This window comes from Vibrio sp. MED222 (assembly GCF_000153005.1).
In the GTDB taxonomy this organism is placed as follows: Bacteria; Pseudomonadota; Gammaproteobacteria; order Enterobacterales; family Vibrionaceae; genus Vibrio; species Vibrio tasmaniensis_A.
Map to the genome: position 1 here is coordinate 487,446 of NZ_CH902609.1, position 40,611 is coordinate 528,056.

The window sequence follows — 40,611 nt, forward strand, 5'->3', positions numbered from 1 at the left end:
CCGTTCGTCTAGAGGCCTAGGACACCGCCCTTTCACGGCGGTAACAGGGGTTCGACTCCCCTACGGGATACCATTGGGTCGTTAGCTCAGTTGGTAGAGCAGTTGACTTTTAATCAATTGGTCGCAGGTTCGAATCCTGCACGACCCACCATTCTTTCTCCGCGAAGGAATTAAAACTATCGTGGGCGATTAGCTCAGTTGGGAGAGCACCTGCCTTACAAGCAGGGGGTCACTGGTTCGAGCCCGGTATCGCCCACCATTCTCTAAATATTCTTGGTTATAGTCATATCCAAACCACTTCTTTTGTCGTTGGTTGGTGTGTTTGACCCTGAGAGTCTTTAGAAAATGTGAATTTTAGAACACTGGTTCTTAAAGTCTCATGCTCTTTAACAATTTGGAAAGCTGACTGATTGATTTACTTACGAGTAATTCAATCAAATTTAAAAGTTCTCAATGTTTATCTTTCATTAGATAAACACAACAAACACATTCAAGTGTCTTGTATTCGAATCAAACGTTAGTTTGATTCACAATTGAGTCCGGCAAACAGTCATCAAGAATTAACCCTTCTTGATGACAACCAAAAACCTTGGTTAGTTGCCATACGCTTATTTGTCTTCACTTTTTAAAGTGAAAGCAAATAGAAACCCTTTCGGGTTGTATGGTTAAGTGACTAAGCGTACACGGTGGATGCCTTGGCAGTCAGAGGCGATGAAAGGCGTAATAACTTGCGATAAGCCCAGATTAGGTAGTAATAACCTTTTGAGTCTGGGATTCCTGAATGGGGAAACCCACTTACATAAGTAAGTATCCTGTTGTGAATACATAGCAACAGGAGGCAAACCGGGGGAACTGAAACATCTAAGTACCCCGAGGAAGAGAAATCAACCGAGATTCCGAAAGTAGCGGCGAGCGAAATTGGATTAGCCCTTAAGCTTTTAATGATGCAGGTGAAGAGTCTGGAAAGTCTCGCAATAAAGGGTGATAGCCCCGTAACCGACACATCATAATCAGTGAAAACGAGTAGGGCGGGACACGTGATATCCTGTCTGAATATGGGGGGACCATCCTCCAAGGCTAAATACTACTGACTGACCGATAGTGAACCAGTACCGTGAGGGAAAGGCGAAAAGAACCCCTGTGAGGGGAGTGAAATAGAACCTGAAACCGTGTACGTACAAGCAGTAGGAGCACCTTCGTGGTGTGACTGCGTACCTTTTGTATAATGGGTCAGCGACTTAATTTTAGTAGCAAGGTTAACCGTTTAGGGGAGCCGTAGGGAAACCGAGTCTTAACTGGGCGTACAGTTGCTAGGATTAGACCCGAAACCAGGTGATCTAGCCATGGGCAGGTTGAAGGTTGAGTAACATCAACTGGAGGACCGAACCGACTAATGTTGAAAAATTAGCGGATGACTTGTGGCTAGGGGTGAAAGGCCAATCAAACCTGGAGATAGCTGGTTCTCCCCGAAAGCTATTTAGGTAGCGCCTCGGACGAATACTACTGGGGGTAGAGCACTGTTAAGGCTAGGGGGTCATCCCGACTTACCAACCCTTTGCAAACTCCGAATACCAGTAAGTACTATCCGGGAGACACACGGCGGGTGCTAACGTCCGTCGTGGAGAGGGAAACAACCCAGACCGCCAGCTAAGGTCCCAAAGTATAGCTAAGTGGGAAACGATGTGGGAAGGCTCAGACAGCCAGGATGTTGGCTTAGAAGCAGCCATCATTTAAAGAAAGCGTAATAGCTCACTGGTCGAGTCGGCCTGCGCGGAAGATGTAACGGGGCTAAGCTATACACCGAAGCTGCGGCTACGTACCTTAGGGTATGTGGGGTAGGGGAGCGTTCTGTAAGCCGTTGAAGGTGGTCTGTAAGGGCTGCTGGAGGTATCAGAAGTGCGAATGCTGACATGAGTAACGATAAAGGGAGTGAAAAACTCCCTCGCCGGAAGACCAAGGGTTCCTGTCCAACGTTAATCGGGGCAGGGTAAGTCGACTCCTAAGGCGAGGCCGAAAGGCGTAGTCGATGGGAAACGGGTTAATATTCCCGTACTTCTTACAATTGCGATGGGGGGACGGAGAAGGCTAGGTGGGCCTGGCGACGGTTGTCCAGGTTCAAGTACGTAGGCGGAAAGTTTAGGTAAATCCGGACTTTCATTAACGCTGAGATACGATGTCGAGCTACTACGGTAGTGAAGTCATTGATGCCATGCTTCCAGGAAAAGCCTCTAAGCTTCAGATTGTAAGGAATCGTACCCCAAACCGACACAGGTGGTCGGGTAGAGAATACCAAGGCGCTTGAGAGAACTCGGGTGAAGGAACTAGGCAAAATGGTACCGTAACTTCGGGAGAAGGTACGCTCTTATCAGTGAAGTCCCTTGCGGATGGAGCAGACGAGAGTCGCAGATACCAGGTGGCTGCAACTGTTTATTAAAAACACAGCACTGTGCAAAATCGTAAGATGACGTATACGGTGTGACGCCTGCCCGGTGCCGGAAGGTTAATTGATGGGGTTAGACTTCGGTCGAAGCTCTTGATCGAAGCCCCGGTAAACGGCGGCCGTAACTATAACGGTCCTAAGGTAGCGAAATTCCTTGTCGGGTAAGTTCCGACCTGCACGAATGGCGTAATGATGGCCACGCTGTCTCCACCCGAGACTCAGTGAAATTGAAATCGCTGTGAAGATGCAGTGTACCCGCGGCTAGACGGAAAGACCCCGTGAACCTTTACTACAGCTTGGCACTGAACATTGAACCTACATGTGTAGGATAGGTGGGAGACTATGAAATTGCGTCGCTAGATGTGATGGAGTCGTCCTTGAAATACCACCCTTGTAGTTTTGATGTTCTAACGTTGGTCCCTGAATCGGGATTACGGACAGTGCCTGGTGGGTAGTTTGACTGGGGCGGTCTCCTCCCAAAGAGTAACGGAGGAGCACGAAGGTGGGCTAAACACGGTTGGACATCGTGTGGTTAGTGCAATGGCATAAGCCCGCTTGACTGCGAGAATGACAATTCGAGCAGGTGCGAAAGCAGGTCATAGTGATCCGGTGGTTCTGAATGGAAGGGCCATCGCTCAACGGATAAAAGGTACTCCGGGGATAACAGGCTGATACCGCCCAAGAGTTCATATCGACGGCGGTGTTTGGCACCTCGATGTCGGCTCATCACATCCTGGGGCTGAAGTCGGTCCCAAGGGTATGGCTGTTCGCCATTTAAAGTGGTACGCGAGCTGGGTTTAGAACGTCGTGAGACAGTTCGGTCCCTATCTGCCGTGGGCGTTGGAAAATTGAAAGGGGCTGCTCCTAGTACGAGAGGACCGGAGTGGACGAACCTCTGGTGTTCGGGTTGTCATGCCAATGGCATTGCCCGGTAGCTAAGTTCGGAATCGATAACCGCTGAAAGCATCTAAGCGGGAAGCGAGCCTTGAGATGAGTTTTCCCTGGCACTATAAGTGTCCTAAAGGGTTGTCGTAGACTACGACGTTGATAGGCAGGGTGTGTAAGTGCTGCGAGGCATTGAGCTAACCTGTACTAATTGCCCGTGAGGCTTAACCATACAACACCCAAGGGGTTTTGTGGACTCAAAGACAGACCTTGAATGAGTTTGATGAGAATTTAACAGCTTTCCGAATTTTAAAATTTGCTTGGCGACCATAGCATTGTGGACCCACCTGATTCCATGCCGAACTCAGAAGTGAAACACAATAGCGCCGATGGTAGTGTGGGGCTTCCCCATGTGAGAGTAGGACATCGCCAGGCTTTAAATTTGAACACTTGTCAGCGACGACAAGTATTCCACTGCGGAGTGGTAGTTCAGTTGGTTAGAATACCGGCCTGTCACGCCGGGGGTCGCGGGTTCGAGTCCCGTCCACTCCGCCACTTATTCGATAACCTCGCCTAGTGCGAGGTTTTTTCGAATCTGAAGTAATGAAAGTTTTAGGGGTGTAGCTCCAATTGGCAGAGCAGCGGATTCCAAATCCGCGTGTTGGGAGTTCGAATCTCTCCACCCCTGCCATATTTAAGGCTCTAGCAGAAATGCTAGAGCCTTTTTACTTTCTGAAGCCAATATACGCCATTAGCAGAGCAGCGGATCCCCCGACCTACCAAAATAGCGCATGTTGGGAGTTAAACCTCCACTCCTCCCATATACTAAGCCTCAACAGAAATGCTAGATCCTTTTTGCTTTCTGAATCCAATATACGCTATTAGTAAAGTAGCGGATTCTCCGACTTACTAAAACAGCGCGTGTTGGGAGTCGAAACCTCCAACCTTTCCATATACTAAGCCTCAGGAGAAATGCTGAGGCTTTTTTGCTTTCTATTTGTTCTATTTTTAGTCGACAATTCCTACTTTTAATAAAATCTGGCCTTAAAAGTGTAAGTGCTTACTTATCCCAGCCTCTTTTATAAACAACCAACAGCACAAACTACGCTTCTTTATGAGAACTGTTATCAATATTTTGTTACATTTTAGTCGTTATTACTAAAAGGCAACAAATATGGATATCTCCCGTCGTAAGTTTATTCAATCATCTCTCGCTATATCTGCACTCACTGTACTTCCCGCTTGCTCAATGAAACGGGCGGTTGATGAGCAAGGAAAGTATGTTTATGACCTAACGGCAGAGCCTTCAACCGCTGAAATCGTGACGGGGTTTGAGACTAATATTCTAGGCTTTAATGGTCAGATTCCAGCGCCAACGATTCGGTGTCGCCAGGGGGAGAAGGTAACAATCCGTTTTACCAACAAGCTATCAGAACCGACGACTATTCATTGGCACGGTTTAAGGATTCCTATCGGAATGGATGGAGTACCTTTCTTAAGCCAACCACCGATCATGCCTGGTGAAACATTTATTTATGAATTTACGCCACCAGATGCTGGTACGTTTTGGTATCACCCACATATGAATAGCGTTAAACAGCTTGGTATGGGCTTGGTTGGTCTTATTATCGTAGAGGAGAGTATCCCAGTGCCGTTTGATGAAGAACACGCACTGACGCTTAAGCATTGGCATATAGATAAGAAAGGCCAATGGAAAGATCTAATGATCCCACGACTCAGTGCCCGTATGGGTACGCCAGGAGAGTGGAGTAGCGTTAATGGAATACATGAGCCTGCCTATCAGTTAAAACAACATGCAACGACCAGGCTGCGTATCGCAAATGTCGATAATACGATCACTTACCCTATTGCTGTCGAAGGGGCAGAGGCATGGGTGATTGCCATTGATGGTAACCCTGTAAAAACGCCTTATAAACTGACTCAACATAAAATTGGCCCAGGGATGCGAGTGGATATTGGATTGATAGCACCCAAAGCCGGTGGGCGAGTGAGCGTCCTTCAAATGAAAGGACGCTTTCCTTTCTCTTTGTGTGAGTTCGAGGTTGTAGATTCAACCCTTGTTGAGAATCGCTCTCTACCTTCTTTACCCCTTAATCCTGTGCCCAACTTAGATTTGGTTAATGCAGAAGAAATTGACTTTTTATTTGAATGGGAAGGGGCGGTTTCTCCAGTATCCAAAGATGGAAAATCTATGCCTAAGTTTTGGCTAACTAATAAACGAGCATGGGAGGGGATGAGCAAAGATAATATCCCTGAACCTTTGGCGACTTTAGATCTGGGAAAAACCTATATATTCGATCTAAAGAACGTCACTCAATACCATCATCCTATCCATATTCATGGACATACTTTTACAGTACTCGAACTTGACGGGAAGAAAGTTGAAGAACCTTTCCATACCGATACAGTGTTACTTGGAAAAAATGGCCGAGCTAAAGCTGCATTTGTAGCCGACAACCCTGGCCGCTGGATGTATCACTGTCATGTTATAGAACACATGAAAACGGGTTTGATGGGATATATTGAAGTTAAGTGACACCTGTAACGTTTAATATTTGCGCATGCATTCTTAGTTTCTACCCTCGCTTTTATCGGCGTTAAAGCTAGAATATAGGGATTATTGTTTGGGAGGATTCATGGGTCAGTTATCTATTCTAGGTTTTATCGCCATCGGTGGCGCGTTTGGTGCTTGTTCACGTTACTTGATTTCCGAGTTATGCGTTGTGATGTTAGGGCGTGGTTTTCCTTACGGTACGCTGACTGTTAACGTAATTGGCTCTCTGATTATGGGATTGCTCATCGCCGCGTTTGAAAATGAGATGGTTGCGACGGAGCCGTGGAGACAAATTATCGGTCTTGGTTTCCTTGGAGCCCTGACGACATTTTCTACGTTTTCGATGGATAACGTGCTTCTTATGCAGCAGGGTGCGTTTTTCAAGATGGGGCTCAATGTACTGCTCAATGTGGTTCTCAGTATTTCAGCCGCATGGATCGGCTTCCAACTTCTGATAAAGTCTTAAAACTTTCTTACGATTTGTTAACAACTCGGCTTGGTTTATCCAAGCCGTTTTTATATACTCGATTGTACTTGTCGGAGTGCCATATGGCTGAGACCGTTAACTCGGGATCCGTTGAACCTGATCAGGCTAATACCTGCGAAGGGAACAAGAGTAGATATCTAACTAGAATCCTTCTAGAGATCTATCTCCAGATCACAACTGCATTTTCTTGCTGTGATCCCTCTTGTAGCATCTTATCCGTCAAGCATTTTTATCCCTATAAATAATGGCTAAAAGCCAAGGAAAAATGCTATGTCGAGTCGTAAACAAGCAAGACTGGAAGCGAAGAATTTCATTGATTCTTTATCCGTGCAACCTTATCCAAATTCAAAAAAAGCTTACATCCACGGATCTCGCGAGGACATTCAAGTCCCTGTACGAGAAATATCACTAGCAGATAGCCTTGTTGGTGGTACCAAAAAAGATCCTGTATTCGAACCTAATGCGCCAATTCATGTATACGACACCTCTGGTGTTTATACTGACCCTATGCACGAAATTGACCTTTACAGTGGCCTTCCTAAGTTACGAGAGCAATGGATTGAAGAGCGTGGTGATACAGAACTGTTAGACGATGTAAGTTCTGTCTACACCAAAGAGCGTTTAGAAGATGAAACTCTAGACGACCTTCGTTACGGTAATCTGCCTAGAATTCGTCGCGCCACTGGCGATCAATGTGTTACTCAGCTGCACTATGCTCGTCAGGGGACTATTACTCCTGAGATGGAGTACATTGCGATACGTGAGAACATGGGACGTCAGAAATTTGCTGATGAGCAGCTTAACCACCAACATCCTGGCCATAACTTTGGCGCAAATCTACCGAAAGAAATTACCCCTGAGTTTGTGCGCAAGGAGGTTGCTGAAGGTCGAGCTATTATCCCTTCAAACATCAACCACCCAGAATCAGAACCGATGATTATTGGCCGTAACTTCTTAGTGAAGGTGAACGCTAATATCGGTAACTCTTCAGTAAGCTCTTCGATTGAAGAAGAAGTTGAGAAGTTAGTATGGTCAACTCGCTGGGGTGGCGATACCGTAATGGACCTTTCTACCGGCCGTAATATTCACGAAACTCGCGAATGGATCTTACGTAACAGCCCTGTACCAATCGGTACGGTTCCTATGTATCAAGCCCTTGAAAAAGTGAATGGTGTTGCGGAAGACCTTAACTGGGAAGTGATGCGCGATACTTTGATTGAACAAGCAGAGCAGGGTGTTGATTACTTCACTATCCACGCAGGTTTGTTGCTTCGCTACGTTCCGATGACGGCTAAACGTGTCACTGGCATTGTTTCTCGTGGTGGTTCTATTATCGCGAAATGGTGTCTTGCACATCACCAAGAGAGCTTCCTTTATACTCACTTCCGCGAGATCTGCGAGATTTGTGCGAAGTACGATGTTGCCCTGTCATTGGGTGATGGCCTACGCCCGGGTTCTATTGCAGATGCCAATGATGAGGCTCAATTCTCGGAGTTACGTACTTTAGGTGAGTTGACTAAGGTAGCTTGGGAATACGACGTTCAGGTGATCATTGAAGGTCCAGGACATGTGCCAATGCACCTAATCAAAGAGAATATGGATGAGCAGTTAGAACACTGCCATGAAGCGCCTTTCTATACTTTAGGCCCATTGACGACAGATATTGCCCCTGGTTACGACCATATTACCTCTGGTATTGGTGCGGCCATGATTGGTTGGTACGGCTGTGCGATGCTCTGTTATGTCACACCTAAAGAGCATTTAGGTCTACCAAATAAAGAAGATGTGAAGACCGGCCTGATTACATACAAGTTAGCAGCACACGCAGCGGACCTCGCTAAAGGACATCCGGGCGCACAAATCCGAGACAATGCATTATCAAAGGCACGTTTTGAATTCCGTTGGGAAGACCAATTCAATCTAGCTTTAGATCCTGAAACCGCGCGTTCTTTCCATGATGAAACTCTGCCACAAGAGTCGGGCAAGGTTGCTCACTTCTGCTCAATGTGTGGACCTAAATTCTGCTCGATGAAGATTTCTCAAGAAGTTCGAGAGTATGCGAAAGACACCGAACAAGTAGCCGCGGATCAGGCTATCGAGATTAAGATGCTAGATAACCCGTTGGAAGGGATGCGTCAAAAATCACAAGAGTTCCGTGATACTGGCTCTGAACTTTATCATCCTGCAGTAGCCGCAAAAGAAGCTCAATTAGAGGAATAATGACAGTGAAGATACTCACCCCATCTCAAAATATTGAGTTAACGGGAGAGGTGCAGAACTGTCTATTGGTTGCTAAGCGACAAGGCTTGGCAACTGATGCGGTTGAGTTGGGTGTAAGCCCAACTCAATACTTCTCTATCGTTGATTCTCAGCAGGCGTTATCTATTGGCTTCGCTCATGATCTTGATTCATTGACGGTGTGTCAGCTAGCAGAACTGAACCATGTTGTTGATTACAGCAATTCAGTCGCGCTAGCTGACGTTTGTGATGCCTTTACACAAACTCCGAATACCATTTATATCGGTGTTTCAGATGATTCAGCTGTACTGGATATCTGGTCACACCGGGATGCTAATCGTGCTATCAAGAGTGAAACTACAGCTCATCAGGAGTTAGATAATCGCGGCCACTTTGCTTGGTTACTTACTTTGTTGGCTCTGGAATTCCCATTAGAGGACGCATTAGTTTTAGCTCGCGCATCGTCCAATGTTTCACGTGGAACATGGCCAGCACATTACCAAAACTTTCCAATTCCGGCTCTTGAAGATCAACGATTGAATATAAGCGTTGGTTGGGCTAATCAAGGGACAGTGCTTTCTTTTCCTGAGCTGGGTAAGAATAGTCTAGGTTTATACCCTGTGGTTGATGATGTTGAGTGGATCGAAAGGTTGCTCAAGCTCGGAATTAACACTGTTCAACTACGTATTAAAAACCCGCAGCAAGTGGACTTAGAACAACAAGTCGCGCGATCAATCGAGCTTGGTCGAGAGCATAACGCTCAGGTTTTTATCAATGACTATTGGCAGCTTGCACTCAAGCATGACGCATTTGGTGTTCATTTGGGGCAAGAGGATATTGAAGAGTCAAACCTCTCACAGTTGAGCCAAGCAGGTATCAAGATCGGTCTCTCTACTCATGGCTATTACGAGTTGCTCCGCATTGTTCAAATCAACCCAAGCTATATTGCGCTAGGGCATATCTTCCCAACAACAACTAAACAGATGCCATCAAAGCCTCAAGGTTTAGTTCGTTTATCTCTGTATCAACAGCTGATTGATACTATCCCATACACAGACCAACTCACTGGTTATCCGACGGTTGCTATTGGCGGTATTGACCAATCGACAGCTGAGCAGGTGTGGGAGTGTGGGGTATCGAGTTTGGCGGTGGTACGTGCGATTACATTGGCGGAAGACCCGCAGAAAGTGATCGAATTTTTCGAAAAACTGATGGCACCTAAATCTCCAACTCTTAAGGAAGAGGTTATACAGGAGCCTAGCTATGCTGAGTGACTTTGAATTCATTCGTTATCAACGACAAATTGCGTTACCTGAAGTGGGTGAGCAAGGGCAACGCAACTTACTAAATAGTCATGTGTTGTTGATTGGTTGTGGTGGCTTAGGTAATGCTGCGGCTCTTTACCTGGCTGCTTCTGGTGTTGGAAAGATCGTGCTGGTCGATGATGATTGTGTCGATTCATCGAACCTGCAACGACAGGTCGCGTTCAGGGAAAGTCAGTTAGGTTCGCCTAAGGTTGAAGCTCTCAAGCAACAAGTGAGTGAACTCAATGGTCGCAGCCAAGTAAGAACCATCAATCAACGAATGAGTGAAAGTCAGCTTGAGCTTGAAGTGATGCTAGCTGACTTAGTGTTGGATTGTACTGACAACTTCGAGTCACGCCAGCAGGTTAACCAAGCATGTTTCAGCACGAAGACCCCTTTGATTTCTGGTTCTGCAATTGGCTGGAAAGGCCAATTTATTGTATTTGATTATCAGAATCAGAAAGGGTGCTATCACTGCTTGTTCCCGTTCAGACATCATCCACAAACGACTCGTTGTAGCGATAGCGGCATCATAGGCCCAGTTGTTGGCACCATAGGTAACCTTCAAGCTTTGGCTGCTATTCAACGTCTAGCTCGTGGTGAGTTTCAGGTCGCAACACACCAACTCAAACTGTTCGATGGCCAGACGATGAATTGGCAAAACCTTATGGTCACTCAAGATAGTGAATGTCCTGTGTGCAGTGCGTCTGTAGTTAAGCATTTAGAAGAAGAAATCCAATGAGCCATATAACGATCTCGATAAACGAACAATCAGAACAAGTAGCACACTCATCGTCTCTAGCGGACATTATCCAAGTTCTAGCATTACCCAATCTAGGTTGTGTATTTGCTATCAATAATGCGGTTGTCCCGCGTAGCCAGTGGCAACAAACGGTCGTTAATGAAGGCGACGCTATATCTCTTTTCCAAGCTATTGCAGGGGGCTAACCATGTTAACCATCGCAGATAAAACGTTTCAATCACGTCTGTTCACTGGAACGGGTAAGTTCGCCAATAAGCAATTGATGGCGAGTGCTATTGAGGCTTCAGGTTCGCAATTGGCAACCATGGCGCTGAAGAGAGTTGATATTCGCTCTGAGCAAGACGACATTTTACAACCAATCATTGATGCTGGCGTGAACTTGCTACCGAATACCTCTGGGGCGAAGAGTGCAAAAGATGCCGTCTTTGCTGCGCATTTGGCTCGTGAAGCGCTAGGCACAAACTGGCTTAAACTGGAAATTCACCCAGAACCAAAGTACTTGATGCCAGACCCAATTGAGACGCTTAAAGCCGCTGAGCAACTGGTTAAAGATGGTTTTGTTGTGTTGCCTTACTGCCATGCCGATCCAGTTTTGTGTAAGCGCTTGGAAGAGGTGGGTTGCGCTGCGGTTATGCCGTTAGGTGCGCCTATTGGTTCAAACAAAGGTATCGCTTCGGCAGACTTCTTAGAGATCATTATCGACCAAGCGAATGTCCCTGTGATTGTGGATGCAGGCATAGGCGCGCCATCGCATGCTGCTCGTGCAATGGAAATGGGCGCAGACGCTGTGTTAGTGAATACGGCGATTGCGGCTTCTCAACAACCCGTTGATATGGCGATTGCTTTTAAGCTGGCAGTTGAAGCGGGGCGTATGGCTTACCTTGCTGGGCTTGCAGGAAAAGTATCTCACGCGGTTGCTTCGAGCCCGTTAACTTCATTTCTAGACGAGTAGTGTACCTATGACGTTTGTTGATCGATTTAAACAGCTCAACTGGGATGACATTGGTATGTCTATCTTCAGTAAAACGTCAGCGGATGTTGAACGTGCTCTGAGTAAACCCAAACGTGACTTAGAAGACTTTAAGGCTCTGATCTCTCCGGCGGCAGAACCTTACTTAGAGCAGATGGCACAACAGTCGTTGGCGCTAACTCGTAAGCGATTTGGCAATACAATGTCGCTTTACATTCCTTTGTACCTCTCGAACCTATGTGCGAATGCGTGCACGTATTGTGGCTTCTCAATGGAGAACCGTATCAAACGTCGCACGCTTACTTTGGATGAAATTGATGCCGAAAGTGCGGCTATCAAAAAGATGAAGTTCGATAGCGTTTTGTTAGTCACCGGTGAACATGAAACTAAGGTCGGGATGAATTACTTTCGACAGGTGTTGCCGAATATCAAAAAGCAATTCAACTACCTAGCGATGGAAGTGCAGCCGCTTGATCAACATGATTACGCAGAGCTTAAAACTCTCGGTCTAGATGCTGTTATGGTTTACCAAGAGACTTATCAGCCAAGAACTTACGCTGAGCATCATCTACGTGGCAATAAAATGGATTTTGAATACCGTCTTGAAACCCCAGATCGCTTGGCAAAAGCGGGGATCGATAAGATAGGTATTGGTGCCTTGATTGGTTTGGAAGATTGGCGAACCGACTGCTTTTTTGTTGCTGCTCACTTAGATTACCTAGAGCGCACTTATTGGCAGACTCGCTATTCAATTTCATTCCCGCGTCTTCGTCCGTGTGAGGGGGGAGACTCTAGTGGAGGATTACAGCCTAAATCAGTCATGAACGACAAACAATTGGTTCAGCTTATCTGCGCATATCGACTCTTGAATCCTGAGGTCGAGCTATCCCTTTCTACTCGCGAATCGGCAACCTTTCGCGACAATGTGTTGCCATTGGGGATCACGAGTATGTCTGCGGCTTCTAAAACCCAACCTGGTGGTTATGCTTCGGGTGAAGAAGAGCTTGAGCAGTTTGAGATCAGTGATGAGAGAAGTGCTGCTGATGTCGAGTCGATGATTCGTCAGCGTGGTTTCGACCCGGTGTGGCGAGACTGGCACAGTGCCTATTCTGGTTAATCAACATATTGGTTGATGTTCCACGTGAAACATCGATGTAATGATACAGGCAAATAAAAACGGCTACCCTTGGGTAGCCGTTTTGCTATTTGCTATTTAACTTATTAACCGAGCAAGTTTTTTGGTTCAGTTAAGCGCTTAGCGAAGCATTAAGCGTGAGCCAATGGAGTTGTCGATTGGCGTAACCATTCCAATGTATCACCTTCAACTAATGGGCTAACGTCGTTCCATACCTTCTGATGGTAGTCGTTCAGCCACGCCAGTTCAGGTCGTGTTAGCAAATCAACATTGATGTTGCGCTTATCGATAGGGCAACGAGTTAGCGACTCAAACGTTAGTACTGAGAAATCACCTTGAGTTGGAAGCTCAACTACCAATTCTAGGTTCTCGATACGGATACCAAACTCATCAGCACGGTAGTAACCCGGCTCGTTTGATAACACCATGCCTTCAACAAGAGGTACGTCGATAAGCTTCTTAGAGATGCTTTGTGGGCCTTCATGAACACTTAGGAAGTGACCAACACCGTGACCAGTACCATGATCGTAATCGAAGCCTTCTGCCCATAAGTGCTGACGCGCTAGGATATCCAGTTGGAAACCACGAGTACCCTGTGGGAAACGCGCACGTGCAATGCCGATGTGACCTTTAAGCGCTAATGTGAACTGCTGAATCATTTCGTCGCTTGGTTGGCCAATCGCGATAGTACGAGTGATGTCGGTTGTACCATCTAAGTACTGACCGCCTGAATCGACTAGGTACAGAGTATTCAGTTCTAGCTGACCAGGTTCAGGTTGGTTCTCATGGTTGTAGTGACACATTGCTGCGTTGCCGCCAGCCGCAGAAATGGTGTCAAAACTTAGATCCATCAGCGTCGGGTCTTGCTCGCGGAATGATTGTACTTTGTCAGCCAATACCGCTTCGTTGTGTAGGTTACCTTGCGCGACTTCTGCATCAATCCAAGATAGGAATTTCACCATCGCAACACCATCACGAATGTGACACGCCTTCATGCCGGCAATTTCAGTATCGTTTTTAGCGGCTTTTGGCATTAGACATGGGTCTGCTGCTTCAATGAGATGAGCGCCAGCGTTTTGAAGAACAAGCGTATACCAAGCATTACTTGTGCCTGAATCGACAGATACGTTTTTGCTTTCTAAAGATTGAAGGCGCGCTTCAAGCTCTGATGGGTGAGAAACGCGAATACCATTACCAACGTGCGCTTCAAAGCCAGCCGGGATGCGTGCTGGGTCTAGGAAGAAATCGACGCTTTCATCGGCGTGAATGATCGCGTTGGATAACACAACAGGTAGGCGAGATACGTCCAAGCCACGAATGTTAAGCAACCAACAGATTGAGTCTAGCTCGGTAAGGATAGCGGCGTCCGCACCTTTTGCTTTTAGTAAGCCAGCAATTTCAGCGCGTTTGCTCTCGCTTGATTGACCAACGGCGTCTGTTGCCATTAGGCGAACATCAGACACGACAGGCTCAGGGCGATCAGACCAAAGCTCATCAATTGGGTTTGCTGGGAGCGTTGTTAGCTCAACTTTCTCCGCTAGTTTTGCTTGTGCGCCTTTCAACCAAGCAGCGGTGTGCATGCGTGGGTCGAATGCAACCTTACTGCCTTGTGGCAATGAATTGATGATCCAATCTAAAGTCGGTTCTTCAATAAGGTGGCGATACTCAAATAACTCTGCTGGTACCTGCTTACGAACCTGAACGGTGTAGCGACCATCTACAAAAATAGCAGCAGTTTCACGAGTGATAACAGTGGCACCTGCAGAGCCAGTGAAACCTGTTAACCAGTGAAGTCGCTCGTTATGAGCGGGAACGTATTCACCTAGATATTCGTCTTCATGTGGAATGATAACGGCATCTAGGTTGTTTGTTTCAAGCCAAGCTCGAACCGCAGCAACGCGTTCAGCAGTGATATTGTGCATCTGTGTTTATCCTTATTGTTAGGGTCCTTGTTAACACTCACAGTCGATATACATGCGAGGGGACTTATTAGGTCAATAAGCTAGCGCTTTTGTTCGTTTGCTGCAAACGCTGTACGCCATTTTTATCTAAGGTGCAGAGTTTTTTCTTTGATGATATCTCGCAACCAAGTTAAGGCTGGGTCATTTTCTCTGTCACGGTGCCAAAACAAAGTGTATGCCATCGGTGGGAACTCCATTGGTAAAGGAACAACCACTAAGTCGAGTTGCTTAGCGACGAGGTAAGTAAAATGGCTTGGTGCGGTAAACACAAAGTCGGTGTAGGTACATAGGCTTGCAGCGCTATTGAAGTCTGGAACAGAAATAGCGATATCACGTTGGTGACCAAGATCAGCCAGTTTGTAGTCGAGCAGCCAGCGGTCGTTACCATCACACCTTACTTGTACATGACGCTGCGCAAGGTAGATTTCCAAATCCCATTTACCATTCAGAGCGGGGTGGTTGCGTCTTAGCACACACATCTGTGCGTCGCGGTAGATCTCTTGTTCGCAAATGTCGTCTGGCGGCAGCATAGTTAAACGCGCATCGTTGATGTCGATGTCTTTGCCAGTGAGTCCGATATCTAGTTCGCCAAGCTGCAGCTTCTTAAAGGTTTGTTCTGTCCAAGCATGGGTGTTGATATTGACCTTAGGTGCTTGTCGAAATATCGCCGGTAAGAAGTGCGGAAGAATCAGCGGGTAAACACTCTCAACGGCAGCAATATGAAAACTATGGTCACTGTTGTTGGGAATGAATGTCTCAGGCTGAGTGAGAACATCAAGTTGGTTGATCAACGTTTCTAACCGAGGCTTGAGGAAAACAGCTTTCGGTGTTGGTCGTAGGCCATGAGCACTTCGCGTAAAAAGGGGGTCATTAAATTGTTCACGAAGCTTGGCTAGCGACTTACTCACGGCTGATTGGCTCAAGCATAATCGGTGTGCGGTGCGAGTGACACTCAGCTCTTCCATCAGCACCTGTAAGCAAACCAATAGATTGAGGTCGAGGCGTGATAGTTTCTCGATATTCATGTGAGTTTCCTATTTGGAATAATGCTAATGAGTATATGCCATTTTTGTTCATATCTTTAGTTGGTTATTATGCACCTAAATTAACTCATTCGGAGAATCTTGTGCCTTCTAACGCGCTTCCAACCCCAAGTAAACTGCAGGTTGCTTTATTGGCAATGCTGGTTCTATTTAGCCCTCTGGCTATAGATATTTATCTTCCAGCTCTGCCACAAATTTCAACAGCGTTTCACGTGGAACACGCACTAGCACAAGATACGATTACTTGGTTTTTATTCGCCATGGGTGTCGGGCAATTATTTGCAGGCCCTTTGGCTGATAAGCTAGGACGTCGAACCGTTGCATTGGGAGGTGTTAGTATCTATGCATTGAGTGCTTGCTTGGCGTGGGCAGCTCAATCGATTGATATGATGCTAATAGCTCGGCTGCTACAAGGCTTAGGAGCTTGTGCGACTTCTGTAGCAGCCTTTGCGACGGTTCGCGATCTATTTGGTCCTGAGAAAAGTGGCCGTATGATCAGTTACCTCAATGGTGCAATTTGCTTTATTCCTGCACTAGCACCGATTCTTGGCGCTTGGTTAACTCATCAATTTGGTTGGCGTTCGAACTTTAGCTTTATGGCAGGCTTCGCAGTCGTTGTTGGCACTATCTTATTCTTCCAAATGAAAGAGTCTAACCCTGCGACAGAAAAGGTTGCGGTGTTCAAGCTTGAGCGATACTGGTCAGTATTGAAAACACCATCATTCCTTTTCCACGCAACCTTGTGTCTGATGGCGATGGCAGTGATTCTCGCTTATGTCACCTCTGCACCGGTTGTGTTGATGGAAAACCTAGGCCTGACCATGAAAGAGTTTACTTTCTGGTTTGGTGTTAATGCGGCCATCAACATTGCAGCAGCGTTTACTGCACCTAAATTTATGGACCGCTTTGGTACCTATAAAGCACTGGTCGTTGGTATCTCAACGCTGGGTTTAGCGGGCGTGATTATGTTAGTGCTTGCAGAACACGCTAGCCCAATTGCATTCATGCTGCCAATCTTCTTGTCTTCAGTGGGTTTTGCTTGGATTCTCGGTGCTGCTGCTGGTAAGGCTCTTGAACCTTTCGGTGACCGTGCGGGCACAGCTGCTGCACTGCTTGGCTTGTTCCAAATGAGTGGCTCAGGGCTGCTTGTTGGTACCATGCAACGCCTTGATTTAACGTCTCAAGTGATGATTGCGCTGCAAATGTTCCTTATTGTTCCTGCGTTGTTAGTGCTTGCGAGCAAAGCAGGCAAGTCGTGGCACACGACGTTTGCTAAGGCGTAAGTCTCAAGGGTGACAAAATATACAAATGGCGGTTTGCGAAACGTTAAAACATGGTATATTTGTCACTCATTGAAACGTTAGTCCCCAACGGAAAATACTGTAATGTCATTAACAACCTACGAAATGGCGCGCGTCTTAGAACAAATGGAAGATGCACCTGAAAAGGTCATGTTTGGTAAATTGCTTAAAGAGCTAGGCAACCAAAGTGAAGAGCGTATTCGCAGTGCGGCAAAACAAGTTCCAATCGATACTTTGCGAGACATCATTTACCAATTTCAGCGTGTGGTAGAGTCTCGTAAGGGTGAGCAGGTTCAGCTACTAGCAAAAGAGCTAGCCGAGCAAGGTATCTCTGCTGAAGAGCTACAAGCTTTTCTGAATAAGTAGTTTATCCCAGTTAAAAAGAAACCACTCAATTGAGTGGTTTTTTGCATTTTGGGGTATATCAATTTAGTGCGAATGAAAGTTCGTTCTAACCTCTAAACTGCGCTTTCAAAATTCTATCAAGTGAGAATGGCCCAGCGCCCCATACGACAACGATAAGAATCATTAATCCCCACAACTGATGATCATAGAAGCCTTGCGCCCATAACACTGGGTAAGACACAACCGCAATGATATTGAAAACGAACAGCACCGCTGCCATAGGTCGTGTTAATAGACCAAGCGCTAAGAATACCGGCAGAATCAATTCAGCTGCGGTGCCCATGTAGGCGGCTAACTCCCAAGGTAACAGTGGCACTTGGTATTCCAACTCAAACAAGTAAAGGGTGCTATCCCAAGTCGCTATCTTGGTTAGGCCAGAATTAAAGAATACCCACGCTACCCATAGGCGACAAAATAGCAGTAGCACCGGAACAAAGAGTGCTTGTGATTTCTCAATCAAACTGTCGTATTGAGCCATCATGTTTGTGACTGTGTTGTTATCCATATTATGTCTCCAATTCGGCATTGATTGAAAAGCCTGAGATGACGTTAAGCGCCATGACAGTATTCAGATGTTGTAGTAATGAAGGGGCTATCGCTACGAGCATTTGGCCTGATTGAAATTCGCGAAGTAGCTGATGGCATTCTTCACTCAAGTGATGACTATCAATCTGAGAATTATCGGCTCGTATTAACACCCCAAACTCAGGTTGGTTGATGTCTAACCCATCGAGTTGTTGCTGATAGATAGCGCGTTCAAGCGCGATAATCGTATAGTTAGAATTAATGAGCGTTATTGAATCTTTGAGATGAAAGACTAAAGCGCCTTGTTGCTCTGGTGGCACATCAGCTAAACCAGCAAGAGGACGTTGGTCGGCTTTTGATTCTGAAACGCTTCTCATCAAGCTGTCTTTGTTCCATTCATAAATAGCCACTTCGCAAAGGTAAGGTGCAGCCTCAATAACCGCAGGAAAGGCTTGGATGGTTTGTTCAAAGTGTTCACCGTAACCACTGACATCACCAGAGGTTAATGGATAACTTAAGACATGTTGACGAGCCATCTGTTGGAAGCACTCTTCGCCGACTAACATCTCGGTAAGTGGGTAGGTTGCAGCGAGTACCTCACTCAAGCTAATCACAAAGTTATTGCGATAAATCTGGATGCGCTGTTCATCAGTAAAGTGGTCGCTCACTATATCGCAATGCTCACCACTGTTTTGGTAGCGTAGGGCGTTAGCAAACTCTGATTGAACATCAGATAGGGAGTAGCTCATGATGCGCGACTCCTTTGATTGAACTTGTCGTGTTGATACAAGATGTCACTGGCTTTGGTTGCTTCAGCCAATAAGACTTGTGGCTCTGGGATATCTAGATCCCACTCAATCAAGGTATGGCGAGAGCTGTGCTTTGCTATCCACTGAGTATAAAGTTGCCACACTTCATCACAGACAGGTTTACTGTGGGTGTCTATCCAGATCTCACCTTGCTCGAGTTTCTTCTTAGTGAAACCTGCCAAGTGAATCTCTTCCACTTTGTCTGCCGGTATTCCACTTAGATACTCTTCACAGCTGAAGCCATGATTAAAAGATGAGACAAAAATATTATTGAAATCGAGCAGTAGACGACACTCGGTGCGCCTCTGTACCTCGGCTAAAAACTCCCACTCTGGGATGGTTGAATGCTTGAAGGCAAGGTAGCTCGATGGGTTCTCAATCAGCATAGGGCGTTGCAGGCTGTCTTGTACCTCGATGACATTGCGACAAAAGACCTCTAGCGCTTCTTCGGTATAAGGCAGCGGTAACAAGTCATTGAAGTAATGACCACTTGCCTGACTCCAACTGAGATGATCAGAAACTAAGAAGGGTTCGATATCATCAATGAGCTCTTTTAATTGCACAAGATGATGTTGGTTGATGCGCTCAACAGAACCTAGCGACAACCCAACACCGTGACAACTGATGTTGTGTGCGTGACGAATTTCTCTGAGTTGTTGGCGTTGCGGTGATTGAGCTAAGAAGTAGTTCTCGCTGTGAACTTCTAACCAACTTACTAAGGCTGGATTTTGGCTAAAGAAGTCCAAGTGCGGTGTTCTAAGGCCAACCCCTGCGTTGGGGTGAAGAGTTTGAGTCACAACGATTCTCCTAACAAGAAGTGGAGGTGAGCTGAATGCCAGCTCACCATACTAAGCAGCTCAATTATGATGATTGAGTATTACCACCTGATAATTTGCCACATAGTCCTTTAGGAACGACCACGAATGCATCGGATTGGTTGTCTTCTTTTGCTGTACCCGCACATGAACTTGTTTTGGTTGCACAATCATTTTGGCCAGCTTTTGCCACGCCGTAGCATTTTTCTTTTGCTGCTGCTTCCGCAGGTGCTGATGTAAGAACTGCACCGCCAAACGCTAGTACACTTGTGATTGCAGCTGTAACAGCAAGATTAGAATTTTTCATAGTCATTCCCTCTAGGACTTAATAGTATTTTTACATCGCAGGTTAATGAATTGTTAACTTGCTTACTAAAAAGGATAGGAAGAACTAGGAAATAATTTCACGGCATTATAAAAAATATCAATATTAATGATGATTTATGGTTTAAATTGCTGATTTTATTATGTTAATTTTTGATTATTTTTTCTTCTTATTATCCTAAACGCAGCCTAGTGTTTAGGTTATAATCAACTTTTATGTATAAATACCCAGTAGTGAGCATATCCAATGATAGATCCTTCGCTTTTACTCGATGGCCTAAACGACAAACAACGTGAGGCGGTCGCGGCACCTTTAGAAAACCTACTTATTCTGGCAGGTGCTGGTAGTGGTAAAACGCGAGTGTTGGTGCATCGTATCGCTTGGTTACAAAGCGTAGAGCAAGCATCACCGTTCTCTATCATGTCGGTTACTTTCACCAACAAAGCGGCAGCAGAGATGCGTGGTCGTATTGAAGAGTTGATGATGGGCAGTTCGTCGGGCATGTGGAACGGCACCTTCCACGGTATCTGTCACCGCATTCTTCGTGCTCACTACCTAGATGCAAAACTGCCAGAAGACTTCCAGATCATTGATTCAGATGATCAGATTCGTTTGCTGCGTCGCTTAATCAAGGCGCAAAACCTTGATGAAAAGCAGTGGCCAGCCAAGCAAGCTTCTTGGTGGATCAATGGCAAGAAAGACGAAGGGCTGCGCCCAAGTCACATTGACGCCTACCATGATCCAATAACTCAAACGTGGTTAAAGATTTACTCTGCTTACCAAGAGGCATGTGATCGTGCTGGCTTGGTCGATTTTGCTGAAATCTTGTTGCGATCGCATGAACTATTGCGCGATAAGAAACACATCCGCGAGCACTACCAAGCTCGCTTTAAGCACATTCTTGTCGACGAATTCCAAGATACCAACAACATCCAATACGCTTGGTTACGTATGATGGCGGGCCCGGATTGTCGCGTGATGATCGTGGGTGATGATGACCAATCTATCTATGGCTGGCGTGGCGCTAAAATTGAAAATATTCAGAAGTTCTTGGATGAATTCCCAGGTGCTTCAACGGTTCGACTCGAACAAAACTACCGTTCAACCAAAACCATTCTTCAGGCGTCGAACGAGCTTATCTCGAACAACACCGAGCGTATGGGTAAAGAGCTGTGGACTGATGGCAACGATGGCGAGCCAATCTCAGTTTACTCAGCTTATAACGAGTTAGATGAAGCGCGTTTCACGGTTAGCAAAATCAAAGAGTGGCAAGAGAAAGGCGGTGCGTTAGAAGATACCGCGATGCTTTATCGTAATAACGCCCAATCTCGTGTGCTTGAAGAAGCGCTTATCCAAGGTGGCCTGCCTTACCGAATCTACGGTGGCATGCGATTCTTCGAGCGTCAGGAAATTAGAGATGCTTTGAGCTACCTGCGCTTAATGAGTAACCGTAGTAATGATGCGGCATTCGAACGTGTCGTTAATACGCCGACTCGTGGCTTGGGTGATAAAACGCTAGAAACGATTCGTCTTGCAGCGCGTGATCGTGGTGCAACCATGTGGGAAGCCAGTGTTGCTTTGATAGAAGAGCAAGTGCTACCTGGTCGTGCTGCGGGTGCATTGAGCCGCTTTATTGAACTTATCAATGCACTTGAAGATGACACCATAGAACTGAGACTTCATGAGCAAACCGACCACGTGATCAAATCGTCGGGCTTGTTTGCGATGTACGAGCAAGAGAAAGGCGAGAAGTCGAAGGCACGTATTGAGAACTTGGAAGAATTGGTAACGGCAACGCGTCAGTTTGAAAAACCAGAAGAAGCGGATGAAATGAGCATGCTAACAGCGTTCTTAACTCATGCGGCTTTGGAAGCGGGTGAAGGTCAGGCTGATGAGTTTGATGATGCGGTTCAGCTCATGACTCTGCACAGTGCCAAAGGCCTAGAGTTCCCAATGGTATTCATGGTTGGTGTTGAAGAGGGCATGTTCCCAAGCCAGATGTCTGCAGAAGAAGCGGGGCGTTTAGAAGAAGAGCGTCGTCTGTGTTACGTCGGCATGACCCGTGCGATGGAGAAGCTCTACATCACTTACGCTGAAATGCGTCGTTTGTACGGTCAAGACAAGTATCACAAGCCATCTCGTTTTATTCGTGAGCTACCAGAGACATGTCTGGATGAAGTGCGTATGAAAGCGCAAGTGAGTCGCCCTGCAAGCAGTGGTCGCTTTAGCCAAACCGCCGTGAAAGAGAACTTCAATGAAACAGGCTTTAGTTTGGGCTCTCGCGTTAAACACCCTAAGTTTGGTGAAGGTACCATCATCAACTTCGAAGGAAGTGGCCCACAAAGCCGAGTTCAAGTTGCGTTCAATGGTGAAGGGATTAAGTGGTTAGTAACGGCTTACGCTCGATTAGAGCAGCTTTAATTTGCTACTTCGGCATCTAAAAATCGTTCATTATTAAAAACTAAAAGAGCAGCCAATGGCTGCTCTTTTTATTGCTTTGTACTGACCTCTATTAGGTTAATACGAGCTTAAGGCATTGCTGCCTAAAAGTGAGACTTACAGTGCTGCAAGTGCCGCTTCGTAGTTTGGTTCTTCAGTGATCTCTGCAACCAACTCGCTGTGTGTTACCACACCTTTTTCATCAACAACGACAACTGCGCGTGTTGTTAGGCCTGATAGTGGGCCTTCAGCAATCGCTACGCCGTAGTCTGATGCGAATGCAGGAGAACGGAAAGTTGAAGCGTGTTGAACGCCTTCAATGCCTTCTAGTTCGCAGAAGCGACCCGCAGCAAACGGTAGGTCAGCAGAAATACAAACAACAACCGTGTTCTCAAGTTCTGCCGCTTTTGCGTTGAACGTGCGTACGCTCGTTGCACAAGTTGCTGTGTCGATGCTTGGGAAGATGTTTAGAACTACTTTCTTGCCTTCAAGAGAAGCAAGAGTCAGTTCAGAAAGATCGCCTGCAGTCAGTGCAAAGCTTGGTGACTTTTCACCTGTTTGTGGGAATGTGCCCGTTAGCGGTACAGCAGCGCCTTTGAAGGTAACGTGTGACATGAATTTGTCCTTAGTTTAATTATGGTTATGAAACTAGTTGAGCCTAGTTCGACTTACGTTACTCGGAAGTGGTTAAGAAGTGAATGCTTTAAATGTCAGAATTGTAATCAAAGGTCTTTGATTTATTTGTTTGAGAGAGGAATAAATGAAACGACAGATAAAGAAAAACCCCGAGAGCTTGCGCTCATCGGGGTCTATAGTCTTACTCGCAGCAATCCGGCTACTAAGTGTGCTCCATGCATCAAATCCATGATAGTGTGCTGTTATCCTTCAGCGTATTCCTTTCGTCGCCTTCCTAGCGGTGTCCTTGATCTTATCCTGATCTGCCAACAATCCTCGTTAGCGCGCGTCACTTGTTCCTTGAGCGGTGTCCTTTACATCATCCTGATGTTCAGTCCTTTCCTCGTCCAGAGGTGTCCATTGTCTTTCCTTAGTAGCAACCATCCTAGTTACTATTGCGTCCATTCAATGTCCATTTCGCTATCCATGCCGATTATTCATCCTGAGTAATCGAATCTTCATCCTGAAGATAACCAAGTCCTTGGCGTTTCCTGTTCCGTGTCAGCATCCTTCCGACACCATTCATATTACCGATTCCTTATTTATCAGCAATGGTGCATAAGCGAATTTCTATATAATTATTTGAATGATAAATGTACGTATCGTTTTATTTCAATTGGTTACGGTGTCTAGGTGACTAATTTCGCCATCAAATATCGATATTTACTCACTGCCTTGTGAGAGATCTCGCACAAGGCCGCGAGTAAAAAGGGAGGATTATTCCCTACTGACCAATGGCTGCACCTTCACGACGAGGGTCTGCAGCGCCTTCTAAACCATCTTTTGTGATGCGAATCGCGTGTAAACCAGAGTTAAGATCGCGAACGTTGACCTCAAATCCCATCTTTTCTAGCTCAGGTTTGAAGTTTTCCGCTGATGTTCCTTTTTCCAAATCTAAGGTACCGAAGCGGTTTAGGAAGTGTGGTTGATTGATGGCTTGCTGAATATCCATGTCCCATTGGGTATGAGCAATGATCGCTTGTGCCACATAACCTATGATACGGCTGCCTCCCGGAGAGCCAATTGCCATGTAAGGTTTATCGTCTTGCATGATGATGGTCGGTGCCATTGAAGAGCGCGGACGCTTACCCGGTTCAAGTCGGTTGGCGATAGGCTTACCATCGTTATGGGTCTTGAATGAGAAATCTGTCAGTTCGTTGTTGAGTAGGAAGCCTCTTACCATCAAGCGTGAGCCAAAGGCATTCTCAATGGTGGTGGTCATCGACACGACATTGCCATCGCTATCTACAATATTGAAGTGGCTAGTGGACGGTAATTCAATAGAAACATCTTGGCTTCTCTGCATCGCGTGATCCCACGGCGGTGTGCCTGAAGATGCGCTTGCCAATGCCTTACCTGCGGTAATTAACTGAGCACGTTCCTGCAAATAGTCAGTATTCACTAACCCTTGGGTTGGCATTGGCACATAATCTTGATCCGCCATGTACATACCACGGTCTGCAAAGGCTAGGCGAGAAGCATCTGCTAACACTTGCCAAGATTTCGCGTCGTTTGGTCCCCATGATTTAAGATCAAACTGCTCGGTCATCGCTAAGATCTGCCCAACCGTTAATGCACCTGAACTTGGTGGACCCATTCCGCACACTTGGTAGCTCTCATAAGCAGAACAAACCGGCTCGCGCTGCTTGATCGAATAAGCGTCGAAGTCTTTCTGTGCTAATACGCCTGGGTTACCTTTCGCTGTTTGCACGGTATTGATGATGTCGGCAGAGATCTCACCTTGGTAAAAGGCCTTAGCACCGTTCTTAGAAATAGCGTTTAACGTTGCCGCGTACTCTGGGTTCTTAAGTTGCGTGCCAGCTGTTTTCGGGCTGCCATCGGCATTGAAGAAGTAGGCTTTGGTAGTGGCAAAGCGGCTTAGTCGCTGTTGGTCATTTTCAATCAAGGTGGCTAAACGTGGACTAATAGTAAAACCTTCTTCAGCCAGCTGAGCGATAGGTTTAATCAGTGATGCCCATTCGAGCTTGCCGTATTTCTGGTGAGTGTCCCACAGTAATTGCACCGTGCCTGGCGTGCCAACGGAGCGACCGCCAACCACGGCATCATAGAATTTAAGCGGTTGGCCGCTTTCGTCTTGGAATAGACGTGGTGTGGCATCAAGTGGTGCAGTTTCACGGCCATCGTAGGTTTTGAGTTGCTTGTCCTGGCCATCAAAATAAACAAGGAACGCGCCGCCACCAATACCTGAAGACTGAGGTTCCACTAAGCCAAGCATAAGCTGCACAGCAACCATGGCATCAATCGCGTTACCACCACGAGCAAGTACATCAGCACCGGCTTGTGTGGCAAGAGGGTTGGCCGCGGTGACCATCCAATCGTTGGCTTTAACGAGCTGTTTGGTTTCTAAACCACTACTTTGTTCGGGTGCGACGGAATCGGCAGCTTGATTTGCCCAACTGACGTGGGAGGCAAAAAGTAGGGTAGAAGTGGCGAGGGTTGTTAGTTTTGTTTTCCACTGCATGATCTTCTCCTTTTAATATGCAGAGCTAGATTGGCAGTGGAAAGATGAGATAGCCAGAGTGTTGTTAACGAATTGTAATCTTGATTCGAATTTAAGCGATTAAACCGGACAGCGACTGCCAAAGAATACTCACGCCAATAAGGCTGAATACCACGCCACATAAGCCATCGATGTATACCGTTGCTTCGCTGAGTTTCTTTTGCAATGCTTTAGTCGAAAGCATCCAAGCCAGTAGTGAGAACCAAAACAGAGACAGACCAAATAGGATGATAAGCGCAAAGCCTTTACCTGACAGAGACATGTCGGCAGGCACTAGGCTCGACATCAAGCTGATAAAGAACACCAAAGCCTTTGGGTTGAGAATATTGGTCGCAAACCCTTTCGAAAATGCCTGACGCTTATTGGTCAGAATCAGATCGTTGGCATTGACGGTATCGGCATCATCATCGTGGTTCTGAATGATTTGCCAGGTTGCTTTAAGTGCACCGTAGCCTAAGTACAGTAAGTAGCTACCGCCGGCTAGTTGGATAATGGCAAATAATGTCGGTTGTTGGTGGACTAGGTAACTGATTCCCGTCAGGCTCAGCAATGAGTGCAGCAAGATCCCGCAAGATAAACCAAGCGCAATGTACAAGCCTGTCTGGCGTCCGTGACGCGTCGCATTTTGCACGACTAACGCAAAATCAGGGCCGGGGCTCATCAAAGCGATGAAGTGGATAGAGGCTAGGGTGATCAGTATGGTGACTTCGTTCATCGTCAGTTCTCAATAACGTTGCCGCTATTTTTAAATAAGTAATCGTATTGAGCGTAGCTTACCGTGATTTGAAATAGAGCAATTGTAAATTATCAACACTTAGTTGATTTGTGAGGGTGGTACGCCGAACGTGGTTTTGAAAGCCTTAGAGAAGTGTGCTTGATCATAGAAGCCTACTTGGTGCGCGACCTTGGTACCACATATCCCAGATTTAATCAGACGCATGCTCTGTTCCATACGTAAACGGCTCAGCCATGCATAAGGCGTAATGCCCATTCTGTTTTTAAAATGGCGTTGGAATTGAGTCGTGGTTAAACCACACAACTCAGACAATTGTTCTAATCGCACTGGTTGATCCAAGTTCGCCATCAAGTAGTCTTTTAGCGTATCAATCGATTGATTACCCAGTTTGATGTCACTCTTCGATCCAAATTTCGCATAACGATCGACAATCGTCGAGAACCCTTCGAAAGGTAAGCAATCTTGAGCGAGCTGGCTGATGTTTTGATGGATTAATAGGCCGTGCAAGTTGCGTAATTGTGAAAATGCAGCTTGATCGGAGAGGATCAACTCAGAAAAGCCTAATGTGTGACCATTTTGCTTGGGATCGGCAAGATCTTGAAACCATTGGGGAGACACGGCAAACACACTGACTTGATAACCCGAATCGAGTTTGGAGTGCCCATCATGCAGCTCATCGGGTGGCATGATAACAACTTGGCCAGCACCAACATTATGGCTCGTCCCTTTATAGACGAATTTCTGCTGTCCTCGGGTAATTAAACCAATGTGAAAGTCCAAATGATAGTGGCGCTGGAAAGCAAACTCTTGGTATTGAGCTTGGATCAGGCTGATATCTTCTGTTGGGGTAGAGTAATAGTGGACTTTATCCATGGTACAAAAAAGCTTGGTCAAATAGTCATCAATTCAACCAAGCTTATCTTCGTATTAAGGGATTGTCTTGTAAAAAACGATCAGTGTTACTGCTTAGCGCGTTTGTTCTTTCTGTTGTTACGCAGACCGTCAAAGCTGAATATCACCAACGCTCCCCAAATAAAGGCGAAGGTAATCGCTTTGTCACTGGTAAACGCTTCGCCATAAATCAGCACCGCTAACAAGAACATTAAGCTTGGTCCAATGTACTGGAAGAAGCCGAGGGTCGATAGCTTCAAGCGTGTTGCAGCGCCAGTAAAGCACAGCAGTGGAATGGTGGTAATAACACCAGCCGCAACCAATAATAGATTGAGTTGCATCGGGTTCATTGAGAAGTCCGAGGTTGGGCTATCAGCAATAAATAGTAGGTACGTTGCTGCGAGAGGCAACATAACCAGAGTCTCAATGAACAAACCTGTTTGCGCTTCTAAGCTCACCTTTTTACGCAGTAAGCCATAAAAACCGAAGCTAAAGGCTAGGGCAATGGCGACGATCGGCACTGAACCGAAGGCAATTAATTGGATCAATACGCCAATCGCAGCAAGAGCCACTGCAAACCATTGCAGCTTACGTAAGCGTTCGCCGAGGAAGAGCATCCCGAGCAACACGTTAATCAGTGGGTTGATGTAATACCCCAAGCTGGCATCAAGCATGTGATTGGAATTCACCGCCCAAATAAAAATAAGCCAGTTAGCGCCCACCAAAATAGACGTCGCCACCAAATAGAGCATTTTTGGTTTCGAGGTCAGGGTGTCGCGGACTTTACGCCAGCTGCGGCCAATGTGCAGTAAGAAAGCGAGTAGGAAAAAGGACCATACTACACGGTGGCTAAGGATCTCTAACGGGGATACGTCACTTAAAGATTTGAAATATATAGGGGCGATCCCCCACATGGTGTAGGCGCCGACGGCAAGCAAAACTCCCTGGCGCGTACGTTGTTGTTCTTCCTGTGTCATGCATCTTTCTCTAGCACTGAGTGCTTATTAATAAGATTTATAAAGAGAGTTGGTCAGTATAGGAGCGTTAACCCTTTTCACCTAACAATTTGCGGTTTAATTCGCCAGCGTTCCCCTCTACAATGTGCGCCTTGCTTGCCAATGCTGCACGCTGACTTTATACCTTGATTAGGAACCACAATGACCGCCACTCTGATTGCTGAGCAAACACCAACTCCCGCGAATGATGCGCAAGATATCTTACAAGATGTCTTTGGTTATCAAAGCTTTCGTGATGGTCAGCAAGAGGTCATAGACCTAGCCGTTGAAGGCAAAGACAGCTTGGTGATTATGCCAACCGGTGGTGGTAAGTCTCTGTGTTACCAGATCCCGGCTTTAGTGCGTGATGGGCTGACTTTGGTTATCTCACCGCTCATTTCATTGATGAAAGACCAAGTTGACCAGTTGAAAGCTAATGGTGTGGCGGCTGAGTGCATAAACTCATCGATGCCACGCGATCAACTGTTGAGCGTGTTCAACCGCATGAACTCAGGCCAATTGAAGATGGTTTATGCTTCACCAGAGCGTGTGTTGATGCGTGACTTCATCGAGCGCTTACAAGGTTTGCCGCTTTCGATGATTGCGGTGGATGAGGCACACTGTATCTCTCAGTGGGGACACGATTTCCGCCCTGAGTATGCTTTGCTAGGCCAGCTTAAACAGTATTTCCCGCATGTGCCTTATATGGCGCTGACAGCAACCGCTGACGATGCGACGCGCAAAGATATTATCTCGCGTTTGCAGCTGGTGGAGCCGCACACTTACTTAGGCAGCTTCGATCGCCCTAATATTCGCTACAACCTAGTTGAGAAGCACAAGCCCGTGTCACAAGTGGTTCGCTACCTAGAAACACAGAAAGGCAATTGCGGCATCATCTACTGTGGTAGCCGTAAGAAAGTGGAGATGGTGACCGAGAAGCTGTGCAATAACGGTATTCGCGCTGCGGGTTACCATGCCGGCATGGATACCGACGAACGTGCTTACGTTCAAGAAGCTTTCCAACGTGATGATATTCAGATCGTGGTCGCGACTGTGGCGTTTGGTATGGGCATCAACAAACCCAACGTACGCTTTGTGGTGCACTTTGATATCCCACGCAACATCGAATCTTACTATCAAGAGACAGGCCGTGCAGGTCGTGATGGCTTACCTGCTGAAGCGATGATGTTGTTTGACCCGGCTGATATGGGTTGGCTGCGTCGTATGCTTGATGAGAAAGAAGAAGGCCCGCAAAAACAAGTTGAGATGCACAAGCTGAACGCGATGAGTGCCTTTGCCGAAGCGCAAACGTGTCGTCGTCAGGTGCTGCTCAACTACTTTGGCGAATATCGCGAGAAGCAATGTGGTAACTGCGATATCTGCTTAGATCCACCAAAACACTTTGATGCGACCCAAGAGGCGCAGAAGGCGTTGTCTTGTGTGTACCGCGTTAATCAGTCATTTGGTATGGGCTATGTGGTCGAAGTGATGCGCGGTATGCAGAACATCCGTGTACGCGATAATGGTCACGACAAGCTTTCTACCTACGGTATTGGCCGCGACCATAGCCATGATTACTGGATCAGTATCTTCCGTCAGCTGATTCACAAAGGTTTGTTGTTCCAAAACATCACTCGTAACTCAACATTACAGTTAACAGAAGAAGCTCGACCGCTATTGCGTGGTGAGATGTCTTTGGAGTTGGCTGTACCTCGTTTAGATACAGCAGTGCGTAATGCGAAGTCCGATAAACTAAGCAGCAAGAACTACGATAAGAAGCTGTTTGCCAAACTGCGTAAGCTGCGTAAGTCGATTGCTGATGAAGATGGTTTGCCACCATACGTGGTATTCAGTGATGCGACGCTGATTGATATGGCCGAAATCCTACCCACATCTTATGGCGAGATGCTGGCGGTAAATGGCGTTGGTCAGCGTAAACTTGATAAGTACGCAGACCCATTCTTAGATTTGATTCAAGAACACATCACCACACACGGCTAGCTTGCAAGAAACGACTAGCTTATAAAAACGATTGGCTTATAGAAAAAGAATAAGGTTGATAGGGACATGACAACACCAACAGAATTTGGCTTAAGAGAGTATTTGGCTGAGGAAGGGCGTTTATTGATTACGTCTCCAAGTTTTGATTTTGATTCTTATGAAGTGCTAGGTGAAAAGCTGGTGGCGTTGCTGTCAGCTTCTGTTGTTGAAAAGCAATGGGACGCCGATATGCATTCTTGGTTGATTGATTTTGAAGATTGTCGGATGTTTTTAAAGTCTGAACATTACAGTGAATCAATCTGGTTTGAGTCGTTAAACGCTGAAGAAAGCCGAGAAGAGTTCGATTATCTCGCGACGCTTTTCAAGCGCGGTTTCTAACTTTTAACATGGCTTCTGAAACGTAGCTTCTAAACCTGGCTCTTAAAACTTGGCTTCTAACGTCATTCATCAATAAAAGTGAGGATAAACGTTTGCGTTTGTTCTCACCGTTGCAGCCAATATTGATTAATGTATAATCGCCCGCCGCTCAATAGAGCAAATTATAGAAACATTTTTAATTCACATTATTGGTAAGAGCTTTCTTGGATTATTCGAAGAAATGACTCGATTTGGGTTCCCTCACCCCCAAACCAAACTAAAAAGGTACAGCATGAGTAACTTTACCCCTGCGCAACAGCGCAAAGCCCTAGCACTATTAGTTTTGTTCCATTTGATCATTATTGCATCAAGCAATTATTTGGTTCAGCTACCTTTTACCGTCTTCGGTATGCACACCACTTGGGGTGCTTTCACTTTCCCGTTTATCTTTCTAGCGACAGACCTGACCGTACGTATTTTTGGCGCGCAGCTTGCTCGTAAAATCATTTTCTTAGTGATGTTACCAGCGCTGGCCGTTTCTTATTTATTGTCTGTGGTGTTCTTTGAAGGTTCATTCCAAGGCTTTAGCCAACTAGGCGAGTTCAACTTGTTTGTTGCACGCATCGCAGCGGCAAGCTTCATGGCTTATTTGCTTGGTCAGATCTTGGATGTGCATGTGTTCAACCGCTTACGCCAAATGAAGCAATGGTGGGTTGCGCCAACGTGTTCAACGTTATTCGGTAATGCCATTGATACCATCGCGTTCTTTGCGATTGCTTTCTACCAAAGCCCAGATCCATTCATGGCTGAGCACTGGACTGAAATTGCGTTGGTCGACTACGGATTCAAGCTTATCATCAGCTTAGGTTTGTTTGTTCCAATGTACGGTGTACTTCTAAATTACGTGGTTAAGAAGTTAACCGCTGTGAACCCTGACTTTAAAGCAACGGGCGTTAACGCTTAAGTTTAGATTTGTAACGCAAAGCATTAATGCAGCGATGAGAAAAAGCCCAAGTTAGTAGACTAACTTGGGCTTTTTTAATTTCTAGCGTCAGATACTAATATCAGAGGCATTCAATATTCAATGGCCAGCCAATATCGGTTTGTCTATTCGACTCGATCTCTAGCTCAGCAGCGGTCAGCGGGTTGTCTGCTAGCCATTGCTTAGAAAGCGTCAAGGTCAGATTGTTGTCATCCGTCGTCAGCTTGAACTCAGGCTCAAGCGCTGGATTACGACGGTGAGTCAACAAAATAGCTAAACGCAGAATTCGTAAAATACGCTTGCTGCTGGTACCTGAGATTGCATGTTGTTCAGGCAATGAAGTTAACTGTTCGCGGTAGCGACGTGTTAACTCACCCAAGCAGTGCTTTTGCGCTCGAGTAAAGCCTGGTAGGTCTAAGTTCTGCAGTAGGTAAGCACTGTGCTCGCCGCCTTTTTTGAAATCGATTGTTAAACCAATCTCATGAAGCTTCGCCGCTGTTTGTAATAGCACACCTGCTTGAGGTTCAGAAACCCACGTTTCGGCGCCCGCTTGCTCTAATAGAGTCTGTGCGACTACAGCAACTTGTTCACTGTAGCTTACGTCCATTTGGTAGCGTGATTGCACGCTCTTAATGGTACGAGCGCGAATATCTTCTTGGCGAAACTCATCAACCATCTCGTAGGCGAGACCTTCACGGAGTGCGCCGCCAGCGAGTGTCATTGAATCAATTTCAAGCAGCTCAAAAATCGCGATAAGAATAGAAAGACCACTTGGGAACACTAGTGCGCGCTCAAGGGTTAAGCCTTCAATCTCAAGCTCTTCTAAGCGCTCTGTAATCATCGCTTGTTTTTGTAGACGCTTGAGTTTTGCATGAGTAATAACTTCATCCATGCCTTGCGCCAACATGATTTCTTGCAGCGCTTGAACGGTACCACTGGCGCCAACACACACATCCCATCCGATATCAGTGTAGCTATCTAGGATAGGAGCTAACGTAGACTTAGCCGCTTCAATGGCATTGTTGAAGTTGGTTGCGGTTAATTGGCGATCTTTAAAGTGGCGTTCAAGCCAAGTAACACAACCCATCTTCAGGCTGGTTAAGGCTTTGGCTGAGAAACCTTCACCGATGATCATCTCGGTACTTGCACCACCAATATCAACCACTAGTCGGCGGCCGCTGCCACCAGAAGTGTGTGCTACGCCTTTATAGATAGTCGCAGCTTCTTCTTCACCAGAGATAACATTGATGTCGTAACCAAGGATCTGGTTCGCTTTCGCGAGAAATATATCCACATTGATAGCGGTACGTAGGGTCGCTGTACCAACAATGCGGATATTTTCTTTCGGAATATCTTGCAGTCGCTCTGTAAAGAGACTCAAACAGTCCCAACCGCGCTGCATGGCTTCAGTACTAAGCGCATTATTTTCATCTAAGCCTGCAGCTAAACGAACTTTGCGCTTAATTTTAGCCATGGTTTGTACGCTGCCATCGATATGACGCACAACGAGCATATGAAAACTGTTCGACCCGAGGTCGATTGCAGCATAAAGCGGTGGTGACACTGTTTGACTCATAAGCGACTAAGCTTCCTTGTTATGACGCGGTTGGCGTGGGCGACGGTTCTGGTTTGGTTTCCGGTTACCGTTGCGTGGGCCATTGTTGTTTGAGCGGCGTTGTTGCGGGTTACGTGTACGTAAGCGCATCGGTGCTGGCAGATCTTCCAGTAGTGCAGAAGCATCGTAGTCAGACATTGGGATAGCGTGCTCAATGTATTCTTCGATTGGTGGCAAGTTGATTGCGTAATCTTCACAAGCAAAGCTGATCGAGTGACCGCTTTCACCAGCACGACCTGTACGGCCGATACGGTGAACGTAATCTTCACAATCGTCAGGTAGGTCAAAGTTGAATACGTGTGTTACTTGAGGGATGTGTAGGCCACGTGCTGCAACATCCGTTGCGACAAGCAGGTCAACATCGCCTTTAGTGAATTGCTCAAGAATCTTTTCACGTTTCTTCTGAGGAACATCGCCAGTTAGTAGGCCAACACGGTGACCATCGGCAGCCAAGTGGCCCCAAACTGATTCACACTTGTGCTTAGTGTTAGCGAAGATGATTGCGCGATCTGGCCACTCTTCTTCGATTAACGTTTGTAGAAGAGCCATCTTATGTTCGTTAGAAGGGTAGAACAGCTCTTCTTGAATACGGTGACCAGTCTTACGCTCAGGTTCAACAACGACATGCTCTGGGTTGTGCATGTGTTCGAATGCAAGTTCTTGTACGCGGTAAGACAGCGTCGCAGAGAACAGCATGTTTAGGCGATCTTTTGGCTCAGGCATACGACGGAACAAGAAGCGGATGTCTTTGATGAAACCAAGATCGAACATGCGATCAGCTTCGTCAAGAACAACGGCTTGAATGTGGTTAAGGTTAAATACCTTTTGCTTGTAGAAATCGATGATGCGGCCAGTCGTACCAATTAAGATATCAGCGCCTTCTTCGATCTTACCTAGTTGCTTATCGTAGCTTTCGCCACCGTAAGCTAATGCTGCCTTGATACCTGTGCTTGCAACCAGAGAGTCAGCATCGTTGTAGATCTGAATCGCGAGTTCACGCGTTGGTGCCATAATAATCGCACGTGGCTGGTTAGGCTTACGGCCTTCATGCTCAGGTGTTTTTAGCAGGTGATTAAAAGTAGCAGTAAGAAACGCAAGCGTTTTACCAGTACCCGTTTGGGCCTGGCCTGCAATGTCTTGGCCGGTGAGCAGTACCGGGAGCGCCAAGGCTTGGATAGGGGTACAATAGTCGAACCCTTTTTTCTCCAATCCTTCAATGACTTGCGGAAGTAAATCCAAGTCGGCGAACTTTTGCTCTGTGATATGCGTCTTTTTCATTGCTATAGAATATCAGCTTAAGCTTGCAATACGAAAGTAAATACATTCCAATAGGGCATCTATTTACTGGTTATCATCCAACCAGTTCTAAAAAATACATTGGAGTGGAAGATGAGTGATAAGATTTTGCAGCTAACTGATGACGGTTTTGATAACGATGTAATCAACGCTGCAGGCCCTGTTCTTGTTGATTTTTGGGCAGAATGGTGTGGTCCATGTAAAATGATTGCGCCGATTCTTGATGAAATCGCAAACGAGTACGAAGGTCAGCTCACAATCGGTAAATTAAATATCGACCAAAATGCTGGTACTCCACCAAAATTCGGTATTCGCGGTATTCCAACGCTACTTCTTTTCAAAGACGGTGGCGTAGCAGCAACTAAAGTTGGTGCATTGTCTAAAACTCAACTTAAAGAGTTCCTAGACGCTAACCTATAATCAGGTGAGTATTTGAAAAGAAACCGCGCAGTTAACAAATGCGCGGTTTTGTTTTTTCTAAGCTATGGACTAGTCTTAGTTTTAGTGCTAATTTATCGCACGTTAATTGAACAAATTCTCTTCTTGGTCGAGCCTGTGACCAAATCCTTCTTAACTTAAGAAAACAGACCCTATTTTGACTAAACAAACTTCCACCACTATGAATCTTACTGAACTGAAGAACAGACCTGTGTCTGAACTTGTTAAACTTAGCGAAAGCCTAGGTCTTGAAAATCAAGCTCGCTTAAGAAAACAAGACATTATCTTCTCCATCCTTAAAGCACACGCAAAAAGTGGTGAGGACATCTTTGGTGATGGTGTTCTAGAAATTCTTCAAGACGGTTTTGGCTTCCTACGTAGCGCAGACAGCTCATACCTTGCTGGTCCTGATGATATTTATGTATCACCGAGCCAGATTCGTCGTTTTAACCTTCGTACAGGTGACTCTATTGGCGGTAAAATCCGTCCACCTAAAGATGGCGAACGTTACTTTGCTCTGCTTAAAGTAAATACGGTTAACTACGATAAACCAGATAACGCTCGTAACAAGATTCTTTTCGAAAACCTTACTCCTCTTCACGCCAACGAACGTATGGTGATGGAAGCGGGTAATGGTGCAACTGAAGATATCACAGCTCGTATTCTTGACCTTGCTTCTCCAATCGGTAAAGGTCAGCGTGGTCTGATTGTTGCTCCGCCAAAAGCGGGTAAGACAATGCTTCTGCAAAATATTGCTCAAAGCATTGCTCGTAACCATCCTGAGTGTGAACTCATGGTTCTACTTATCGATGAGCGTCCAGAAGAAGTAACAGAAATGCAGCGCCTAGTTAAAGGCGAAGTAATCGCATCGACGTTTGATGAACCAGCATCTCGCCACGTACAAGTAGCAGAAATGGTAATCGAGAAGGCGAAGCGTCTTGTTGAACACAAGAAAGACGTGGTTATCCTACTGGATTCAATTACTCGTCTAGCTCGTGCTTACAACACTGTTATCCCTTCATCAGGTAAAGTTCTTACTGGTGGTGTTGATGCGAATGCTCTACATCGTCCAAAGCGTTTCTTCGGTGCGGCACGTAACGTAGAAGAAGGCGGTAGCTTAACTATCATCGCAACAGCACTGGTTGATACTGGTTCTAAGATGGATGAAGTTATCTACGAAGAATTCAAAGGTACAGGTAACATGGAACTGCACCTTAACCGTAAGATTGCTGAAAAACGTGTATTCCCAGCGATTGATTTCAACCGCTCTGGTACTCGTCGTGAAGAGCTTCTTACCAAGAACGATGAACTACAGAAGATGTGGATTCTGCGTAAGATTGTTCACCCAATGGGCGAAATCGATGCGATGGAATTCCTTATCGACAAGCTAGCAATGACTAAAACGAACGATGAGTTCTTTGACGCAATGCGTCGTCAGTAGTATTGATTAGCTTATAGTTATTAAAAAGCGCTGCCTTCGGGTGGCGCTTTTTATTTGCATTTTGTAGCGACAGCTTGCAGAATGAGCAAAAGTGTTACGAGGAAGTTAAAATGCAACATGGACTGTTGTCATCATTACTCCTGTCTACTTCACTGTTACTTTCACCGGTTGGTATGAGTTATGCCACCGAGATGTCTCCACTTACAGTAGAGTCTTGGCTTGAGAATGATCAAGTAAAACTGAAAACTGCTGAATTACTCGAGCTTGTCGTGCGTGACGAAGTCAATTCGCTGCGCTTTTCGCTTGAGCGCCTGACATTTCCCCAGCAAGAGGTGGCTCGTTACCGGCTCTTGAAGAAGATCGAACAGCAAGAGATAGTTCTCACCCCTAAGATGTCTATTTTCATAGAACAGCAACTCGCTATCACGCCGACCTACCAAGTATTAGAGCGTGGGGATGGCTACGAGTTTACGGTACCTGCTTTTAATTACCCTTCGATTGCTAATCGACTGATCAAGCAATGGCACCAAGACCAGAAGACACTGGTGTTTGTACTGGATGCAGAAAAGCAGAAACTTAACCTTAATGAGTGGTTGTCAGGGCCTGAGCATCAAGTTCAAACGCGAGAAGCACTACTAATTCGAGAGCTAGACAGTTTGTCTCCTGAAGCGGTTGACTATCTGACTAAGCAACTCACCGCATCTTCTATTGTTAGCTGGTTACCCTCTACCGAGGTGGTAGTTCGATTAGCGCAAGTGAGCGAAGACCCTGAGGTCTATAAGATTCTATGGCGAATGAAGGCCGATTATCATAGCCAAGCAGAGTTAGAGCGACTTGCTAAAACTAAACAAACGTTCGCGTTGGAACAGGTAATGGCAGCGACTAAGAATCCTCGTTTGAAAGATGAAGCGATTACTTTGCTTACCAAGGTGAACCCGCTATCAGAAGAGGTGAAGCAGTTCCTTGTCTCTAGGATGGCGATTGCCGATGAAGCGCCATTAGTCGCCCGTGAATTAGCCAAACAAGGTCACACGCGCTGGTTGCAAGATCTTGTGAATGATAACCCTCAGGTGAAGAGCTCTTTGATCGAGCAAGCATTACCGTAAAGTGGATTTTGCCTCTCAATAACCACACTAAAAAGGGGGATCTCAGCGTCACCCTTTTTGATATACTGAGCGCAGAATAATCAGCATGTAGAAGCCCTATGAGTTTTAAAGATTTACGTGATTTTGTCGACCATCTTGAAAGCATTGGTCAGTTGAAACGCATTTCTCACCCTGTCGACCCAGACTATGAAATGACCGAGATTAGCGACCGTACTCTACGTGCTGGTGGCCCGGCTCTTTTATTTGAAAATCCCGTAGGCTATGACATGCCTGTTTTGACCAATCTATTCGGTACACCTGATCGGGTAGCCATTGGTATGGGGCGTCAAGAGGTCAAAGAGTTACGCGAAGTAGGTAAGTTGCTTGCTTACTTAAAAGAACCTGAGCCACCAAAAGGCTTTAAAGACGCTATCGATAAGCTGCCTGTGTTTAAGCAGGTCTTAAATATGCCAGCTAAGCGTCTTCGTAAGGCGGCCTGTCAACAAGTCGTATGGCAGGGTGATGACGTCGACCTAGATAAAATTCCGGTGATGAGCTGTTGGGCGGACGATGTCGCGCCGTTGCTAACGTGGGGTTTAACGGTTACTCGTGGTCCAAACAAGAAACGCCAAAACTTAGGTATCTATCGTCAACAGAAGATCGGCAAGAATAAAATCATCATGCGTTGGTTGGCCCACCGTGGTGGAGCGCTTGATCTACGTGATTGGATGGAAACCAACCCAGGCAAGCCATTCCCTGTCTCGGTAGCGTTTGGTGCCGATCCTGCCACGATTCTTGGTGCCGTTACGCCAGTTCCAGATACCTTATCGGAATACGCGTTTGCCGGCTTGTTGCGTGGCAGTAAAACTGAGGTCGTTAAATCAATCAGTAACGACCTAGAAGTGCCAGCGAGTGCTGAAATCGTAATGGAAGGTTACATCGACCCGAATGAGTTCGCAGACGAAGGGCCGTACGGAGACCATACTGGTTACTACAACGAGAAAGAAAAGCATCATGTGTTTACTATTACTCATGTAACCATGCGCGAGAATCCGATTTATCACAGTACCTATACTGGCCGTCCACCTGATGAGCCCGCAGTATTAGGTGTTGCGTTAAATGAAGTGTTTGTTCCTATTCTTCAAAAGCAATTCCCAGAAATAGAAGACTTCTACTTGCCACCTGAAGGTTGTTCGTACCGAATGGCGGTAGTGACCATGAAGAAGCAATACCCAGGTCACGCTAAGCGAGTGATGATGGGTGTATGGTCTTTCCTACGCCAATTCATGTACACAAAATTTGTCTTGGTATGCGATGAGGATGTTAACGCACGTGATTGGTCTCAAGTGACCGCTGCTATGTGCGAACATATGGATCCGTCTCGTGACAGCCTGATGATAGAGAACACACCTATCGATTCACTAGATTTCGCATCGCCAGTGGTAGGTTTAGGCTCAAAAATGGGTTTAGACATTACTAAGAAGTGGGATGCGGAGTTGGCACTATCACCTGATGCTAAATCTTTACCTATAGATAGTAAGCATGTTGAAGGTTGCCTAGCTGAGCTAACCGAAACCTTCCCTGAAATTATTGATATTCACTTACAGAATGACAATGCGTGCATGGTCGTTGTGTCTATCGATAAGCAAGCAGCAGGTAATGGTAAGAAAATCATTGAAGCGGTTTGGTCTCAGTTTGATGAGAACAAATTTGTCATCGTGTGTGATAGTGACGTTAACGTCAGTGACTGGAATGACATTGTCTGGGCGGTGACTACAAGAATGGATCCGGCAAGAGATACGTTATTCTTGAAAAACCAAACTGGACACTCAAAAATGGGTCTAGATGCGACGAACAAGTTTGAAGGTGAATGCCTACGTGAGTGGGGTGTTCCAATCACCAAGGATCCAGACGTCGTTAAAAAGATTGATAGCATCTGGGAACAGCTAGGAATCTAATGAGCTTCCAAGTAATCTTATACCCAGAAAATATCAGTTTTACCGTAGAAAAAGGGCAAACGGTTTTGGATGCTGCGCTCAACAGCAATATCAATTTTCCAAACCGTTGCCAAGTTGGTGCATGCGCTATGTGCATGTGCAAAAAATTAGAAGGCCAAGTGAGTTACCACCTTGAACCCATGCTCACAGAGAAAGAGCAGTTACAAGGTTGGATTTTTGCTTGCCAAGCATTTGCAGAAAGTAATTTAGTTCTAACCTTTGCCGATTAAGGGTTAGTGAGAGGAAGAACATGACTATTAAATGTAAAGTGAAATCTATCGAGCCTTTGGCTTGTAACACTTACCAAATCCTACTTCACCCAGAAACACCGGTCGCTTTTAAAGCGGGCCAATACTTGATGGTTGAAATGGGTGAAAAAGACAAGCGTCCATTTTCGATTGCAAGCAGCCCTTGTCGTCATGAAGGCGAGCTTGAGTTACACATTGGTGCAGCTGAGCACAATGCTTACGCTTCAGAAGTTGTTGAGGCAATGAAGAAAGCGCAAGCTGAAGATGGCGACATAGCTATTGATGCTCCGCATGGTGATGCGTGGGTTAAAGAAGAAAGCGATCGCCCTCTGTTACTGATTGCTGGTGGTACTGGCTTTAGCTACGTGCGCTCTATTCTCGATCACTGCATCGCGCAGAACAGTAAAAAAGAGATTCATCTATACTGGGGCGCAAAAGATGAGTGCCAGCTGTATGCGAAAGAAGAGCTTGTCGACATTGCAGCAAAACACAGCAATGTACATTTTGTACCAGTAGTAGAAGAAGCACCTGAAGTTTGGCACGGTCAAACGGGTAATGTACTTGAAGCAATCACGCAAAGTTTCGAATCATTAGCTGATTTTGATATCTACATTGCGGGTCGTTTCGAAATGGCAGGTGCTGCAAGAGACTTGTTTACTCAGAATAAAGAAGCAAAGCGTGACCATATGTACGCAGATGCTTACGCGTTTATCTAAGAATTCTTTTAGATTTAGAGCAAAAAGAGAGCAGAAATGCTCTCTTTTTTCCGTTTAGGTGAACTATTAGGCACTTAAGCTCTATTTATTCATTTTTCATGAAAAAGTAGTTGCTAAGCTGAGTGGGTTCCCTATAATGCGACACCACTGAGACGGCAGACGCCACAAGGCTTCAGCAACAATCAGTCAGACGGAAA

Annotated in this window: 33 protein-coding genes, 4 tRNA genes, 2 rRNA genes and 1 riboswitch; of the genes, 26 read left to right on the plus strand and 13 right to left on the minus strand. The window is 46.0% G+C overall.

Going from position 1 to position 40,611, the window contains the following annotated elements; genetic code table 11:
- The first annotated feature begins 75 nt into the window (after nt 1–75).
- From MED222_RS04890 to thiH, 14 genes are all read left to right on the plus strand, one after another.
- Nucleotides 76–151, plus strand: a tRNA-Lys gene (locus MED222_RS04890).
- 32 nt (nt 152–183) lie between these two features.
- Nucleotides 184–259, plus strand: a tRNA-Val gene (locus MED222_RS04885).
- Nucleotides 260–663: 404 nt separating this feature from the next.
- Nucleotides 664–3,557: ribosomal RNA gene (locus MED222_RS04880) — 23S ribosomal RNA — on the plus strand.
- 87 nt (nt 3,558–3,644) lie between these two features.
- Nucleotides 3,645–3,760: ribosomal RNA gene (rrf, locus tag MED222_RS04875) — 5S ribosomal RNA — on the plus strand.
- A gap of 43 nt (nt 3,761–3,803) precedes the next feature.
- A tRNA-Asp gene (locus tag MED222_RS04870) sits at nt 3,804–3,880 on the plus strand.
- A gap of 59 nt (nt 3,881–3,939) precedes the next feature.
- Nucleotides 3,940–4,016: transfer RNA gene (locus MED222_RS04865), tRNA-Trp, on the plus strand.
- A gap of 483 nt (nt 4,017–4,499) precedes the next feature.
- Entirely contained in the window at nt 4,500–5,882 is a 1,383-nt protein-coding gene (locus MED222_RS04860) for a multicopper oxidase family protein (RefSeq protein ID WP_009848171.1), read from the plus strand.
- A 100-nt stretch (nt 5,883–5,982) separates the two neighbouring features.
- Entirely contained in the window at nt 5,983–6,366 is a 384-nt protein-coding gene (gene crcB, locus MED222_RS04855; RefSeq protein WP_004736665.1) for a fluoride efflux transporter CrcB, read from the plus strand.
- Between the two features lie 62 nt (nt 6,367–6,428).
- Nucleotides 6,429–6,527, plus strand: a riboswitch (TPP riboswitch).
- Nucleotides 6,528–6,657: 130 nt separating this feature from the next.
- Nucleotides 6,658–8,607 (plus strand): phosphomethylpyrimidine synthase ThiC, encoded by a 1,950-nt coding sequence (gene thiC, locus MED222_RS04850; protein WP_009848172.1) that lies wholly within the window; start codon nt 6,658–6,660, stop codon nt 8,605–8,607.
- A complete protein-coding gene (locus tag MED222_RS04845; RefSeq protein WP_009848173.1) occupies nt 8,607–9,899 on the plus strand; it encodes a thiamine phosphate synthase in 1,293 nt (430 codons plus the stop codon). Before thiC ends, MED222_RS04845 begins: the two co-directional genes overlap by 1 nt.
- Complete coding sequence (locus MED222_RS04840) at nt 9,889–10,671, plus strand: HesA/MoeB/ThiF family protein (RefSeq protein ID WP_009848174.1); 783 nt, start codon at nt 9,889–9,891, stop codon at nt 10,669–10,671. The genes MED222_RS04845 and MED222_RS04840 overlap by 11 nt, the downstream gene beginning before the upstream one ends.
- Complete coding sequence (thiS, locus tag MED222_RS04835; RefSeq protein WP_009848175.1) at nt 10,668–10,877, plus strand: sulfur carrier protein ThiS; 210 nt, start codon at nt 10,668–10,670, stop codon at nt 10,875–10,877. Before MED222_RS04840 ends, thiS begins: the two co-directional genes overlap by 4 nt.
- A 2-nt stretch (nt 10,878–10,879) precedes the next feature.
- On the plus strand, nt 10,880–11,644 hold the full coding sequence (locus MED222_RS04830; protein WP_009848176.1) for a thiazole synthase: 765 nt from the start codon (nt 10,880–10,882) through the stop codon (nt 11,642–11,644).
- Between the two features lie 7 nt (nt 11,645–11,651).
- Nucleotides 11,652–12,779: a 2-iminoacetate synthase ThiH gene (gene thiH / locus MED222_RS04825; RefSeq protein WP_009848177.1), complete on the plus strand. Its 1,128-nt coding sequence runs from the start codon at nt 11,652–11,654 to the stop codon at nt 12,777–12,779.
- Between the two features lie 149 nt (nt 12,780–12,928).
- Here thiH and MED222_RS04820 read toward each other — a convergent pair whose 3' ends face one another.
- Entirely contained in the window at nt 12,929–14,719 is a 1,791-nt protein-coding gene (locus MED222_RS04820; protein ID WP_009848178.1) for an aminopeptidase P family protein, read from the minus strand.
- Between the two features lie 122 nt (nt 14,720–14,841).
- The gene (locus MED222_RS04815; RefSeq protein WP_009848179.1) at nt 14,842–15,783 is read right to left on the minus strand and encodes a LysR family transcriptional regulator; all 942 of its coding nucleotides are present in this window, start codon (nt 15,781–15,783) and stop codon (nt 14,842–14,844) included.
- A 101-nt stretch (nt 15,784–15,884) separates the two neighbouring features.
- On the opposite strand from MED222_RS04815, the gene MED222_RS04810 reads away from it, so the two are divergent.
- Together MED222_RS04810 and tsrA are read left to right on the plus strand one after the other, a co-directional pair.
- Complete coding sequence (locus MED222_RS04810; protein ID WP_032499284.1) at nt 15,885–17,084, plus strand: multidrug effflux MFS transporter; 1,200 nt, start codon at nt 15,885–15,887, stop codon at nt 17,082–17,084.
- Nucleotides 17,085–17,186: 102 nt separating this feature from the next.
- A complete protein-coding gene (gene tsrA, locus MED222_RS04805; RefSeq protein WP_009848181.1) occupies nt 17,187–17,468 on the plus strand; it encodes an H-NS-like global regulator TsrA in 282 nt (93 codons plus the stop codon).
- Nucleotides 17,469–17,553: 85 nt separating this feature from the next.
- Here tsrA and MED222_RS04800 read toward each other — a convergent pair whose 3' ends face one another.
- The 4 genes from MED222_RS04800 to MED222_RS04785 all read right to left on the minus strand — a co-directional run bounded on the left by MED222_RS04800 (nt 17,554) and on the right by MED222_RS04785 (nt 19,963).
- Entirely contained in the window at nt 17,554–18,012 is a 459-nt protein-coding gene (locus MED222_RS04800) for a DoxX family protein (RefSeq protein WP_009848182.1), read from the minus strand.
- Between the two features lies 1 nt (nt 18,013).
- On the minus strand, nt 18,014–18,781 hold the full coding sequence (locus tag MED222_RS04795; protein ID WP_009848183.1) for an HvfC/BufC N-terminal domain-containing protein: 768 nt from the start codon (nt 18,779–18,781) through the stop codon (nt 18,014–18,016).
- Nucleotides 18,778–19,638, minus strand: coding sequence for an MNIO family bufferin maturase (gene bufB / locus MED222_RS04790; RefSeq protein ID WP_009848184.1), 861 nt, complete (start codon nt 19,636–19,638; stop codon nt 18,778–18,780). Before bufB ends, MED222_RS04795 begins: the two co-directional genes overlap by 4 nt.
- Before the next feature lie 64 nt (nt 19,639–19,702).
- Complete coding sequence (locus tag MED222_RS04785) at nt 19,703–19,963, minus strand: BufA1 family periplasmic bufferin-type metallophore (RefSeq protein WP_004736650.1); 261 nt, start codon at nt 19,961–19,963, stop codon at nt 19,703–19,705.
- A gap of 264 nt (nt 19,964–20,227) precedes the next feature.
- Between MED222_RS04785 and uvrD the strand changes: the two genes are divergently transcribed.
- Nucleotides 20,228–22,402 carry a DNA helicase II gene (gene uvrD / locus MED222_RS04780; protein WP_009848185.1) on the plus strand — a complete coding sequence of 725 codons (2,175 nt, stop codon included), beginning with the start codon at nt 20,228–20,230 and terminating at the stop codon, nt 22,400–22,402.
- 135 nt (nt 22,403–22,537) lie between these two features.
- On the opposite strand, the gene tpx is transcribed toward uvrD, so the two are convergent.
- The 5 genes from tpx to rarD form a co-directional block, all read right to left on the minus strand.
- On the minus strand, nt 22,538–23,035 hold the full coding sequence (gene tpx / locus MED222_RS04775; RefSeq protein WP_009848186.1) for a thiol peroxidase: 498 nt from the start codon (nt 23,033–23,035) through the stop codon (nt 22,538–22,540).
- A 784-nt stretch (nt 23,036–23,819) separates the two neighbouring features.
- Entirely contained in the window at nt 23,820–25,577 is a 1,758-nt protein-coding gene (gene ggt / locus MED222_RS04770; protein WP_009848187.1) for a gamma-glutamyltransferase, read from the minus strand.
- A gap of 91 nt (nt 25,578–25,668) precedes the next feature.
- Nucleotides 25,669–26,331 (minus strand): LysE family translocator, encoded by a 663-nt coding sequence (locus MED222_RS04765; protein ID WP_009848188.1) that lies wholly within the window; start codon nt 26,329–26,331, stop codon nt 25,669–25,671.
- A gap of 99 nt (nt 26,332–26,430) precedes the next feature.
- Nucleotides 26,431–27,225 carry a helix-turn-helix transcriptional regulator gene (locus MED222_RS04760; protein WP_009848189.1) on the minus strand — a complete coding sequence of 265 codons (795 nt, stop codon included), beginning with the start codon at nt 27,223–27,225 and terminating at the stop codon, nt 26,431–26,433.
- Between the two features lie 86 nt (nt 27,226–27,311).
- Nucleotides 27,312–28,220 (minus strand): EamA family transporter RarD, encoded by a 909-nt coding sequence (rarD, locus tag MED222_RS04755; protein ID WP_009848190.1) that lies wholly within the window; start codon nt 28,218–28,220, stop codon nt 27,312–27,314.
- Nucleotides 28,221–28,400: 180 nt separating this feature from the next.
- Between rarD and recQ the strand changes: the two genes are divergently transcribed.
- The 3 genes from recQ (at nt 28,401) to MED222_RS04740 (ending at nt 31,560) form a co-directional block, all read left to right on the plus strand.
- Nucleotides 28,401–30,239: an ATP-dependent DNA helicase RecQ gene (recQ, locus tag MED222_RS04750; RefSeq protein ID WP_009848191.1), complete on the plus strand. Its 1,839-nt coding sequence runs from the start codon at nt 28,401–28,403 to the stop codon at nt 30,237–30,239.
- A gap of 66 nt (nt 30,240–30,305) precedes the next feature.
- Nucleotides 30,306–30,617 carry a DUF3630 family protein gene (locus MED222_RS04745; protein ID WP_009848192.1) on the plus strand — a complete coding sequence of 104 codons (312 nt, stop codon included), beginning with the start codon at nt 30,306–30,308 and terminating at the stop codon, nt 30,615–30,617.
- A gap of 271 nt (nt 30,618–30,888) precedes the next feature.
- Nucleotides 30,889–31,560, plus strand: coding sequence for a 7-cyano-7-deazaguanine/7-aminomethyl-7-deazaguanine transporter (locus MED222_RS04740; protein ID WP_009848193.1), 672 nt, complete (start codon nt 30,889–30,891; stop codon nt 31,558–31,560).
- A gap of 100 nt (nt 31,561–31,660) precedes the next feature.
- Here MED222_RS04740 and gppA read toward each other — a convergent pair whose 3' ends face one another.
- Both gppA and rhlB read right to left on the minus strand, forming a co-directional pair.
- The gene (gene gppA / locus MED222_RS04735; protein WP_009848194.1) at nt 31,661–33,154 is read right to left on the minus strand and encodes a guanosine-5'-triphosphate,3'-diphosphate diphosphatase; all 1,494 of its coding nucleotides are present in this window, start codon (nt 33,152–33,154) and stop codon (nt 31,661–31,663) included.
- Between the two features lie 6 nt (nt 33,155–33,160).
- Nucleotides 33,161–34,471: an ATP-dependent RNA helicase RhlB gene (rhlB, locus tag MED222_RS04730; protein ID WP_009848195.1), complete on the minus strand. Its 1,311-nt coding sequence runs from the start codon at nt 34,469–34,471 to the stop codon at nt 33,161–33,163.
- 111 nt (nt 34,472–34,582) lie between these two features.
- Here rhlB and trxA point away from each other — a divergent pair, with 111 nt between their 5' ends.
- The 6 genes from trxA (at nt 34,583) to fre (ending at nt 40,414) form a co-directional block, all read left to right on the plus strand.
- The gene (gene trxA, locus MED222_RS04725) at nt 34,583–34,909 is read left to right on the plus strand and encodes a thioredoxin TrxA (RefSeq protein WP_009848196.1); all 327 of its coding nucleotides are present in this window, start codon (nt 34,583–34,585) and stop codon (nt 34,907–34,909) included.
- Between the two features lie 199 nt (nt 34,910–35,108).
- On the plus strand, nt 35,109–36,368 hold the full coding sequence (rho, locus tag MED222_RS04720; protein WP_009848197.1) for a transcription termination factor Rho: 1,260 nt from the start codon (nt 35,109–35,111) through the stop codon (nt 36,366–36,368).
- A 110-nt stretch (nt 36,369–36,478) separates the two neighbouring features.
- Complete coding sequence (locus MED222_RS04715) at nt 36,479–37,474, plus strand: hypothetical protein (protein WP_009848198.1); 996 nt, start codon at nt 36,479–36,481, stop codon at nt 37,472–37,474.
- A gap of 98 nt (nt 37,475–37,572) precedes the next feature.
- Nucleotides 37,573–39,411 (plus strand): 4-hydroxy-3-polyprenylbenzoate decarboxylase, encoded by a 1,839-nt coding sequence (ubiD, locus tag MED222_RS04710; RefSeq protein WP_009848199.1) that lies wholly within the window; start codon nt 37,573–37,575, stop codon nt 39,409–39,411.
- A complete protein-coding gene (locus MED222_RS04705; RefSeq protein ID WP_009848200.1) occupies nt 39,411–39,680 on the plus strand; it encodes a 2Fe-2S iron-sulfur cluster-binding protein in 270 nt (89 codons plus the stop codon). Before ubiD ends, MED222_RS04705 begins: the two co-directional genes overlap by 1 nt.
- A gap of 20 nt (nt 39,681–39,700) precedes the next feature.
- Nucleotides 39,701–40,414, plus strand: a complete 714-nt coding sequence (gene fre / locus MED222_RS04700) for an NAD(P)H-flavin reductase (protein WP_009848201.1) — start codon at nt 39,701–39,703, stop codon at nt 40,412–40,414.
- The last annotated feature ends 197 nt before the right edge of the window (nt 40,415–40,611 follow it).

What these genes read in the sequence shown, in the direction of transcription:
- rho (WP_009848197.1), top strand. Translation starts at nt 35,109, where the DNA reads ATGAATCTTACTGAACTGAAGAACAGACCTGTGTCTGAACTTGTTAAA.
- fre (WP_009848201.1), top strand. Translation starts at nt 39,701, where the DNA reads ATGACTATTAAATGTAAAGTGAAATCTATCGAGCCTTTGGCTTGTAAC.
- MED222_RS04765 (WP_009848188.1), bottom strand. Translation starts at nt 26,331, where the DNA reads ATGAACGAAGTCACCATACTGATCACCCTAGCCTCTATCCACTTCATC.
- tpx (WP_009848186.1), bottom strand. Translation starts at nt 23,035, where the DNA reads ATGTCACACGTTACCTTCAAAGGCGCTGCTGTACCGCTAACGGGCACA.
- rarD (WP_009848190.1), bottom strand. Translation starts at nt 28,220, where the DNA reads ATGACACAGGAAGAACAACAACGTACGCGCCAGGGAGTTTTGCTTGCC.
- MED222_RS04800 (WP_009848182.1), bottom strand. Translation starts at nt 18,012, where the DNA reads ATGGATAACAACACAGTCACAAACATGATGGCTCAATACGACAGTTTG.
- recQ (WP_009848191.1), top strand. Translation starts at nt 28,401, where the DNA reads ATGACCGCCACTCTGATTGCTGAGCAAACACCAACTCCCGCGAATGAT.
- thiC (WP_009848172.1), top strand. Translation starts at nt 6,658, where the DNA reads ATGTCGAGTCGTAAACAAGCAAGACTGGAAGCGAAGAATTTCATTGAT.
- MED222_RS04745 (WP_009848192.1), top strand. Translation starts at nt 30,306, where the DNA reads ATGACAACACCAACAGAATTTGGCTTAAGAGAGTATTTGGCTGAGGAA.
- MED222_RS04840 (WP_009848174.1), top strand. Translation starts at nt 9,889, where the DNA reads ATGCTGAGTGACTTTGAATTCATTCGTTATCAACGACAAATTGCGTTA.
- MED222_RS04830 (WP_009848176.1), top strand. Translation starts at nt 10,880, where the DNA reads ATGTTAACCATCGCAGATAAAACGTTTCAATCACGTCTGTTCACTGGA.
- MED222_RS04740 (WP_009848193.1), top strand. Translation starts at nt 30,889, where the DNA reads ATGAGTAACTTTACCCCTGCGCAACAGCGCAAAGCCCTAGCACTATTA.
- MED222_RS04820 (WP_009848178.1), bottom strand. Translation starts at nt 14,719, where the DNA reads ATGCACAATATCACTGCTGAACGCGTTGCTGCGGTTCGAGCTTGGCTT.
- MED222_RS04815 (WP_009848179.1), bottom strand. Translation starts at nt 15,783, where the DNA reads ATGAATATCGAGAAACTATCACGCCTCGACCTCAATCTATTGGTTTGC.
- MED222_RS04760 (WP_009848189.1), bottom strand. Translation starts at nt 27,225, where the DNA reads ATGGATAAAGTCCACTATTACTCTACCCCAACAGAAGATATCAGCCTG.
- trxA (WP_009848196.1), top strand. Translation starts at nt 34,583, where the DNA reads ATGAGTGATAAGATTTTGCAGCTAACTGATGACGGTTTTGATAACGAT.
- MED222_RS04715 (WP_009848198.1), top strand. Translation starts at nt 36,479, where the DNA reads ATGCAACATGGACTGTTGTCATCATTACTCCTGTCTACTTCACTGTTA.
- ggt (WP_009848187.1), bottom strand. Translation starts at nt 25,577, where the DNA reads ATGCAGTGGAAAACAAAACTAACAACCCTCGCCACTTCTACCCTACTT.
- MED222_RS04860 (WP_009848171.1), top strand. Translation starts at nt 4,500, where the DNA reads ATGGATATCTCCCGTCGTAAGTTTATTCAATCATCTCTCGCTATATCT.
- tsrA (WP_009848181.1), top strand. Translation starts at nt 17,187, where the DNA reads ATGTCATTAACAACCTACGAAATGGCGCGCGTCTTAGAACAAATGGAA.
- thiH (WP_009848177.1), top strand. Translation starts at nt 11,652, where the DNA reads ATGACGTTTGTTGATCGATTTAAACAGCTCAACTGGGATGACATTGGT.
- MED222_RS04845 (WP_009848173.1), top strand. Translation starts at nt 8,607, where the DNA reads ATGACAGTGAAGATACTCACCCCATCTCAAAATATTGAGTTAACGGGA.
- crcB (WP_004736665.1), top strand. Translation starts at nt 5,983, where the DNA reads ATGGGTCAGTTATCTATTCTAGGTTTTATCGCCATCGGTGGCGCGTTT.
- MED222_RS04785 (WP_004736650.1), bottom strand. Translation starts at nt 19,963, where the DNA reads ATGAAAAATTCTAATCTTGCTGTTACAGCTGCAATCACAAGTGTACTA.
- rhlB (WP_009848195.1), bottom strand. Translation starts at nt 34,471, where the DNA reads ATGAAAAAGACGCATATCACAGAGCAAAAGTTCGCCGACTTGGATTTA.
- MED222_RS04795 (WP_009848183.1), bottom strand. Translation starts at nt 18,781, where the DNA reads ATGAGCTACTCCCTATCTGATGTTCAATCAGAGTTTGCTAACGCCCTA.
- thiS (WP_009848175.1), top strand. Translation starts at nt 10,668, where the DNA reads ATGAGCCATATAACGATCTCGATAAACGAACAATCAGAACAAGTAGCA.
- ubiD (WP_009848199.1), top strand. Translation starts at nt 37,573, where the DNA reads ATGAGTTTTAAAGATTTACGTGATTTTGTCGACCATCTTGAAAGCATT.
- gppA (WP_009848194.1), bottom strand. Translation starts at nt 33,154, where the DNA reads ATGAGTCAAACAGTGTCACCACCGCTTTATGCTGCAATCGACCTCGGG.
- uvrD (WP_009848185.1), top strand. Translation starts at nt 20,228, where the DNA reads ATGATAGATCCTTCGCTTTTACTCGATGGCCTAAACGACAAACAACGT.
- MED222_RS04705 (WP_009848200.1), top strand. Translation starts at nt 39,411, where the DNA reads ATGAGCTTCCAAGTAATCTTATACCCAGAAAATATCAGTTTTACCGTA.